The organism is Shewanella sp. Isolate7 (assembly GCF_022398425.1).
Taxonomy (GTDB): domain Bacteria; phylum Pseudomonadota; class Gammaproteobacteria; order Enterobacterales; family Shewanellaceae; genus Shewanella.
The window spans coordinates 1-50,665 of record NZ_JAKEVJ010000018.1 but is presented as its reverse complement, the minus strand read 5'-3'; the positions used below and the strand labels follow the sequence as shown (position 1 = coordinate 50,665).

Genomic DNA, 50,665 nt, shown 5'->3' with positions numbered 1-50,665 from the left:
CTATATTAGTGATTACAAGGCAAAATAGAAGTTTTACTTGTTAACACAAAACGCCAACAATCCACCAACAAGCATGACGAGAACACCAGTGAAACACACCAATATGCACACCCAAACCAAAACAAAACTTCAAACAAACACTACATTTCAGTGATATTCAATGCGCTCAGGCAGAGGCTAGTGAAATCCTCTAGCCACAGGCGAAAAGATAGTAGATAGGCTAAAAGAAAAATTTAATCAAACTCGTAAACTTAAGAAAGGTGCTTCCACCAGCTAAACTATTGGCTATTTATGTCTCAACAGGCCCGTTAGCATCAAATTTCTGGTTAGCATATGCTGCTGCTTAATACTCACCTTGGATAAACGCATCCAACTAAACAAAGTCTGCCAATTACCCAGAGCTATTGCTTCAAGATAAGACACCTGCCGACTCTGTTTATAATAATCATCGGGATCATTGATTTGAGGAATATTGAGTAAATCATCGGGCTGGCTAACGGCTAAATCAGGTAAAATAAGCTGCTGACAACCATCCAATAAGCAGGCAATCTGTAATCCTGCGGGATCCAGATCGACAAAGGCACTTATGGTAATTTTCGTGGCTAGAGCCGTATCGTTTTGAATCTCTCTAAGCAAGGATTTTCGCCCCGCCGCCGAATGGGTGCCACCTCCGCGATAGATAAACATCGCATTACCCAATCGCCGACCCAATTCGGCACTAAACTCTCCTTGTTGTACCGCATCAAAGATATCCAAATTTTCAACGATGATAAGATCTGAAATAGGTTTATTGCGACAAACCTCAATAACACGATCTATGTGGAGTCTAAATGCCGTCTGCTCGTCAAACAGACCAAACTTATCGAAGCACGGCTCACCAGCAAACATAAACGGAGCCTTAACCAATACATAGTTTGCTTCAGGACGAATATTGGCATATTTCTCTTTCGAAGTAATGTTAGATATAGCTATCCGGTCAACATTAAAATCGAGATTGAGTACATCGACACCAGCATCAATATTGACCATCTCCCTGAGCAAGTCGAAGTCTGCCAATGAAAAATGAAGGTATTTACCTGCTCCATCGGGCTGGCCGATTTCCAATTGCCGATAAATCTTTTTCCAAGTGGCATTAAAAGGCACTCGAGGCAATCGCTTGATCACAGCATTAGCGATTGCATTCAATTGCATCTTGCTGAAAGTAGCCATGACTCTCCTTTGACGCCAGATCTATGCATATGGATGCATTGGCAAGGTTCTCTCCCTATGCCAAGCCCAATTCGACATCGCGAATGATGAAGTTACCACTATACACAGGATGACGCTCACCTATGGGTTCCAGCTCGAAATAACGTCTATGCTCTTCAGGCAAGCCTTCATAGCCGCAAATCACCTGATATAACCAGCTTTCTGGATCCCAATCCATCTGCTTTTGCCTCAGATAGTCCAAAGCCGATTGATTTACGCCCGAATCTATGACGGCACAAAAATACTCATCCACCGCCAACTTGAGCGGATTGTCGGGAATATCGAACTCTTCCGCCTCCACCAGGGCAAAGGGCACATCATGATCGCGCATCACAAGATCGCGACCAACGCGGCTGATGCTCTTGATCTGCGACACCATGGCCAGCAGTTCAACCTCCTGAGCCGTATTGGTCACGTCCACCGCCGCTGGTGCCAGAATCGCCTCAGCACGGTTAAACAGGGTCGGCAGCTGCTTATGGCTCACATGATCTGCCACCTCATAATCCGGATGCATATCCGTGTAGAGCAGCCAGCCCTTAAGCAGACGGGTTCGCCCCTGGATCTGACGGAAACGTCCTAGCAGCTCCAGCAGTCGCCCCTGCACTACACTAAGCTCCTGGGTACAGTCGCTCAGGGTCTCTTGTAAACGGGTAACCAGCAGCTTACGCAGCTCGCGAATATCGCCGGCGATCTCACCCAACTCGCTAAACTGGAACATCTCCAGCCCGTTGAGCAGCTCGGTCACTTGGCTCTGAGCCAGCTCGTTTTCACGTATCTTGGCGTTGATGGTGCCCACATAACCAAACTCGTTATTGATCCGGCTCCAAAGCACGCGAATCGAATATTTCAGCCCCTCAGTGAAGCTGTAAACCTGCTCGCTAAGATCCGCAAGATAAGCCTCGCTAGCACTATAGTCGGCGCTATGACGCGCCTCCTTGTAGTGATCAGCCAAGGTCTTGATAGTGGCGAGGGAGGACCCGACGTTGGCATCGATCTGTCGATTACGCTCGTCACTCAATGCTTCTTCCAGTAGGGCACGCACCGAGCGCTTCAGTCGCAATTCCTGTCCAGGTTCTGGTCGCCAAAGGATATCCGCCTTACGCAGCTTGTCGATGGCACCATCATTTTCACCATCTTCGGCTATCGACCCCGACAGGTAGACATCCATGATGAGATCCGCATGGCGTCCCAGCTGCTTAAGCAGTTTCACGCCAGCCTGATGTAGGTTACTGCTCATATCAGATCAAGTCCCTCTGGATTGCGGTTTCCGCCTGAGCCTCCAGACTGAGCCCTTCGGTCTCATCGATAAAGCGGATCACCTCGTAGAGGTAATCCAGCTTACCAGTGGCAATATAGATCTGCTTCTCCTGATTGGGACGCAGCAAATACCCCAGTTCTACCAGGCGCTTAAACACTAACTTAATCTGCGCGTCCACCTGGGTAGAGCTGGAACCAAACAGGCGATAATGGCTGATCTTGGCCAACTGCTCACGAAACGCCGGAGTATCTTCGATACGGGTCTGCAACTCGTTGAGCCGCACCGCCGCTCCCTCAGACAGAGGCGCATCCTGACCGCTAGCCTCTTGTACCAACACTAACCACTCCACCAAAGGGATCAGCGCATGACAGATATCGCGAAACTGACTGGAGATCACTTTACGCTCATCATCACCCAGTTGTAGGTAACCGCAAAAGAACACCTCGCCCTCCCCTGCCGATGCCAAGGTGCGATTAATCTGATTCAGGTACTGCTCGATACTGTCACGCGTGGTCTGGGATTTGAGCGCGCGCCAAGCGTCTTCGTTACTGGTTCGGCAGATAAACTCGCCACGCAGCAAGGCTTCGATAAGGGCGCCCTGGCCCACGAGTACGGTTTGTGTGCTACTACTCATTTACACAGCCTCCTTGGCAAAACGCTGGCTCAGCTTGTCGGCAATGGGGTTAACTTGTGGCTTAACAACCTGTAATTTCTTGGTTTGCTTGTTGATGATGTAACGATTAGCAAACAGGTTAAGCACCTCAGATTCAGGATTCGGGAACGCCCCCAATACCGAGATATTATTGTTCTCACAGGCATCGAAGATCTTCTTCACGTTGCCATGGTGCAGGGTACCCAGCTCGTCGATCGGCCAGTGAATGGTGACATCGGCGCGGCCACGCAGCAGACGGGTGAAGGCCAGCAGGAACTTACACAAGATCAGATAGGCCATACCATGGCTTGACGACTCGTTAAGCTGACGGTCGGTGCGGATCACCAGATCGCTATTGCCCTCCTTCAGGCGCAGCTCAATCTCCAGCAGCTTGGCGATACCGCCGGTGAGGGCGGCGCGGCCGATAATATCCAGTGCGCGGCGCATGCTGCTGGTGTAGTGCTCGTCCGGTAAGTCGGCAAAGCCTTCAGCCTTCCACTGTTTGAACGCCTTAACGAACTCCTCCAGCTCGGGCCAGAACTCCAGCTCGCTGATACGCGAGCGGATACGCACCGCCGACTCGCTGACGCCGTCGAGGAACAGCTCTTCGCCCACCTCACGGGTGATGCGGGCGCTCTGGGAGGCGATGCGGCGGTCGATATCCGCCAGTACGTCGTAAAACGCCGTCAGATCGATACCAAAGTTACGCCCCTGCTCTCTCAGCCCCATGATCGCCTGTGGCACCATGACGTTGAGCAACTGCTCAAGCTGCGGCACCAGCTTGCGATAATCCAGCAGGCGAATGCCCTTGTCGTTGACGAAGCTCGACTCCTCGCGGGCGCGCTCCCAGGTTTCAGACAGGCTGGAGCCCGACTTGCTGGCGATCACCGAGTCGAAATGCTCGATATACTGCTTCACCGATCCCATCAGCTGATCCCGGCGCAGCAATAACTCTTCGCCCTGACGCAGACGCTCTGTGAGTCCACCCTGCATCTCATCCTGGCTCGATGGCAGTTTCAGCTCGGCCAGCTTGCGCATCACGGCGCGCAGCTTGGTCAGGTTCTCCGAGGCCTCCACCTGAATGGCATCAGACTGTTTACGCTCGCTATCGTATTGCTGGCGCTGATGTTTAATCTCGTTGGCCTTAGTGGTGAGCTGTTGCGTCAGCTCGGTCACCGCCATCTTGACCTGACTCAGCTCTGTCTGCAGCTTAGGCTTACGGGCCAGCCAGGTGTGTTGATACCAGTCGTCGAAGCGCAGTACCTCGCTGCGGCGCTGCTCCGCCTTGCTGATGTTGCTCTCCAGCTCGCGGATCTCCTGCTTAAGCTTAAGGATCTTGTCTTCATCTACGCCGCGGGACTTCAGCTCATCCTTGTACCACTGCTCGCAGGCCTTCTGCTCCGCCTTGGCCGCCTGACGGCGATCGTTAATATTTTGCTTCACCTGGGAGAGCTGGGCATCCAGCGCGCCGACCACTTCCTGCCAGTAGGCCTTCTTCTCCATGCGCGCCTCGAGCGCCTGCTCGTTTTGTTCCTCAAGCCACTCCTGATGCTGGGCCTTAAGCTGTTTCATCTCGCTGTCGAGACGGGCGAGACGCTTCTGTGACTCGGCCTTACGGGCAGAGAGTGCCTGATTGATCTTCTCCTGCTCGGCGCGTTTCTCGTCGAACAGACGGCGCAAGTCGTCACGGCTGTTCTTGTAGGCCGTCTTGGCAAAGGTCAGCTCGCGGTTAAGCTTATCCAGCTCGGCATTGATGGCCACCAGGGCCTCCTCCGCCTCGGCCTGCAGCTGCTTGGCGCTGGCCAGCGCCTCCTCGGCCTCGCTGTAGCGGCCCCTGAGCTCCTGCTCCGAGGCGGCATATTCGGGGGTGGCCAATGCCTTGAGATCCAGATCGACGCCGCAGAAGCTGTCGCCACCGGCGGATTTGGCCGGGTGCAGATCGCTGCGATGTAACAGCTCCGGGTTAATCAGCTTGCCTATGCTCTCCTCCCAGCCATCGACCTCCTTGCGCAGATATTCGAGCAAGGTATGAGACTGAGGAAAGAGCACCTGATGCAGCTCATCCAGCGCGCCCTGGCGCTCGATAACCCTGACCCCCGCCTGCCTCAGCCCCTCGTTGGCCTGGTCTCGCTTGGCCCTGAGCTTGCGCTCCTCTCCGGCGAGGCGATCCACCATGGCGTTGCAGGCCTCCTGCTCCTCGTCGGCGCGGGAGATACGCTCATCAAACACCGCCAGATTCAGTTTTTCTTCTTCGCTGTAGGTGACGTTGTTGATCTGCATCTGCAGTTCGGCCGCGGTTAACTTGAGCTGATATTCCTGCTCGTTGTGCTTGGCACGACCCGCCTCCACCTGCTCACGCCAGCTCACATCGAGGGCGGCCAACTCTTCACGGCCCGCCTCCTGCTGCTTGTCTCTGGCTTCACGATGCTTATCCTGCTCCTTGTCGAGCTGTTCCAGTTCGCGGTTGAGGTTTTCGCCAATCTTGCTGCGACGGGCGTTGTAGGCCGCCTCGATATCCTGGTGCTTCTCGGTCTGCAGCTTATGACGTTCGGTCAGGTTCTCTAGGCTCGCGCGCCAGCTAGGCAGCTGCTCAAGGTCCAGCTTGGCCTGTTCTATGTCGGCATCGAGAAAACCTGCGTGCTGATCTTCGATGATATCCAGCTCGTGCTCTATCTTGGCGACATCGCCCTTGGCGGCGGAGAGATCCAGGTTGAGTTCGTCGCGCAGCTCCTTCCACTCGTCGTCGAGCTGACGCAGCTTGTTACCAAGATCTTTCGAGCGCTGCTGATTTAGCTCCTGACGCTCTATCTCCTGGGCCTCATCCTTGCCATAGCCGCGCTTTAGACCAGCCAGACGCTGCTCCGCGCTCAGCAACTGGTTAAACTCCTGCTCCAGCTTGTCAAATTCGGGGCGGATCTGCTCGAAGCCCTGGATTAATTGGCTCTCGCGGATCCAGGCCTCTACCCGCTGAGGGTTGAGACGTGAACTCGGCGGGTTAACCCCATCCTCCTCCAAGATGGCGGCGATCATCGACTTGATGGTCTCCATCTTGCCTTCTTTGGAGTGCACCGCCTTGGCCAACTTCTCTATGTGGCGCAGCGTATGTTCATGCTGACACAGGGAGAATTGACGGGCGTAGGCGCGTAATTCGCTGCGGTTGCTGCCGGTGCTGAGCAGGGTACGATCGTTCTGAATGATGGCGCGGTATTCGCGGGTGTTGAGCAGATTGGTCACCGCCACTCCGGCGCGTTTCATCTCGCGGCCAAGCTCGGCCATGTTGTGGCACAGAATCGACTCCCCCTGCTGCGACTTGACGTAGTCTTCCAGCTCGAAGCCCTTGCCGATGAAGCGGTAGTTGACCCCCTTGCCGTCTCCGGCCGACGCCAGTACAGCCTGGGTCAGCAGGCCGTCGTCTCGCCGGTATTCATAGATGATATAGCTGGAATCATGGGGCAGATACCAACGCTCAAAGCTATCACGGGTCGAGGGCACCACGCGGCTGGGGTACTCGCCATAAAACACGGGCACCAGACGCTGTAGTGTGGTCTTGCCCGAGGCATTGGTACCACAAATATTGGTGTGTCCATCGAGGGCGAGTTCCACAACGCCAGGGAGGTGCGTATTGATCAGCACGATTCGATTTAAGCTTGGCATCTCTTTCCTTATCCAAACGGGCTTGTCGGCCGCCCAGCGGGGCGAGCAGCAAAGGGGAATGGCAAAACAATCCCACTAAAGTAAAACAAAGCCACCTGCTTGGCAATCTGGCCCGGGACTTGGGCGGGATAGTCGTTTAAAAAGCGTGCGTAACACCCGATTTCAGGCGAATCTCACGGCAAGAAAGGGGAAATATCTAGGGTAAATAGCGGTGAGCAATAAACAGGGAAGAAAGGCGACGGGGTAAATTTACGAGCGCTATCGGAAAAGAGACAAGATGAGGAGCCGGCCAGCGCCGACCCCAATTCAGCATGCCAGCTGACTAGTCGGCTTGCTGATAGCTGACGCGGCGCGCCTCATAGCGGGCCACCATCTCATCCATACTTACATCTTCCAGTGGACGCAGACCGCTAAGCACCAGGGTCTTCTCGCCCGTGCCCACCAGAGTGTCGCCGCAGTGCAGCTCAAACTTCAGGGTCACGTCACCGCGCTTGCCGTCGATCTCAAGCGTCTGCTCCACCAGGCTAAGGGCGATGCTGTCGAAATCTAAGGTATTGAGATCGAATGACATGCTCTCATAGATCACCAAGGGGCGCGCCGGGTTGATCATCATGCCGTGCTGCTTCATCAAGGGCACTAAGACGTGAGTAAAGTTAAGGCCAGAGAAGGCCACATAGCTGCGCACAAAAGATTCTGTCTGCACCTCACACTGGGTGGTCTCGCCGCTGCGGCTCACACTCAGGTACTGCTTGTCCTTATCATCCAAGATAGCAAAGCTGTCGCCTACCGCATCGGGAAACACCAGATTGACACCGCTGCCGACCATCCCCTCGAAACGAAATGTCATCTTCTGGCTCAGCCCATATTGTCCAAGCACCAAGGCAAACAGGAGATCTCCGGGTACGCAAAACTTCTTGGCATCGACATCGTGGATGGGATTAAAGTCCTGTGCGACCCCTTTGGCAAATTCGCTCGCCTGCTGGGCTGACACAGAGACCAATTGCTGTGCTTTATTAAAATAAGGACTTAGAAACATATCGGCTCGTCAATCAGGTGGTGTAAGAGTTAACTATAACAGTCAGTTAAAAATTTAAGGAGGCACAGTCTATAGCAAAACCCGCCAAACACTTCTCCGATGACTTGATTAGAGGATGAAGAAGCCCTCACCGAGCCCCGCTAAAAGCTGGTTCTCTTGCTCAAGATGCCATATCAAATTGGCGAGCAAGCCAAATCGGCCCGCCTATTCATCTGCCAAAATGGCTACTAAAGCAGCCCATTTACCCCCTAAATCCACTAAAGCTGCAAAAAAGATAAATTTTTTAAAGTTAACATTGTCAGCGAATGTCAAGACGACAAATACGCCAAGAGGAATACAACCAACTGTTATTTAAGGAGTTTTAATCATTTACTATTACAGCATCTCCGCACCATGCAAGTGCAAACTACTTTACCTTGACTTTACATTTGTTGATCTCAAGCAATAAACTTAATGATAATAGTTTGCATTACGATACCTAAATTGATAGAATCGCCAGCAACTTAATAACCCTGATACAACAACTGGGAAGAGAAATGATGAAGAAAACGCTAATTGCCGCAGCACTGGTCAGCGCATTCGCTAGCCAAGCCGCTATCGCCTCAGATGAGACTCAAGAACTACGTAAAGTGATCGAACAGCAACAGAAAGTGCTGAAAGATCTTGAGAAGCGTCTAGAGCAAACCGAGCAGCGTGTAGAGAAAACTGCCGACGCCGTTGAAGAAAGCAGCTCAGCTAAGAGCGCGACGACTATCGGTGCTTATGGTGAGCTTCACTACAACAACATCACTGACAACAAATCAGGTTCAGACAAGAAAGAGTTCGATTTCCACCGTTTCGTACTTTTCTTCGGCCACGAATTCACTTCAAACACACGTTTCTTCTCCGAAGTAGAGCTAGAGCACTCTATCTCTGGTGACGGCCAGAACGGTGAAGTCGAGCTAGAGCAGGCTTACATCGAGCACGATTTCAACGACATGCTGACCGGTAAGGCGGGTCTGTTCATGATGCCAGTAGGTATCATCAACGAAACTCACGAGCCACCAGCATTCTACGGTGTTGAGCGTAACCCAGTTGAGAAAAACATCCTGCCAGCCACTTGGTGGGAAGCAGGTCTAAACCTAAACGTTAAGGCAGCCCCAGGCCTAGCCTTCGATGCAGCGGTCACTTCTGGCCTGAACGTTGGCGAAGACTACAAGATCCGTGGCGGTCGTCAGAAAGTTTCTAAGGCAAAAGCTGAAGATCTGGCTTACACAGCACGCGTTAAATACACTGCCGTTCCAGGTCTAGAGCTGGCTGCTACCGTGCAGTACCAATCTGATCTGACTCAAGGCCGTGGCGATGTCGATACCGCTTCTGCGACCCTATTGACTGCACACGCTATCTACAACATCGAAAACTTCACCGTTAAGGCACTGTATGCTCAGTGGGATATCGATGGTAAAGAAGCTGAAGCACTTGGCCGTGATGAGCAGACAGGTTGGTATATCGAGCCATCTTACCGTTTCAACGAAAGCTTTGGTGTCTTCGCTCGCTACAACGAGTATGACAACAACGCAGGTAACGGCGACGACACTAAGGTCGAGCAAACTAACGTAGGTATCAACTACTGGTTGCACGAAAACGTTGTCTTCAAGGCCGACTACGAAAAAGTTGGTGGCGCTAAGGATGCCGACGGTTTCAACCTAGGCGTTGGCTACCAGTTCTAAGCCATTAGCCCATACCGCAGTGCTCAATGCTCCCATTGAGCACTGCCTATGGCTAAGCCACTTTACGAGGTGTCTTAGTCATAGTTAACAAGCACAATGAAACAACAGCTGAACGGATTCATTACCACAGGCCTCATCCACTCTTACTACCGGGTCATCCAATGAAGTCTCTCTCTATCAAACTTATATTTGCCTCACTCTTCACCGCCTTCTGCGTACAGGCCGCCAGCGTCTACCAAAGCAGCGAAGACTTTATCAGCCAGGCCTTTGCCGGCCCCATGCCCAAGGCCAAGGTCTACTGGTTAGAGGATAGCGACAAGCTGGTGATCGAAGATATCCTGGCACATAAATTCAACAAGATGCGCCTGCGCTACTGGCTGCAACAGGGCGAGACAGTTTGGATCCTCGAAGAGATAGGCAAGGAGTCCCCCATCACGGTCGGCATCCATGTGAAAGATAAGGCGATAGTGCAGACCAAGGTGCTGGTCTACCGAGAGAGCCGCGGCGACGAGGTACGCCACGAGTTTTTCACCGATCAGTTTAAGCAGGCCAGGCTTACCGAGGAACATCAGCTGGATCGCAAGATAGATGGCATCACAGGGGCCACCCTGTCGGTACGCGCCCTGACTAAATTATCACGCATCGCCCTCTATCTGGACGACAAGGTCAACAAGCCTTAAGCCTAGGTTAGCGTTATCCTAAAGGCTGTTATATGATGACCAGCGAGCAGGCTAGCCCTGCTCTTTTCGTATCCAACAGGCTGTCAGCGCCGGGCATCCATGAGTCTGCTTTCGGCCGCGCGCCAGATAATAGTCAGAATAAAGAACGCCATAGATGACAAACAAGCCCCGCCACCCCCATCGTAAACCCCTGTGGCAGAAACTCGCCAAGATCTTCCGCCCCTGGCACAGACGCCTAGGGATCGCCAGCGCCCTGTTAGTGGTCATGGTTGCCGTCACAGGCGTCTTAATCAATCACAGCAACGACTTCGCGCTAGACAGTGCCCATGTACATCAAGGCTGGCTGCTGGATCACTATGGCATCAAGGCGCCTGGCCGGGTCGCCATCTTCGAAACGCAGCCACTGCTCGCCAGCAGCGATAACCTGCTCTGGCTAAAGGGCAAGCCGGTACTAGAAGCCCAAGGGCCGCTGCTTGGTGCCCTCGCCTATGGCGAGCACTATGTGGCCATCGACGCCCAGCACCTCTATCTGCTGAGCCAAGACGGCGCCTTGCTTGAACAGCAGGGCCGGGCAACCGGCCTGCCTCAAAATCTCAGAGCCCTGGGCCTACTGCCCACAGGTGACGGCCAGCAGCTATGGCTCGACACAGATTCCGGCAGTTATCTGAGCGATGCCGATCTCATCGAGTGGCAGGCGGCACAGCCTCTGGTGGCCCTCGACTGGCAAGCGCCACTGGCCGATGACAAGAGTCACGCGCTCATCCAGGAGTTATCACTCAGCGCCCGCGCCATGCACCTCACTTGGGAGCGTGTACTGCTGGACCTGCACAGTGGCCGCATCGTCGGGCTAGCCGGCTCGCTGATGATGGATCTGGTCGCCCTCTGCCTCATCTTCATGGCGATATCCGGCCTCTATCTATGGCAACAGGCCAAGCCTAAAAAACGCCGTAAGTAACCAGGCCCTAGGGCCTGTTTATCTTTCGCGTTCATTTGTGCAGCATTCTGTATCGCTTTTATACAAGGCAGAGCGATTGTAATGTAGTGCACTACATCAATGAGCGATAACGCAGTAGAAAAATGATACAGACACTGCCCGCAGGGTTCGTCTTGAGCACGTTCAACTCTTTGTTGCTCGGCTTTTATATAGAATAACTATACTACAAGCCTCATGCCGCGATTTGAAGTGCTTGCTCTGCGTGTGCTTAAAGTGGATAGATGCTAGGCACAGTTTGCAGCGAATGGCCCTAGTCCTTCGCAAGAACTGTAACGCAGCAAATACCGCTGTAAGCCTCGCCCTGCGGGGCTTTGATAGCAACACCATTTCGGCGTTATTCAACTTCAGCAGGCCTCGGCATGCCCTCAGTTGAATGCCTTGAACTGTCGCTGCTATCAAAGCCAGAGCTGTGCGACGACTTGTTCGCACCTTCCTTAGAACAAAATTTGTTCTCAAAAGGTCAACAGGCCCTAGCTCTGCCACCAAGACAGAGGGCGCCATATAGCGCGGTTCAATCCAGCGATACAATAAAAAAGCTCACCTTAGGTGAGCTTTTTTATTGACCATTTATTAACTATGGAAAGCCTGAGCGAGCCTAGCCGCCCATCAGCTTCTGCCACCAGGACAGCGGATCGCCACAGTTCTTAGCCGGATGATAACTCTCACTCAAGGCCGGCAGCGCCACCACATTGTTGCAGCCCTTCTCCTTGGCGACCCCCGTCTTGGCATCGAAATACCCTGGCACCACACCACTTACCGGCGTGCGTCTCAGGCCGATGGGGGCACGCTGCTTGAGGAAGGCCTGGTACACGGCCATGGCGCCGCTACTGCCATAGAGGCTAGTCTTGCCGTTATCATCCAGCCCCACCCAGACGGCCGCCACGTTACGCTCATCGAATCCGGCAAACCAGGAGTCACGCGAATCGTTACTGGTCCCCGTCTTACCCGCCAGGGTCACGCCCGGGAAGGCCTGGCCCAGCTTGGCGGCAGTGCCCGATTGCACCACCTGGGTCATGGCATGTTGCACCAGGAAGTCGCTGGCCACGGGGATCGCCTGATCCGTCGCGCGCTGACTGGCCGACAGAGGTTGATTATCGGCATCCAGCACATGGGTCACCGCACTCAGCTGACGGTAGCGGCCGTTATCGGCCAGAGTCTGATACACCTGGGCCACCATCAAAGGCGAACCGTTGACCGCCCCCAGCAGCATGGAAGGATATTCGGGGATCGCCTCGTTCCAGCCAGACTTGGCCAGGGTGGTTGCCACCGCATCTGTGCCAATCGCCATCCCCAGGTTGACCGTCGGCACGTTCATCGACTTCTTGAAGGCAGTCATCAGCGGCACCTCGCCGGAGAACTGCTTGTTGACGTTTTGCGGCGACCAGGTCTTGCCATGGGAGTTGGTCAGAGTGATGGGCTCATCCTTTAGCGGCGTCGCCAGGGTGTACTTGTCTCCGTGGGTCAGCGCCGTGGCATAGACGAACGGTTTGATCAGCGAGCCTATGGGGCGGCGGATCTCCACCGCGCGGTTAAAGCCCTGATAACTTGGCACCTTGTCGCCCACCATGGCGGCGATACCGGCAGAGTATTTGTCGGTGACCACCATGCCCACCTGCAGCGCCTTGTCGCGCTGCTCCAGGTTTTTCATGGTCGAGCGCACCGCCTGCTCCGCCGCCTCCTGGGCCAAGGGATCCAGGGTGGTGTAAACCTTGATGCCCGACTGCTGCAACAGGCTGTCGCCGAATCGGCGCGACAACTCGCCGCGCACCACGGCGAAGAAGGCCGGCAACTTCTGATGCACAGGCTTGCTCGCCTTACGCACACCGAGGGGAGATTCCACCGCTACCTTGTACTGGGCCACCGACAGCTGTCCCGACTCCATCAACAGGCGCAGTACCAGATCCCGTCGCTCCTGAGCCCGCTCAGGATAACGCCAAGGATTGTAGTAGGAAGGCCCCTTGATTGCTGCCACCAGGAAGGCCTGCTGCGGCAGGGTCAACTCGGCGATCGGCCGACCGAAATAGAACTGGGAGGCCAGGCCCATGCCGTGAACGGCGCGAGACTTATCCTGGCCCATATAGACCTCGTTGAGGTAGGCCTCAAGGATCTCATCCTTGTCGTAGCGAAAATCGATAATGATCGCCATCAAGGCCTCTCTGAGCTTACGTATGATGGAGCGCTCACTGGAGAGGAAGAAGTTTTTCGCCAGCTGCTGGGTCAGAGTCGAACCACCTTGCACTGTGCGCCCGGCGCTGATGTTGACCATGGCGGCACGTAGGATGGCGAAGGGGTTAACCCCGTGATGCTCGTAGAAGCTCCTGTCTTCCACCAGGATCAGCGCATCGACGATCGCCTGGGGGATCTTATCCGTGGCCACAAACAACCTGTCTTCACCATCACCGGTGATAATGCGATCCAACAACACAGGCTCAAGGTGGAACACCGCCAGCTCGCGGTGATCGCTACTTCGCGCCACCGAGGCGACCCCCTGACTGTCGAAGGTGATCATCACCCGCTGCGCCTCTTGCGATCCTTGGGGATGCAGGAAGGGACGACGCCAGAGATCCACCTTGGTCATGGAGGCAGAAAACTCCCCCACCTGGCGGGGATTGGCCACCTTACGGTAGCCCAGTAGCTTGAGCTCGGCGATCAGCTGAGCATGACTCACAGCGGCGCCAGGATAGAGGGCCATGGAGCGGCTGAATACCTGCGCCGGCAGGTGCCACTTCTGCCCCTCAAACTTGCGGGCGATGATCTGATCCAGATAGATACTGTAGATGGTCATGGCGGCAATCAGGATCAGGCCAAGCTTCCAGCTTAACGACCAGATCCTGCGTCCCCAACCCGGTCTCGCCGCAGCGGCACGCTTGCTCTTGGCCGACTGGCTCTTGCCCGACTTGCCAGTAGAAGGCTTTCGAGTAGAAGACTGGCGGGGTCTGCGTGGTTTTGGTGTCTCTTTATTCGTCATCGTATTTCCAGTCAAACAGCAAAGGGGCTAGAGCCCCTTTGCTGACATCTTTTTCTTGGTCAATTTAGTCGGCAAGGTGTTGGCAGGATCGTCCGGCCACAGATGCTTAGGATAACGCCCCTTCATCTCTTTCTTCACCTCGACATAGGGGCCCGCCCAGAAGTTAGCCAGATCCGCAGTCAGCGCCAGTGGCCGCATGGCCGGAGACAGGAGTTCCATGGTCACTGTCAACTTGCCCTGAGCCAGCCTGGGACTCTCGGCCATGCCTAGCGCCTCCTGCAGGCGCACACTCAGTAGGGCTCGCCCCGAATTTTCATATCGTATCGCCGCCTGAGTGCCCGTCTTCATCGGCCAATGGCTCGGCAGCGCCTCGTTTAACACTTGTTGTTGCCCCCACTCCATCCGATTCACGAGCAAGGTATAGAAATCTAGTCCCTTGAGCTGGGTCAGACGGCGCACGCCGTTGAGGTAGGGGCCGAGCCACTCGGGTAGCGTCATGAGCAGGGCCTGCTCACTCAGATCCGGCCAATCGCCTGCTAGGCCGAGCTGGCTTGCCAAGGCGACGCGCAGGCGAAGCTGCTCCACCTTATCATCAAGGCCCAGTAAGGAGAGACCCTTAGTACGGATCAGCTGATAGATAGCCTGCCTGATTGTCTCTTCATCCAGGGAAGCCAAAGGGCGCTCGCGCAATATGATAGCGCCGATACGCGCTTGAGTTAACCCGTAGAAGCGCGCCTTCTCCTCATCCCAGCCGGTTTCCACCTTCGACTCCACCAGGCTCGTCAACGCCCCGTCAAACAGCGTCGCGTCCAGCTTGGCCGCCAGCAGCACCCGGCCGCTGCTCTGGCCTTCACTCTCCTGAAACTGCGCCACCACCAGCCAGGGTTCACCCTGCAATGCATCGTCATCACTGAGGGCGACGCCTGCGCCGCAGGCCAGCTGATAGCCCTTGGCACCGCGTGCCTTGGCGATGCGATCGGGAAAGGCCAGCGCCAGCAGGGTGGCGATATCCTGGTCGCGACTCCCGCTAATGGCTTTCGCTATCTCCTTGCCTCGGCCGGCATCCATCCTAGTCAGATATTGCTGCGCTAACTTGGCCGTTTCACCGCCCCTGGCATCGTTGAGATAACGGCTGATATCGGCGCCGCGTCTCGCCAGGGCGCGAGATTCCAGCAGCGCCGCCAGCACCGCCGCGAGCGGCAGGTAATAGGGCTCGTCCATGCCGTCCATCTCCTTGGCGGCCAGCAGCATATGCGCCAGGCGCGGATGACAGCCGAGGCGATAGGCGGCGCGGCCATGGGCAGTAATACGCCTGTCGCCATCCACCAGCGCCAGGGCTTGCAACAGGTTCCAGGCCACCGTCTCATTGGCCTCGGCGGGAGGCGATATCAGCGGCAGCTCCCCCAAGGCGCTAACCCCCCAGTAGGCGGCATCCAAGGCCGCATTGGTCAGATCCCCGTGGAGGATCTCGGGCTCATCGGCCTTGAGCAGACGCTCATGCTCCTGCTGCGGCCAGAGGCGAATGCAGTGGCCTTCACTCAGACGCCCGGCGCGGCCGCTACGCTGCGCCGCCGACGACTGGCTGATCCGTTTGAGTGACAGGCGGCTCACCGCCGTCTTGGGATTGAAACTTGCCTGACGCTTAAAGCCCGCGTCCACCACCAGGCGGATATCTTGAATGGTCAGACTCGACTCGGCCACGTTGGTGGCGAGCACCAGCTTACGCATCCCCGGCGGTGGCGGCGCGATGGCGCTGTCTTGCTGAGCCGGCGGCAGGGCGCCATAAAGCGGCGTAATTAAAAATTGCTTAGCATCGAGCCGTTCCGATAACAGGGTCTGTAGCCGCGCTATCTCTCGCTGGCCGGGCAGAAAGGCCAGCAAGGAGCCCTCTTGATGTTCGCCTACCGCCTCGACGATCACCTTGGCCATGTGCAGCAGCCAGTCCTGATGGGCCGAAGCAGGGCGGTAACTCAGACTCACCGGGAAGCTGCGCCCCTCGCTCACCAGGCTCGCCGCCTCGGGCATCAGCGCTTTTAACGGCAAACCGTCCAGGGTGGCCGACATCGCCAGGATCTTAAGATCTTCGCGAAACGAGGCCTGCACCTCCAGCGCCAGTGCCAGGCCTAGATCTGTGGTGAGATGACGCTCATGGATCTCATCGAAGATGACAAGCCCATAACCGCTAAGCTCAGGGTCTTTCTGGATCATCCGCGTCAATACCCCTTCGGTCACCACCTCGAGGCGCGTCTTGGCGCTAACGCTCGACTCGCCACGTACCCGAAAACCCACAGACTGACCCACGGCCTCCCCCCGCTTGGCGGCAATAAAATGCGCCACGCTACGGGCCGCGATACGCCTTGGCTCGAGCATGAGGATCTTGCTCTCAATCTCAGGCCAATCTAGCATGGCCAGGGGCAGCGCGGTCGACTTACCGGCGCCGGTAGGCGCCTGCAGGATCAGCTGGGCGTTATCTGCCAGCGCCTGCTTTATCTCGCCAAGGAGTGACTGGATAGGGACAGCATTGGGTACAGGTTGGGCTACTTGATTCAAGGGCGGTGTTCAATCGGCAAAAACTGGCGACAGTTTACTAAAGATGAGGCCAAAGCTAAACAGAGGAGTCCTCGCTTAGGCCTTGCCTTAGGTTAACATCTCTTAACCTTCCAGCTCGCGATACCAGTGCAGTCCCTCACCCGAGGTCAGGGTCGCCAGCGGCGCGGGACACGCTATGCCATAGCCCTGGCCAAACTCGACGCCCAGTTTTAGCAGGTGTTTGGCGATTTCGAGCGACTCGACAAACTCGGCCACTATCTCAAACTCCATGTCACGGCCGAGCTGACAGATGGCGGAGACGATGGCCTGGTCGGCGCGATCCTCACACAGGTGCTGAATGAACTGGCCGTCAATCTTCACATAATCGACATTGAGCAACTTAAGATAGGCAAAGCTGGAGAACCCTGAACCAAAGTCATCCAGCGCCAGCTTACAGCCAAGTGGCTTCACCGTATTGATTAGCCCGGTGGCATGATCCAGCTGGCTCACCGCCGCCGTCTCGGTGATCTCGAAACAGAGCTTACTCACCAGCTCGGGTTCGCCCAGCAGGCGCATCTCCAGCCAGTTGATAAATTCGCTGTCGCTGATGGAGAGCGCCGACAGGTTCACCGACACCATGGAGAGCGATTGCCACAGCGCCAGGTGTTCGCTGCCCCAACGCAGCAGATTATCGATAACCCAGCGATCCAGCTTGGACACCAGGTTAAAACGCTCGGCGGCGGGCAGGAAGATCCCCGGCGGGATCAGCTCCCCCTTGGGTGATCGCATGCGCAGCAAGATCTCAAAGTGCAACCCGTCGTCGTTGACATTGAGGGGCTCTATGGGTTGATAGAAGAGTTCAAACCTGTCATTCGCCAGGGCACCGACGATATCCACCGAGGCGTTCATCTCGGTATTGAGTTTCTCGACCACAGGGTCCTGGGCACTGTAGAAGTACCAGGCGTTACCGCCCTTCTCCTTGACCAGGCGACAGGCGGCACCGGCACAGCGCAGCAGATCCGAGACAGAGTCGACCTCGCTCTCGCAGCGGGCCATCCCCATGCTGACGCTCACGCTATGGCGGCGACCCTCCCAGCAAAACTCATGGTTAGCCATCGCATGACAGATACGCTCGGCGACCTGCTCGGCGCTCTGCGCATCGATATTGGGCATCAAGATGCCAAATTCATCGCCGCTGAGACGGGCGATCACATCTTCCTTGCGCACCAGCTGGCTCAGGCGGGCGGCCAGCTGGCACAAGAGCTGATCGCCGGCCCTGTGACCACTGACATTATTGACCACCTGAAACCTGTCCAGGTTGATGAAGCCGACGAAGGTAGAGCGCTCGCACTGACAGGGATTGGCCAGATCATACAGGGCCTCGAAGTAGGCGCGATTGGGCAGCCCGGTCAGCGAGTCGAAATTAAGCGAAACGCTGCGCTCTTCGCTCTCCATTGCTGGCTCGCCCACGGGCTCCACCAGCATGAGAATGGGGCCATCTTCACCAGATAGGCAGAGAAAGGTCACCTTGGACAAGTCATCGTCCAGGGCATATTTCAGCGGTACCTCGCAGCTGGATTGCTCCAGCAGCTGATCTCTCACCAGGGCCATGGTCTCGAGCAGACGCTTCTGCTCCCGCTTGGGCACTAGGCTCTCCACCTTCTGCAGCGTCTCCACACGCAGTATCTCGGCCGCACTCTGATTGTAACGAATCACCCTGTCATCCACGCCGATATGCACGCAGGGAATAGGCAGGCGATAGAGATGCTCGATACAGACCAGCTCGTTGCTCTTGGCATTTAACCGCTGACGTCCCGCCTCCTGTGCCAGCCCCAGCATACTGCCGGCCAGCAGCAGATTATGGCGAATAGCCTCGGGCCATTTACCGTCACAGTCATAACGATAGGCGCCGAAGATATAGTGTCTCTCACCGCCTACCGGCAAGAGTAACACGCTGCGGATCTTGGCCTGGTTGAGGCGCAGACGGCTGTCCTCATCATCGATGATAGCGGCCACATCTTCGACTATGGCGGGTTCGCGCAGCGAGGTGTAGGAGTGCAGGTGACGGTTATTGGCGACCCGACTGAGCAACATCTCGGCGTCGCGCTTACTGAAAATAGAGGCGTCGGACTGGTACATGGCTTCGATCTGCACGGGCAGACGTCCCTTGCCGATACGTAACAAAAACAAGCCATCACACTGATTGCTGGCGGCAAGTTGCTGCAGGATAAGCTGCAGCTCCTCTTCCAGATCGTGTTCGCATAAGTAAGCAAGCGTCTGCTGTAGCGATAGGGGGTCCTGTTGCGTATCGGATGACATATACTATCTAGTCCTTAGATTGGCTAACCTGATACAAACACTGATTATAGTCAGAAATCATAGGATTACCTTATGATTAAAGTTGTAGCCGCTAGCTGTGAGTGACTATAGGTTATATTTCACTTTTACAGCGACACCAGCAAAATAAGTCGCTTAAAAATCAAGCCAGTAGAAAGCTCGACTCGTAGCATTTTTGTAACACACTTTAACCTTTATCGGCAACCAGGGGACCCCCAATGAAACGACTCTTTCTCGCCATCGCACCCAATGCAGCACAACTGGCGCAGCTGACCCGGCTACAGGCCAGCTTAGACAAGCAGGGACGCCTAGTCCCTAGAGACAATCTGCATATGACCCTGGCCTTTCTCGGCCAGTGCAGCGATGACCAGCAAGAGGCCCTATGCGACACCCTAGACAGGCTCGCCCATCAACGCCGTCTGCCGGCATTCGAGGTGACCCTCAACACCCTGGAGCATTGGCTTAAGCCTAAGATTATCTGTCTCAAGGGGGTGGCGCGGGATCCTCGGCTCATCAGCCTGTTCGATCTATGCCAAGGGCTGGCCCAGCAGCTGGGGCTGCACACCAGCGAGCACAGCTTTACGCCCCATATCACCCTCATGCGCAAGGCCAAAGCGCTACCCGAGCTCAAGGCGCCCTCCCTCACCATGAGCGGCAACGCCCTCCATCTCTATCACTCCCAAAGCAGCGATCAGGGGGTGCAATATAAGGTATTGGCCTCCTGGCCGCTCACTGCCCCTAAAGCATAAAAAAAACGCGCCAAGTGGCGCGTTTTTCTCATTCACTACGGTTTAGTCTTGCAACAACTCGGCGATGGTCAGCACGCCGTGAGCGGTTGCCCCGGCAGCCCACAGGCCATTAGCGGTATCGGCGAAGGCCGAGGCCAGATCCATGTGCAGCCACTGAGTGTCATCGGACACGAAACGCCATAGGAAACCGGCGGCATTAGAGGCGCCACCCGCTCCGCCACCTTTCACTGGGCGGCTGTTAGCGGTATCGGCATAGGCAGATGGACACATCTCTTTATGCCAAGGCTCCAGTGGCAGCGGCCATACCTGCTCGGCCACGGCCGACGCCTTCTCTTGGGTGCGGCTGATCAGCTCACGGCTAGGAGAGAAGATGGCGTTGTATGACGTGCCCACCGCCATCACGGCGGCGCCGGTCAGGGTCGCGGCATCGATCACTAGAGGCGCACCGGTTTCACAGGCGGCCTGCAGACCATCGGCCAGCACCAGACGCCCCTCGGCATCCGTGTTTACCACCTCGACCGAGACACCATTCTTATAGGTGAGGATATCCCCCAGCTTATAGGCACGACCGCTGATCAGGTTCTCGGCGCAGCAGAGGAACAGCTTGATACGTTTGTTCAGGCCAGACTTGATAGCCAGTCCCAGGGCCGCGGTCACGGTCGCCGCGCCGCCCATGTCACACTTCATGCCCAGCATGCCTTCCGAGGCCTTGATGCTGTAACCGCCAGAGTCGAAGGTGATCCCCTTACCGACCAGCGCCGCAGACACGGGCACGTCTTCACCCAGCGGGTTATAGTCCAGCTCGAGCAGCGCGGGTGGACGCTCGCTGCCACGACCGACTGAGTGAATACCGATCCACTTTTCTTCCAGCAGGGCTTCTCCTTCAATGATGCGGTAGCTCACCTTGTCGCCGCCCACTTTAGTCAGCCACTGGGCCGCCTGATTGGCCAGGGTCACCGGAGCCAGGTTTTCTGGGGTCTCGTTGATCAGCTGTCGGGCGAAGGCCGCGCTATCGCGTCTGTCATCCAACACCTTCTTGATGGCGTCATCGCCGGTCCAGGCAATCTTGCCGATCTGCTTGGCGGTAGCAAAGCCTTGGGCGAAGGCCCACTGAGTGTGAAGATCCCACAGCTCGCCCTCGAGCGCCACCTCGTTGATCCCCTGACCGCGCAGCTTACGTGCCGCCTGCTGCACTTGGCGCAGCTGATCCCCCGCCTGCAGATGGATATTGGCTTGGCCCGCCGTAAAGGTCACATCTGCGCTGCCCCAATGGGCCGCTGGGGCGTCCTCGGTCAGATAAATCTTCATCACGTCGCTCATAATTGTTCCTTGTCAGTACAGAGAGTGGCTAGGCATTAGGGCCTGTTAATCTTTCAAGTTTAATTTTTGTTCAATCTAAACGCGTTTTGCACGAGGCGAGAGCCATGAAGCATAGTTACTCTATGTGAATGGCGAACAACAAAGTGCAGCGCGCGTTTAGATGAACCCGTTGGGCAGCGTTTGTAGGCCATTTCTACGGTGTTATCGCCAGTTTGTGTAGGATACTACACGACACAGGCTCTGCCTTGTATAAATCACCTTCAAACAGCTGCAAAAACAAACGGAAAAGATCAACAGGCCCTAGTGGGCCTGCCTAATAATGCAGCCAAGTATAACGCCAATCGCCCTGCTTTATCTAACCTACTCACACTTAACCCTAAAAGGGCGCCGCGACAGCACGCCGCCTAATAAGGTAGAATCCGTGCGCTAAGTATCGGCATCTCAACGGGCTGTCTCAGACACTAGGGCCTGTTGACCTTTTGAGAACAAATTTTGTTCTAATTGAGCACGTTCAAATCGCGGCAGGAGGCTTGGAGTATAGTTATTCTATATAAAAGCCGAGTAACAAAGAGTTGAACGTGCTCAAGACGAACCCTGTGGGCAGCGTCTGTATCATTTTTCTACTGCGTTATCGCTCATTGATGTAGCACACTACATTACAATCGCTCTGCCTTGTATAAAAGCGATACAGAATGCTGCAAAAATGAACGCGAAAGATAAACAGGCCCTAGAGCCCCAAACCGGCCCAAGACAGGCCCAAGCTCAGCCAAGACGTAGCCAAAGACATATAAGCAGAACAACAAGGTCAAAAAGATGATTTTTACCCCCGCATTTGAACAGGGAAAGTTACTCAGACGCTATAAGCGCTTCCTCGCCGACGTGCAGCTCAGCGACGGCTCGGAGATCACCATCCACTGCCCCAACACGGGCTCGATGCGCAACTGCCTATTTCCCGGCGAGCCCGTCTGGTTCTCGACCTCAGATAATCCCAAGCGTAAGTATGCCCACACCTGGGAGCAGGCGGCCTCCGATGAGGGCCACATCATAGGGATCAACACGGGAAGGGCTAACGCCCTGGCGGCCGAGGCAATTGAGGCAGAGGTGATCAGCGAGCTGACCGGCTATAACAGCCTGCGCCGTGAGGTCAAATATGGCAGCGAGAACAGCCGTATCGATCTGCTGCTGGAGAGCGAGGACAAACCCGCCTGCTATATAGAAGTCAAAAGTTGTACCTTATTAGAGCAGGGTCAGGGCTATTTTCCGGACGCGGTGACCACACGTGGTCAGAAACACCTGCGCGAGCTGATGGAGATGGTCAAGCTTGGCCACAGGGCGGTGCTGCTATTTGTGGTGCAACACACGGGCATTACCTCGGTGGCCGCCGCCCGTCACATCGATCCGGACTACGCCGACCTGCTCGCTCAGGCGCACCTGGCGGGGGTAGAAATTCTCGCCTACCGCTGCGAACTATCGCCCAACGCCGCCAGGCTGATTAAATCCTGCCCTGTCAAGTTGTAAATAGACGGTAAAAGTTGAATTAATACGTAATAGAGGACATAGTCTAAAGATAAACTCATGGCAGCTTAAAAAATTTGCGTGGTATATCAGATTCTGATATAGATATCGGCCTTTAATAAAAGACGCCCTACAACGCAAATGATTAACAGGAGATGCGTTATGCCTGAAGGCACTAAAAAACTTGGCGTGCTCGCTATCGCAGGTGTAGATCCTTACCAGGAAAAACCGGGTGAGGAATATATGAATACCGCTCAACTGGGTCACTTCAAAAAGATTCTCGATGCTTGGCGTAGTCAGCTCCGTGAAGAAGTGGATCGCACCCTGAATCATATGCAAGATGAAGCGGCTAACTTCCCAGACCCTGTCGACCGTGCGGCTCAGGAAGAGGAGTTCAGTCTTGAACTACGCGCCCGTGACAGAGAGCGTAAGCTTATCAAGAAGATTGAAAAGACATTGCAGAAGATCGAAGACGACGATTTCGGTTTCTGTGATTCATGCGGTATCGAAATCGGTATCCGCCGTCTCGAAGCCCGTCCGACGGCCGACCTTTGTATCGACTGTAAGACGCTCGCCGAGATCAAAGAGAAACAGATGGCCGGTTAATCTGGCGAGAAGCGGGGCTTAGCCCCGCTTTTTTGTATCCAGTCGCCCCAATCAGCGCTATAGATAGTGTTAACAAAGGTTTTGCCGTGAGCCCCCAAGCAGACCCAACCCTCTCCCCCAATCACCCTAAGCTAGACGACAAGGCCTATATCGGCCGCTTCGCCCCCTCGCCCTCCGGGCCGCTGCACTTTGGTTCCCTTATCGCCGCACTTGGCAGCTATTTGCGTGCCCGCGCCGAGCAGGGTCGGTGGCTGGTGCGTATCGAAGATATCGACCCGCCCAGAGAGGTAGCCGGCGCCAGCGACCTCATCCTCAAGACCCTAGAGGCCTATGGCCTGCATTGGGATGGCGCCGTGCTCTATCAGAGTGATCGCCTAGAGGCCTATCAGGCGCGCCTCGATAGCCTGCTGACACAGGACAAGGCCTACTACTGCCATTGCACTCGCAAACAGATCCAGGCGATGGGCGGCACCTATGATGGCCGCTGCGCGAAGCGCACACCAAAACACGACTCGGGGGCCATACGTATTCGCAATACCCTGGCCATCGCCCACTTTAACGATGAGCTACTGGGTGCAATAGAGGTAGAGCCGGCGTTTGCCGCAGAGGACTTCATCATCAAGCGCCGCGATGGTCTCTACGCCTACCAGCTGGCCGTGGTGATGGACGATGCCTTTCAGGGCATTACCGAGGTGGTGCGCGGCGCCGACCTGCTCACCTCCAGCGCCCGCCAGGCGACCCTGTTTAGCCTCTTTGGCGAACACACGCCTAAGTGGCTGCACCTGCCGCTGGCCTGCGCCCAGCCCGGGATGAAACTCTCGAAGCAGAATCACGCCCCGGCCATCGACCTTAAGGCGCCACAGGCCAGCATCAATGCGGCGCTCGCCTTCCTCGGGCAGCCCCCCTGCGACCCCGACAGGGTCGAGGTCATGCTGACCCAGGCCGTCAGCCAGTTTGACCTGAGCCAAATCCCGCGCCAGCAGGAGATCATACTTCCGCCAAGCGCTTAAGTTCGCTAAGGCCATAAACCTAACCGCCGTCACGAAACCCGATTTGACAGGCTAAGTCCGGGTATACTCTTTAACCCATAATTGAGTTATGATAGCGGCCTAATTTTAACCCTGACTCAAGATCCAAGTTCGAGGTGTCCTATTTTTCGCCGTATTAGTCAATTCTGTAAGCAGCTTTTTGAAGACAATCAAAACACCACAGAAACCACACCAGAGGGACTAAGCCTGGAGATAGTTGCACGTAAACATCATGCAATCTCTCGCAAGCACATTAGCGAAAACGCTATTAAGGTACTCTATCGTCTACACAAATCTGGCTTTAAGGCCTATTTAGTGGGCGGCGGCGTGCGCGACATCCTCCTCGGTCTAGAGCCCAAGGATTTCGACGTGGTCACCAACGCCACGCCGGAAGAGATTAAGAAGCTATTTCGTAACTGCCGCCTGGTGGGACGCAGATTCCGTCTGGCCCATATCGTCTTCGGCCGCGACGTCATCGAGGTCGCGACCCTGAGAGGCCATCACGTGGACAGCGGCGAGAAGATCTCTAAGATCAACGCCGAGGGTCGCCTGCTGCGCGACAACGTCTACGGCACCATAGATGAAGACGCCGAGCGCCGCGACTTCACGGTCAACGCCCTCTATTACGATATCAGCGACTTCTCCATCCACAGCTATGGCGGAGGCCTGCAAGATCTCGAGTCTCGCACCCTGCGTCTCATCGGTGACCCACAGAAACGCTACCGTGAAGATCCCGTGCGTATGCTGCGCGCCGTACGTTTCGCCACTAAGCTGGGGATGAACATAGACAAGGCCGCGGCCGAGCCGATCCCCGAGCTGGCACCGCTGCTGAAAGATATTCCCGCCGCCCGCATGTATGAAGAGGTACTCAAACTCTTCTTCGCCGGTCAGGCACAAAATAACTTCGCCATGATGCGCGACTTTGGCCTGTTTGCCCCCCTCTTTCCCCTGGTGGATAACCTGCTGGAAGAAGATCCCAAGGGGCCGAGCCACAAGATGATCAAGGCGATCATGCGCAACACAGACGAGCGGGTACAGCAAGATAAGTCGGTCACACCGGCCTTCTTCTACGCCGCCATGCTCTGGTATCCCCTCAGCCAACGGGCCGACGATATCGCCCTGGAGAGTGGCCTGAGCCAATACGACGCCTTCTACGCCGCCATGGGCGATGTGATGGAGCAGCAGTGCCGCACCATCAGCATTCCCCGTCGCTTCAGTACCCCGGCCAAGGATATCTGGCAGCTGCAACTGAGGTTCGAGCGAAACCAGGGCACACGTGCCTTCAAGTTTATCGAGCATCCTAAGTTCCGCGCCGCCTATGATCTGCTATTGCTGAGGGCGGAAGCCGAAGGTGGTAACCTAGCCAAGACGGCCGCCTGGTGGAAGAGCTTCGTCGAAGGCAGCGAAGAACAGCGCAGCGTCATCGCCCGCAGCACCAACAAGGGTAGCCGCAACCGCAATAACCGCCGTCGTCGCAGCCCAAAGAAGACACCGAAAGCCGAATAATGCTAACCGTCTATGTCGCACTGGGGGCCAATCTCGCGTCCCCTAAAGCCCAACTGGATCAGGCCTGCCAGGCACTGAAGGCCCTGGCAAGCGACGGACAGGTGAGCGTCTCCCCCTATTACCAGAGCGCCCCCATGGGCGATGTGCCCCAGCCCGACTACCTCAACGCCGTGGCCTGCTTTACCACCACGCTCGCGCCGCTGGCGCTACTCGATGCGCTACAGGCGATCGAAAATGAGCAGGGCCGGGTACGCCAGGTACGCTGGGGGGCCAGAACCTTAGATCTCGACCTGCTCCTCTATGGCGACTGGCAGCTGGATATCCCCCGCCTCAAGGTGCCTCACTACGGCATGAAGAGCCGTAGCTTCGTATTAATTCCCCTGTCAGATCTGGCGCCAACGCTCATTCTCCCCTGCGGAACCCAACTCAGCTCACTGATCACCGAGGAACTTAAGAGGCAAGTTCAACAACTCGGCCCGGATCATTGAACTTAGGCCCCAGTTAGCTTATAAAGCACACTACTGCCTAGGCAGAACCCTTTTTTAAATCAAAGTTAAGACCAGCATTATGTCTAAGATAACCAGCTCTACCCTGCTGAAATTCAAGCAGGAAGGTAAGAAGTTCACTGCACTCACCGCCTATGATGCCAGCTTTGCGGGCGCCTTCGACAGCGAAGGGATCGACGTCCTACTGGTGGGCGACTCGTTAGGCATGGTATTGCAGGGACACGACGACACCCTGCCGGTCACAGTCGAAGATATCGCCTACCACACCCGTTGTGTGCGTCGTGGCATCAAGCGTTCACTGCTGATCGCCGACATGCCCTTCATGAGCTACGCCACCCCAGAGCAGGCGATGACCAATGCCACCGCGCTGATGCAGGCTGGCGCCAACATGGTGAAACTCGAAGGCGGTCACTGGCTGCTGGAAACCGTCACTAAGCTGACCGAGCGCGGCATTCCCGTGTGTGCCCACCTGGGACTCACCCCGCAATCTGTGCATGTCTTCGGCGGCTTCAAGGTACAGGGCCGTGACGCCGACAACGCCCAGCGCATCATAGATGAAGCTAAGGCGATCGAGGCGGCCGGTGCCCAGCTATTGGTAGTCGAGTGTATCCCGGCCGCGCTGGCAAAGAGCATCACAGAGGCCCTCACCATTCCAGTTATCGGCATTGGCGCAGGCGCCGACACCGACGGTCAGATCCTGGTGATGCACGACGTGCTGGGGATCTCCAGCGGCTACATTCCACGCTTCTCGAAGAACTATCTGGCCCAGACCGGCGAGATCCGCAGCGCCATTCGCGCCTATATCGAAGAGGTCGACACTGGCGTCTTCCCCGCCGCCGAGCATACATTTAGCTAAGAAAGGTTGCTGTAACATGTACACCACCCAAGATATCGCCGCGATCCGCACCCAGGTGCGTCAGTGGAAACAAGCCGGCGAGACAGTGGCATTCGTGCCCACCATGGGCAATCTGCATCAGGGGCATATCACCCTGGTCACCGAGGCGCTTAAACGCGCCGATCACGTGGTGGTCTCCATCTTCGTTAACCCTATGCAGTTTGGACAGAACGAAGATCTGGATGCCTATCCACGCACCCTGGCCGCCGATCAGGCCGCCCTCGAGGCCGCCGGTGCCGAGCTGTTGTTTACCCCGACACCGGCCATCATCTATCCCAAGGGGATGGATAAGCAGACCTTTGTCGAGGTGCCAGGCCTGTCAGAAGAGCTGTGCGGCGCCAGTCGCCCTGGGCACTTTCGCGGCGTCGCCACCATAGTCTGCAAGCTGTTCAACATAGTGCAGCCAGACGTGGCCCTGTTCGGCAAGAAGGACTTCCAGCAGCTGATGGTGATCAAGGCCATGGTGGAAGATCTGTCTCTGCCTATCGAGATCGTCGGTGTCGATACCATTCGTGAGCGCTCTGGCCTAGCCATGAGTTCACGCAATGGCTACCTCAGCGAGTCTCAGAAGCAGCAGGCGGCTCAGCTTAAGCGCACCCTGGATGAGATGGCCGAGGCGATCGCCCAGGGTCAAGCCATCCCTAATGTAGTGCGCCAGGCTCAGGAGCAGTTGCACCAGGCTGGGTTTAAGCCTGATTACCTGTCGGTGCGCAACGCCGCCGATCTGCGCGAAGCCAGCGACGACGACAAGCAGCTGGTGATCCTGGCCGCCGCCTTTATGGGCAGCACTCGCCTTATTGATAACTTAACCTTCGAGCGTCCCTAAACTTAGGGACGTTAGCGCCTAAAAATCGCTTCTCCGACTCAGCAACGGGGAAGCGATATTTCATATTTAGCGCTTTTTTCACCCTGAGATTTGCCCCAAAACACCGCAATTTGCTCTAAACCTTGCCAGCTAAATCCCTGGTAATGCACCAAAGTCGATCGGCCAGTCGGCCGAAAATGCCATGATTTTCAGAAATAAAATTACTTATTTGAGCGAAAGCCAATAAAGTGACCTGGATCCAGATCCCCTGCAATTCATTTACATGCATTTCAAGCGAATCGGCATTCATTCTGGCTAACCTACTGAAATTAACTGGTAATACCTATTTACCAAAAATAACAGGCTCCAACAGAGGTTTCACAAGGTGATCTGGATCACTAAAGCCAAATTTCCACCACTAACTGATTAGATTCTAAACTGAAATTATCCGATCAGATATTTCCACTTTTGAGACCAAATTAGAGTAATAACTCTTAGTAAAATCCCATTTTCAGCTAAAAAACGTCATGTAACTTTCAAAAGGTTATAAAGGCCCGCTCCGACCAGTGATATCGCTCACACTTTCAGTTTAAGTGGTCAGACAAAGTTCACACCCATCTAACCCCATCTCACATAATCGGCACATAATGATCTAGATCATATTTGCATTTGGTGAATTAGCGTTTATTACGCATCAAGGATGAAAGGATTCCATTTGGGAATAGCTTCCGACAACACAAGATGCTGCAACGGACGAGTCAGCATCAACAACAACTAAAATAACCAAGTAAAGACAGTAAGAGGCAATCATGACCCTACTTCAACTACTCGCCAGTTTGACGCCTGTAATCAGCGTTATGCTATTTTTGGTACTACTCAAGATGCCAGCATCTCGCGCCATGCCCATCTCCATGGTAATGACAGGCCTTGCCGCCGTCTTTATCTGGCAGATGGATACCACCATCTTAGGTGCCTCAGTGGTAGAAGGCCTACTCTCGGCCCTGACCCCACTCAGCATCATCTTCGGTGCCGTGTTCCTGTTGAACACCCTGAAATACTCGGGTGCCATGGACACCATCCGCGCCGGCTTTACCAACATCAGTGGTGATGCCCGCGTGCAGGTGATCATCATCTGTTGGTTATTTGGTTCGTTTATCGAAGGCTCTGCCGGTTTCGGTACTCCGGCCGCCATCGGCGCGCCGCTGCTGGTACTGCTAGGCGTGCCGCCAGTGGCCGCCGCCGTGGTAGCCCTTATCGCCGACTCCACCAGCGTCTCCTTCGGCGCCATCGGTCTGCCGGTGCTCTTCGGTATGGAACAGGGTCTGATGCAGGGTGGTGTCAGCATGGCTGCCGACCAGATTGCCCAGCACGGCACCAGCTTCGCCGACTATGCCCAGTTTATCGCCCTGCATATGATCACTATCGATCTGCTGACGGGTACCCTGATCCCACTGGTACTGGTTTCTGTTCTCACCGGCTTCTTCGGCCGTAACAAGTCCTTCAAAGAGGGTCTGGCAATTTGGAAGTTTGCTCTGTTTGCCGGTCTCGCCTTTACCGTACCCGCTTGGCTTATCAACTACTTCGCCGGTCCTGAGTTCCCATCGGTTATCGGTGCGCTAGTCGGTATGGCCCTGGTGATCCCAGTGGCGCGCAAGGGTCTGTTGCTACCTAAGACTCCTTGGAACGATTTCGCCGAAAACGACAACCAGACTCAGGCTAAGATTGAAACCAAGGCACAGTTCTCTCAGGTTGCCGCCTGGACGCCTTACATCATCATGGCCGGCCTACTGGTACTGTCTCGCACCGTTGCGCCGCTCAAGTCCTGGCTCACCAGCTTTAACATCAGCTGGACTAACCTGCTGGGTACCGAGCTAAAAGCCGGTTTCGCGACCCTGTATGCCCCTGGCGCCTTCTTCGTGCTGGTGTGTATCCTGGGCTTCGTGCTCTTCAAGATGAAGTCGCCAGCCATCAAGGAGTCGATCACCGTCTCTTGCAAGTCTATGCTGCCGACCATCATCTCCCTGGGTGCCTCTGTGCCTATGGTGAAGATCTTCCTGAACTCTGGCACCAACGAGGCGGGCCTACAGTCTATGCCTGTTGCCCTGGCCGACATGCTGGCCGGTTCTATGGGCGCCATCTGGGCCTGGATGTCACCCATAGTGGGTATCTTCGGTGCCTTCCTGTCAGGCTCGGCCACCTTCTCTAACATGATGTTCTCCGGCCTACAGTACAGCGTGGCCGACAACATCGGCATGAACCACGCGTTAGTCCTGGCCCTACAAGGCATAGGTGCCAACGCAGGTAACATGATGTGTGTCATGAACGTGGTCGCCGCCGCTACCGTGGTGGGTATGGCAGGCCGCGAATCAGAAATTATCCGTAAAACCATGCCCGTTGCGCTCGGTTATGCCTTGATTGCAGGCACTATCGCTACCCTGTGGGGCGGTCTATAACAGATAACTCGAGAAAGGCGGACGTGATGAACCCGCCTTTTTGTGGGTCAAATAAAAGAGTAATGTTATGTCGATTAATTATTCAGCAGTAGTCGCAGATTTACGTGCAAAACTTGGTGTAGAAGCGGTATCGGACGATGCCGTACGTCGTTTCGCCTGGTCCACCGACGCCAGCTACTTCCGTATCGTGCCAGAGGTAGTGGTCCACGCCGAAACCCTCGAAGATGCCCGCGACACCCTAGAGGTCGCCCGCGCCCATAACGCCCCGGTCACTTTCCGCGCCGCAGGCACCAGCCTGTCAGGCCAGGCCATCGGCGAAGGCATCTTGTTGATCCTCGGCCACGACGGTTTTAGAAAGATCGCGGTCAGCGAAGATCACAACCAAATTTCGTTAGGCGCAGCCGTCATCGGCAGCGATGCCAACATGGCGCTCAAGCCGTTCAACAAGAAGATAGGGCCGGATCCGGCTACCCTAGCCTCGGCCATGGTGGGTGGCATCGTCTCTAACAACGCCTCGGGCATGTGCTGTGGTACGGCTCAAAACAGCTACCAGACCATCGCCTCGGCCAAGTTACTGTTTGCCGACGGTACCCGTCTGGACACAGGCTGTGAGCGCTCAAAAGAAGCGTTTCGCGAGTCACACAAGCAACTGCTGCAGGAGCTCACCGAACTGGCGCAGCTCACCAGCAGCAACCCGGTACTGGCCGACCGTATTCGCAAGAAATACTCCATCAAGAACACCACGGGCTACAGCATTAACGCCCTGGTAGACTTTGAGGATCCTTTCGAGCTGATCAACCACCTGATCGTCGGCGCCGAGGGCACCCTGGCCTTCGTCGAAGAGGTCACCTACAACACGGTCGATGAGGCCAAGTTCAAGGCCTCGGCCATGGCGGTATTCTTCAACATGGAAGATGCGGCCCGCGCCATTCCACCGATCAAATGCGACAGCGTAGCGGCCGCCGAGCTGCTGGACTGGGCATCTATCAAGGCGGTGACCGGCAAGAAAGGGATGCCAGACTGGTTGAGCGAGCTGCCGGAAGGCGCCGCCATCTTGCTGATCGAATCACGCGCCAACGACGAAACGACCCTGGATGCCTACACCCAGGACGTGATCGCCAAGCTGGCCCATATCGAAACCGAGCGCCCTATCAGCTTCAGCCGTGACCCAGAGGTCTACAGCAAGTACTGGGCGATGCGCTCTGGCCTCTTCCCCATCATCGGCGGCGAGCGTCCAAAGGGCACCTCGGTGATCATCGAAGACGTGGCCTTCGAGCTGGAACATCTGGCCAATGCGGCGACCGATCTGACCGCCCTGTTCCACAAGCATGGCTACCCTGAAGGGGTGATCTACGGCCACGCGCTGGCGGGTAACTTCCACTTCATCATCACACCGACCTTCGCCTCACAGGCAGATATCGAGCGCTTCCACGGCTTCATGCAAGACGTGGCCGAGATGGTGATCGACAAGTACGACGGCTCCATGAAGGCGGAGCACGGCACAGGCCGCGCGGTAGCACCTTTCGTCGAGATGGAATGGGGCGCCGATGCCTACACCCTGATGAAGCGCATCAAGCAGATCTTCGATCCCCAGGGCCTGCTTAACCCAGGCGTGATCCTCAACGACGATGCCAACGTGCACGTGAAGAACATCAAGCCTTGCCCTGTGGTCGATGACTATGTGGACAGATGTATCGAGTGTGGCTTCTGTGAGAAGACCTGCCCGACCTCGGCGCTTAACTTTACTCCGCGTCAGCGTATCGCCACCCTGCGCGAAATCGCGCGCCTGGAGGCCGCTGGCGACAAGCAGGCCGCCGAAGAGATGCGCGCCGCCGCCAAGTATGACGTGGTCGACACCTGCGCCGCCTGTCAGCTCTGTACCATCGCCTGTCCGGTGGACAACAGCATGGGCCAGCTGGTACGTAAGCTGAGAACCCCATACATCACCACGACCGAGCAGAAGGTACTGGACTTCCAGGCCAAACACTTCGGCGCCGTCAACCAGGTGATCAGCACAGGCTTCGACGTGCTCAACATCATCCACAAGGTCACAGGTGACAGCGTCACCAACGGCCTGATGAAGGTGGGCCGCATGGTGTCTAAAGAGGTGCCTTACTGGAACCCAGACTTCGCCAAGGGCGGCAAGCTGCCTAAGCCTAGCCCAGCCTCGCCAGACAAGGAGACGATAGTCTACTTCCCGGCCTGTGGCGGTCGCACCTTCGGCCCGACGCCGAAAGATCCCGACAACCGCACCCTGCCTGAGGTCGTGGTCACCCTGCTGGAGCGCGCCGGTTACAACGTAGTGACTCCTGATAACACCCGTCACCTGTGCTGCGGCCAGATGTGGGAATCTAAGGGTGACTTCAAGAACGCCGATGCCAAGCGTGATGAGCTGATCGACGCCCTCAGCGCACTGAGCGACAACGGTAAGGTGCCGGTGGTGGTAGATGCCCTCTCTTGTACCTACCGTACCCTGACGGGTAACCCTAAGGTGGAGATCACCGATCTGGTCGAGTTTATGCACGACAAGATCTTGCCTAAGCTCACCTTCACCAAGAAGGTTAATGTGGCGCTCCACCTAGGCTGTAGCGCCCGCAAGATGAAGCTCGAGCCTAAGATGCAGGCCCTGGCCGATGCGTGTAGTAACGGCGTTAAGCTGCCGGAAGGAATTGAATGTTGTGGTTACGCCGGCGAGAAGGGCTTATACAAGCCTGAGATCAACGCCAGCGCCCTGCGCAACATCAAGAAGCTGATCCCTGTGGACATCAAGGAGGGCTACTACGCCAACCGTATGTGCGAAGTGGGTCTGACCCAGCACAGCGGCATCTCCTATCGCCACCTGGCCTACCTGCTCGAAGAGTGTAGCCGCTAGGAGCAGCAACCGATTTAAGGTTTAGATAACCCCACCCAAGCAAACTCCGCGGTGTGACATTCGCTCACATCGCGGTTTTTTATCTCTACGCCTCTGAAAAACCCGTGAAAACCACCTAAGTCATGCAAAATACTGGTGTTATTCCAGGAGTTGCGCCATAGTAATAGCTGTCCATGCCAGTGGCACACAGGCTGAAGATATGAGCCATAGCCTGTATTCGCCAGAGCCTATAAAAGCCAGGACCTATAAAAGCCAGGGCTTGCCGACATGAACAAGGAACCAGGGAAATCACTCGTCGCGGCGACGCTCACCCAATTGATGCCGCCACCCCAAGACTCGACGCAGATAGAGGAATTATCGCTCCATGGGAAAACTGCTCTTAGCCATCGCACTCCTGCTGCTTCCCGGCCTGAGTCACGCCAGCAGCATCTATAAGTGTATCAAGGGCGATAAGGTGGTCTTCAGCCAGACCTCCTGTCCGAAAGAGTTTAAGCAACACCATATTCAGTACCAACTCGGCATCACGACTGAGATCGACAGCGATAAGCCTAAGGAGAAGCTCGACCCCCTGCAGGCGCTACTCAACAAGCGCACCCTGTCCCAGGAAAAGCTGTTACAGCTGATCGATGCGGAAGTCTACCGCCTCAAGCAGGAAAACAGCTATTATGAGATCTTAAGGGCCAGCGAGAAACAGAAGCTAGATCGCAAGCGCTACTGGCAAAAGCAGGCCAAGGACGACCCCGAGTTTCTCGCCAAAGTCGACGAGATGAACAGCTACTTCGACGGCCTGATAAAGCTCAACAAGGACGCCATGTTCATGCTAAAACAACATAAGCGGCGCATCACGGCGCCGGAGCAGGAAGAGCAGAGGGAGCAGGCCGACAGGGGCGTGCCCCAGGTAGTGCAACACTAACATGAGCCGTAAAGCTTTGATGAAAGCCTTGCCGCATTGACCTCAGTCATGCAGCACTAACTTAAGTCGCGAGGCCACCATGAACAAGACCCAGTTGAGCCTGCTCATCATCGGCCTGCTTCTGCTGGGATTCTATCTGCGCCAAACCTTCTTCACGCCTGCCGATGACCCCAGAGAGATCAACGTCGACAGCTTCATCGACCATGCCCAATACCTGACGACTCAAAGCGAGGTGATAGCGCCTCTGGTATGTGCCAAGCTCGCCATCGACATGGGCTTTACCATAGACCAAAACCAGGTTAACCAAGTGCTACGGCAGACGCTTAAAGCCTATGACGACGATAAAGACGCCGCCCTGTATCTGTTTATCTATGTCAAAGGCTACGCCTTCGGACTGGCCCACGGCATAGAGGACAAACCCGGCGCCTACTTCCACCTGGGCTGCGACCAGAACCATCCCGAGGTCGAGATGCCACCAGAGCAGACTCAAATATGACTATCCACTGGCCCTTACTGCTCAAGCTCACCAACGACAAGCAGTTGATGCTGTTAGATAGCGAGCAAGCCTGGCTCGATGAGCGCGACCATCTGCTTGGCCAATCCCTGCTGCTTATCGACAGCCAGGGCGTGAGTTATCACTGCCAAGATGGCGTTCTACTCCCCTCGGACGAGCAGATAGCCCTTTCACGAATAGTCCAATGGGTCAGCGACTATGCCTGCCAAAATGGTCATTTCTGCAGTGCCAAGATAGGCGCAGACAGCCTGGCGCAGCTGTTTGATATGGTGCGCTATTTGGAAGATAGCTAGTCGATGCACGCCATGCATTAAAGAATACAGCCATAAAAAAGCCCCACCAATGTGGGGCTTTTTAGTTGGATTTGTCTGTCATGAACCAACTAGGTTCTCAAGCCTATGCCGCGGCTGATCAGGTAGTAGGCCAGCAACCAGAGGCCGGCGCAGAAGCCCACCATGACGGCAATCGACAGGCCAATGCCTATGTCGGCATACCCCAGGAAGCCATAGCGGAACACGTTAATCATATAGACCACAGGGTTAAGCTGTGACACCCCCTGCCAGAAGCTGGGTAGCAGGGTCAGCGAATAGAAGACCCCGCCTAAGTAGGTCAGCGGCGTCAGCACGAAGGTGGGGACTATGCTGATGTCGTCATAGCTCTTGGCAAAGACCGCATTGATGAGGCCACCAAGGGCGAACAGGATAGAGGTCAGCAGCACGGTCAGGGCCACCAGCCCGGCGTGATGCAGACTGATATCCACGAAGAACATGGCCACCAGGGTCACTATGGTACCCACACACAGGCCGCGAGCCACACCGCCGCCCACGTAACCGGCAATCATCACATAGTGAGGCACGGGCGCGACGATCAGCTCCTCCAGGTTGCGCTGAAACTTGGCACTGAAGAAGGATGACGCCACGTTGGAGTAGGAGGCGGTGATCACCGACATCATGATGAGGCCGGGGGCGATAAACTCCATGTAGCTGACGCCGCCCATCTCACCGATGCGCTTACCCACCAGATTACCGAAGATCAGGAAATACAGAGTCATAGAGATCGCCGGCGGCACCAGGGTCTGCACCCAGATACGGGTGAAACGGGTCACCTCCTTGATCAATATGCTCTTAAAGGCGGTAAAATAGACCTGCTTCATGTTCATGCTAGTGCTCATGCCTTAGCACCTCCCTTACCTTGTTCCACCAGCTCCACAAACAGCTCCTCCAATCGGTTAGCCTTGTTACGCATAGACAACACCTCTATCCCCTGCTCGGTAAGCTGGGCGAACACGCTGTTGATGCTATGGGCCTTCTCCACATCCACCTCTAATGTGTGTGGGTCGGTCAGGCGACAACTAATTCCGTCGAGGGTCGGCGCCTCGTTGATATCGGCCTTGAGGTCGAACACGAAGGTCTCCATGTTGAGGCGGCTGAGCAAGGATTTCATGCTGGTGCACTCCACCAGCTCGCCCTTGTCTATGATGCCTATGTTACGGCACAGCATCTCGGCCTCTTCCAGGTAGTGGGTGGTCAGTATGATGGTCACCCCCTGGCGGTTAAGATCCGTCAGGAAGGTCCACATTGAACGTCTGAGCTCGATATCCACCCCGGCGGTAGGCTCATCCAGTATCAGCAGCTTAGGTTCGTGCATCAGGGCGCGGGCAATCATCAGACGGCGCTTCATGCCGCCCGAGAGGGCGCGAGACGGGCTGTTGCGCTTGTCCCACAGGTCGAGCTGGCTCAGGTACTTCTTGGCGCGCTCGAAGGCCACCTCACGGGAGACACCGAAATAGCCGGCCTGGTTGACCACTATCTGCTGCACCGTCTCAAACTGATTGAAGTTGAACTCCTGGGGCACCAGGCCGATGGACATCTTGGCCAGCTCCAGCTGGGTGTCGATATCGTGTTCGAACACCTTCACCTTGCCGGAACTCTTCTGCACCAGGGAGCAGATCACCCCGATCGTGGTGGACTTGCCGGCGCCGTTGGGGCCCAGCAGGGCAAAGAAATCCCCCGCCTCGACCTTAAGGCTGATCCCTTTTACCGCTTCGACGCCGCCCTTGTAGGTTTTTCTGAGCGAGTCGATAACTAAAGCATATGGCTCTTTGGTCATTAGTGACTTCCGTTATCCTGATCTTGAAATTGGTATTGCTATTGATATGAAAAAACAAAAACTCCCGCACAAAGCAGGAGTTTAAGATCTTAACTAAGGCGCGATTAATCTAAGGGTACGACTTTCGCTATGTAAGGCAGGTTACGATACTGCTCGGCATAGTCGATACCATAGCCGACGATAAACTCATCGGGGATGGTGAAACCGATAAAGTCTACCGGTACATCCACCTCGCGGCGCTCTGGCTTGTCCAGCAAGGTGCAGAGGGCCAGGCTCTTAGGTTCGCGCAGCAGTAGCATCTCGCGCACCTTGTTCAGGGTATTACCCGAATCGATCAGGTCTTCGACGATCAACACGTCACGGCCTTCGATATCCGACTGCACATCCTTTAGGATCTTCACGTCGCGCGAACTGGTCATGGCGTTGCCGTAGCTGGATACCGACATGAAATCGATCTCAACGTGGCCCTTGATGCGGCGGCAGAGGTCGGCCATAAAGACCACTGACCCCTTCAGCAGGCCAACCATTAGCAGGCGTTCGCTATTGGCGTAATGGGCATTGATCTGCGCTGCCAGGATATCCAGTTGTTGTTCAATCTCATCTGCCGAGATCATCACTTCGGTAGTGTGTTTCATACTCTTCTCAAATTTGTGTTAATTGTCGCGGTTGTCGGCACTGTGCTTATCATAGCCCCAACGCTTGGTTAACCCGTGGTCGACACCCAGATGGTCTAAAATCCGAGCGACCATGAAGTCTACCAGATCTTCAATCGATTTGGGATCATGATAAAAGCCCGGCGCCGCCGGCATTATGGTGGCTCCCAGGCGCGAAAGTGACAGCATATGCTCTAAGTGTATGCTGCTAAAGGGGGTTTCTCTGGGTACTAAGATCAGCTGGCCACGCTCCTTGAGCACCACATCGGCGGCGCGCTCTAGCAGGCTATTGCTCATGCCGGTGGCCACCGCCGCCAGGGTGCCCGTGCTACAGGGGCAGATCACCATCTGTTTGGGCGCCGCCGAGCCAGAGGCTGGTGGCGAGAACCACTCCTCCTTGCCCAGCACATGCAATTCACCTGTTGGCTTTAGCCCCTGCTCGGCAAACAGCGCCAGCAGTTGCTCCTTAGCCTTGTCGCCGTTAGCACTGAGCTGCAAGCCGTGTTCGGTAGCCAGCACCACACGCGCCGCGCTGGAGATCATCAGAAACACCTGATAATCCGCCATCAGCAGACACTGCAATAACTTAAGTCCATATGGCGCCCCGCTGGCGCCGGTCCAGGCCAGGCTGATCGCCTTGGCCCGCTTGGGATAATTCATATCTCTCTCTTCGTTGAAGACCCGAGTCTAAGCCCGACTGGCTAGACTCATGCCTTGTTCTGTTCCAGCTTGTGCAGCAACTTGCCGTGTAGGCCACCGAAGCCGCCGTTGCTCATCACGATTATGGTGTCGCCGGGCCTCGCCGCCGCGGCCACGGTCTCGACCAGCTCATCTATCTGGTATAGCACAGTCACAGGCAACTCGGCCTTGGCCATCGCCGCTTCCACGTCCCAGTCGATGTTGTCCGCCTGATACAGGTAGGCTGCATCGGCCAGCGCCATGGACCCCGCCAGGGTATCCTTGTGCACGCCGCGTTTCATGGTGTTAGAGCGAGGCTCCAGCACAACTATGATGCGACCTTCACCCACCTTGGCGCGGCAGCCCTGTAGCGTGGTGGCAATCGCCGTCGGGTGGTGAGCAAAGTCGTCATACACGGCGATATCACTGACAGTGCCGATAAGCTCCATGCGCCGCTTTGGCGGCGCGAAACGACTCAGCGCCTCGATAGCCGCCGCAGGCTTGACGCCCACATGACGCGCCGCGGCGATCGCCATAGTGGCGTTTTCCACGTTGTGCTGACCGATGAGTGACCAGTCGAGCACGCCCTGGGACTCACCATCGAAGAAGAGCTCGAAGCTGTGGCCATCCTCGCTCAGCAGCTCGCTATACCAGCCTGGGCTGCCCGCCATCAGGTTATAGGTCTCCTGCTCGCTCCAGCAGCCCATATCGATCACCTCACGCACCGCGTCGCTGGCGGATGGCCAGATCACCTTGCCCTGACCCGGTACCGTACGTATTACGTGATTAAACTGACGCTGGATCGCTTTTAAATCATCGAAGATATCGGCGTGGTCGAACTCTAGGTTGTTAATCACCAGAGTACGCGGCTGATAGTGAACAAACTTGGAGCGCTTATCGAAGAAGGCGCTGTCATACTCGTCCGCCTCCACCACGAAGAAGGGGGAATCCCCCAACCGCGCTGACACACCGAAATTTTGCGGCACGCCGCCGATCAAGAAGCCTGGCGCATAGCCGCAATCTTCTAAGATCCACGCCAGCATGCTAGAGGTCGATGTCTTGCCATGGGTGCCCGACACCGCCAGCACCCAGCGATTGGTCAAAATATGCTCGGCCAGAAACTGTGGCCCGGAGGTGTATCTCAGGCCACGGTTGAGCACAGCCTCGACACAGGGATTGCCGCGACTCATGGCATTACCTATCACCACCAGATCCGGCGCATCGTCCTCGTTTTGCCCCAGCTGGCTAGGGTCGAAACCCTGAATCAGTTCTATCCCCTGCTCTTCGAGCTGAGTGCTCATGGGTGGATAGACGTTGGCATCGCTGCCCGTGACCTTGTGACCGTTAGCGCGAGCAAGGAGTGCGAGACCACCCATAAAGGTGCCGCAGATCCCTAAGATATGTACATGCATGGGGTTGGCTCTGGATAGGAATAATCTGGGGGTTATTCTAACGATTCATGTCACCATTGTCAGTTAACAATGGTTTAAATAACGTTTTGATGACTAACGTCATGTTGACGGTTTATCCAAACTTCGTTTGGGATGGCAGGCGTCAAGAGTGCGGCCTTACGGCCGAATACTGATTTTCCAAACTCCGTTTGGAGGTGAAAGTCGTGGGATTCCATCCCACACCCGGGCAAGGAGGACTGCTCGTCCTCGCCCTCCTTGCATCCACCCTGACGCCCCGGCGAAGTTGTACTCCTTCGTGTCTTTTTGAAAATCCCTATCGCCTCATATTCGCCATCCATGGCTCACCTGAGGCTATCTCGGCATCCATGCCTCAATCACGTGATTTTCTGCAACCCACTCCGGCAACTTCGATGGGGACTAGTTGTAACTTCTACCAGCAACCTCACTAACTAGAACAAACTTAACTCTGACCCGACTTTTCCACTAAGTCACCTTCTTTACCAAGTTTTCCATACATGCCATAAACTGATTCGTCCCAATACAATTCATTGAGCAAATAATCCGCAGTGACTTCCTGAACTAACATTTCTTCTGTCATGCCCATGAAAAAAACCTTCTATTTGTTGTTCTCGATTTTGTAACGTACAGGGTGATTCAGTTTTTTCACAGCTCCTTCATCTTCAGCTCGCTTCAACCAATCTGTAAGTTGTGACTTGTGAAGCTTGGTTTGCTCTATCAAATCTTCTAGCTTTATTGGTTCTTGAGCCAACCTATTAAGCTCTTCAATGAATAATTGATAAAAACCAATAGGACCAGCTTTGGACTCTGAACTATCAGAAATCGTTACATTTGAAGAATTGCCTTGCTCTTCTGCTTCGAGCACTTTTTCTTCTGAAGTATGCTCAGCTTCAAGTTGAACTTGCTCTATTGGAGCCTTGATTTCTGGCTCATCAAGCAAGCCAGGTTGCTCTGGCATAGAAAAGAGATCCGCCTGTTCTAAAGAAGCTTGCTCTACATGCCTACTTGCAATATTAAATAAATCTGCGACGGCAAAGTTACTACCATATTCTTCTAACCAATGGCCACCTTTACCAACCAAATCAGCATTTGCAGCATCTTTGTCGTCAGTTTGTTTTACCCAAAGTGGCACCCATGCTTTTTTTAAATTTTCTTCAGCTCCATTTAGTGTGCCGCCTTTTTTGCCTGAGTGTATAACCAAGGAGCTATCAGCCAAGCAATAGATATATTTGTTTCTTGCCATGGCATTGCCAGCACTAAACCCTGCTTCTGGGTAAAAAGGCGATACCAACACAGTGTGACCGTCCATTAAACCTTTTCGCCATTTACTGCTTGTAGCTGCTTTTAGAAGACTATCCGCCATAACGCCTATAACAGCGCCGCCACTTCGAATGGCGCCCAACATAGCGGTTTCATCAACACCACGAGCCCCACCTGATACAATAGCAATATTCTCAAAGGCTGCTTTTGCACCAACTTCATCGGTGAATGCTAAGTCACTATTACTCGCATTGCGCGAACCGATAACTGCCAAGCCACCCGCATTTAATAAATCTTTATTACCGCCACCAAATAGGACAGGTGGAGAATCAGTCTTCAGACGTTGTTTAAGTCTTCTCGGGTATTCAGGATCAGAACGGGTAACGACCCATAAACCTGCACGCTGCCATTTTTCCATTGCAAGAGCCAAGCTGTGGCCTCGATTTAACAGCTCAATTATGCGCTCTGCACTAATTCGAGAGTCAAACCAACCTTGTAGTAATGGCGCAGGATCTTGCACCAACAGATCAGCCGGAGTAATGGACTTTTCTTTAAGCCATAAAGCAAATCGACCCCATTCAGCATTGGTAAGGGGTTTAGCATTTTCGTTACTCGCTTTAGAAAAATAACAAGTAAGTAGTAATGTTGCTTGAGCCGTTGGCGATAAATTCATGAGTCTTTCACCGAAGAGGAAGCAAGTGCCACGGGATACACTACGCCGCTACCTGCTTGTTGTAATAATGCTGATATAACGGTCAGCGTCCACCCAGAATCTACTATGTCATCAACAAGTAACACTGGAGTAGTTGGGATATCTTGATTGACAGCAAATGCCCCATCCAAATTACGACATTGATGGAAGCTATTTTGCTGGCTCTTCTGCTGTTGATTATTTTGCACCTTACTGACAGCATCAACAAAAGGTAGGCCTAAACGAACCGCTAGCCTACGAGCAAAATCTGGTACAAGTTCTGGGTGGTTGCGCGAAGGCACACAGCAGACCCACTCAGGCGGAGGATTGGACTGCCAGCGTTCTAGAATCATTTCAGCCATGGCACCAACAAGTTCGTCTGAAAATTTACCGTTGTGTTTATTATCTGCAACCGTGCGTCCCCAGCCTGCATCACCCCATCTCGAAAGTACTCGCCCAGGCTGTGACGCCAATGCACCGAGTAAACGTGGAAATTGGTAAGTGGGGAAAGCACGAATGGTCTCTGCATTAGAAGGTGCGATTTGCTTTCTAGGATGAATAACCATTTCTGCGTGCCTAAGGAAGGTTCCTGCACTATGCGCCAAAGTTGGATCAATATTCTGGTGAATTACCGGGGTTCCTATACAAGTTGCGCACTTACCACAGGGCGTTGGATCAAGATCGTCCAGCGCTCGGCGAAGGAAGGTCATCTTACAATCAGTATCTGCGAGGTATGCCTTAACCTCTTGCCATTCCTGAACACGCTGACCAGTTAAATGGGCAATCCGAGCGTGATCCATCTGGTAGCGTACGGGTGTTCTGACCCAGCGGCTGCCGTCTTTGATGACAGGAGCCGGGTTTTCCACGCTCAGCAGTTTCAGTACTTTTTCAATCTGACCATGACGCAAATTAGTTTGCTCTTCAATACTGCGAATCGATAAACCATCGCTGTTTTCCAGCACCTGCAAAATCTCATTCACTTGCGCCTCTGAAGGAAAAGCGGATTCTCGGAAAAACTCATGAATATCTTGATCTTCCACTCCCGACATTAGCACGCCTATCGCGTGATCTATACCACGACCTGCACGCCCAACTTGTTGATAATAAGCAACAATAGAGCCAGGTGCTTGATAATGAATAACAAAGCTTAGATCTGGCTTATCATAACCCATACCCAAAGCAGTCGTTGCAACAAGCACTTTCAAATCATTATGTAAGAGTAACTCCTCAAGATGTTGCCGATACAAGTTACTATTTTCAAACCCTTCCGCTTCCACACTGCCATGGTAGGCTTTTGCATCTATACCATTCTCACATAGCCAATTAGCAACTTGCTCTGCGTCTCGCACCGTTAGGGTATAAACAATACCAGTGCCAGGTAAGGTTGGAATCACTTGTGCAAGCCATGCTAAACGAGATGCTTGATCAGGGAGTGTCATTGCTTGCAATGCTAAACTTTCTCGTATTAACGGCCCCCGGTGAATTTGAATATCACCAAGCTGCGTTTGTATATCTTCAACGACTCTATCATTTGCTGTAGCTGTAGTACCTAAAACAGGGGTGTTGGCCGGTAGCTGGCGTAAAATATTAACAATGCGCCTATAATCTGGGCGGAAATCGTGACCCCAATCCGATATACAGTGGGCTTCGTCAATCACCATCAAGGCGATACGATCAGCAATCGGTTGCAACACCGTTTCAATAAAGTTGTCGTTCGCTAATCGCTCTGGTGATATTAATAAACAATCAATCTGATTATTAAGAATACGTTGAGTCACCCCCTGCCAGTCGTTTTGATTGGTGGAGTTCATGGTTTCAGCGATAATACCCAAACGCTGCGCAGACTCTTTCTGGTTGCGCATTAAAGCCAGTAAGGGCGAAACAATGATAGTTGGCCCCATACCGCGATCACGAAATATTTTAGTGCTGATAAAGTAAACCGAGCTTTTACCCCAACCAGTTCGCTGGACTACCAAGAGCTTCTGACGATGGTTAACGAGTGCATCAATGGCTTCCCATTGTCCATCACGAAATTCAGCCGTTGGATTTGCTAAAGCTGTTTGTAGTAATTGTTGTGCTTGTACTCTGTTCATCATCATTCCTTGATTTAAATAGTTAATTCGCAGCTCATTAATTTAGGCAGCAGTAGGTCTCGTGCTTAAGCGAGCTTATCGTTGTAGTCCTGTAATTGTAAGTGTTCACCAAGCCCTATTGACAGAAAAAAATGTGACCTTGCGCACTTGATCCCATTTTAGATATTGATCGCTCAATCTGGTGCTTCATCATCGTGGCATGAGCACAAATGGTCCGGTCAGAGTAAACTTTTACTTATTTGCTGCAAATGCCGGTTGTGGCAACGATAAATCCCCATCAAAGTTGCCGAAATGCGCAGATGAAAATGCCGTATAGCCATCATGGACGATGGCTAAGGCTCGGAGGGACAGGAGTCCCATCCGAGTCGTTAGGCGATTTTCATTGAAGCATGAGGATCAACAACTTCGTCGGGGGCGTCAGGGTGGATGCAAGGAGGGCGAGGACGAGCAGTCCTCCTTGCCCGGGTGTGGGATGGAATCCCACGACTTTTTTCGGCCAGAAGGCCGTATTCGTCTCAACGAGGGAAGCCCCCACGACGCTAATCCAAACAGAGTTTGGAAAACAAGTGAACGTCCGCATTCACACAAATATCAACCACTTCCCTAAGTGCCTAAACTACAAGTACAATGATAAGTCTTAGGATAAGTTGGCAAGACCAAAGGAAAGGCGATGACACTGAAGGAAGATGTCAGCAAGCTCACTCGGGCCCTGGAGACGATGCAATCACAACAGGCATCGGATCAGGCGGCGCTCACCCGTCAGCTGACGCAATTTGGCCAACAGCTGGCCGAACTGAACGCGCGGGTCAATGCCCTGGAGGGCTACGACCAGCCCGAGGCTTCTGATCAGACGCATTCAACATCTGCGCACTCAACTTCAGCGCATTCAACATCGGCGCCAAGCCACTCAAGCCAACACCTGTCACGGCAAACTCATGCTGAACAAGCCTTGCATGAACAAACTCAGCCTGAACAAACCCTGCCTGGGCAAACTCACTTAGCATCAGCGCAATTCCAGCCAGAGCCTTCGCAAGCAGCGCAGGCGCAATCAGAGCCGTTACCGTCAGAGCAGCTAGAGTTAGAGCAGCTAGAGTTAGAGCAGATAGCGTCATCCCAGCAAGGCGAACTCAGTCCGCAGGCCGATACCAGCTATCGCCACGACGCCTGGCTGCATCAGGCTCCTCAGGCACAGGAACAAGTTAAGGCTCAAGCTCCAATTCGCTCAAACAGAACCACAAAACAGAAGGCCGCCGTTCCCGGTATAAGCCAGCAGCTCGCCAACTCGGCGGCTCAGCTGCAGGGCTCATTGGGACAGCTGGTTAATTTGCTACTCGGCCCCTTCGGCGGCCTCGGCGAGCAGGCCAAGGCCTTCTATCAACACTATCAAGCCAAAGGACAAGGCGCGGTGTTTCTGATGACACTGGCGGGCATCATCACCCTGACCCTGGGCTTTGGCTACCTGCTGCAATACTCCATCAACCACTGGTTCTCCGAGCTGGGTAAGGCACTGCTCGGCCTGGTAACGGCCAATACCGTCATTGCTGGCGGCCTCTTTATCCGGCGGGCCAAGCCCGGTATGGAGGACTATGCCTCGGGCATAGTGGGCCTTGGCGTCATATTGAATTATCTCTGTATCTATTTCCTCGGCCCCTATTTTGAGCTGATCCCGGAGAGCGCGGCCTTCTCGCTGATGCTGATTAATACCCTGCTGGGTTACGGCCTGGCGATGAAGTTGGAGACCAAGGTGGTGGCCATCATCGCCCTGTGTGGTGGCTCGCTGGCGCCGCTTATGCTGCTCGATGCCAGCCAGGCTCCGCTGCTCTATCTGCCTTACCTGCTCATCATAGGTGCCTGCTCCCTGGTGCAGAGCCATAAGCTGAATTGGCCGATGCTTATCGAGATCACGGCATTGCTGCATATCGCCTGCGTCCAGCTGCTCAGCTTCTTCCTGTTTCTGCCCCTAGCCCCCATCGGCCCCATGGAGATGCTGGCACTGGCGGGCATCAACGCCCTCTTCTATCTCTATGGCCTGGGTAGCCTCTGGTTGCAGGCCAAGCGGGAGCCCAGTGCGCGCCTGCTCATGGTGCCCGTGGCCATGCTCTGTTTTACCCTCTATACCCTGGGGGAGTTTACCTCTTACGCCGGCGAGCTGTTCGCGATCAACGGCGTTATCTGCGCCCTGCTCTATTGGAAGATACGGCGCGATAACCTTGTAGCCCCGCTGATGCTGGCCGCGGCCGGGGTGTTTTCCGGGGTGGCGGCGCTCTACCTCATCAGCGCCGATCTGCTGGGTCTGGTGCTGTTGATCGAAGCCCTACTGCTGCTCTGGCTAGGCGCTAAACATGACTTTATCGCGATTCGCACCGAGGCCTATATCCTGTTGGCGATGGGCCTTGGCAGCAACCTGCTGACCCTGTTCGACAGCTTGGCAGTGAGTCACCGCGAGCTGGGTGGCGCCGCGGGAATGAGCGATAACCTCATCCTCATTCTCACCCTTACACTAAGCTGCGCCGCCTGTTATCAGGCGATACGCCTGATTGATACCCTAGGGGATAGGCTTGCCGGGACGGAGCGACTCCTGCGCCGCGCCCTGCAGGGCGTTTTTGGTCAGCTGCTGGCGATCACCGCGCTGTTTATCGGCTACTGCTTGAGCCCAGACTTCTATCTCAATGGGCTGCCACTGATCGCCCTGATGCTGCTCTATCTTGGTAAGCGAAACGAGCTGCGCTTTACCGAGATCATGGCCTGGTTCTGGCTACTGCCGCTAGGCGGCCTCATCATGCTCGGCATGCTAGAGGCGGGCAGCGTCAACTTTGCCCAGCAGCCCCTCAACGCCAAGCTGGCGCGTATCGAACTGTTCAGCAGCCTGCTGCTGGCCTACTACTGGTATAAGCGATACACACCTCAGTCGCCTCTGGTGCGCCTGGCCTACTATCTGCAGCTCATCTGTTACCTGGCCGTGCCACTCATCCTGCTGCCCAAGGTGCTGCGCAGCTATCTGGCGCTGCTGCCCATCTACCTCTGGTTGGCCAGCGCCATGGCCCTCGGCCTCGCGAGGTTCGTGCGCCATAGGAGTCTGGTGATTGAGACGCAAGTGCTGTGTGCAACGGCCATGCTGTTCACCGCCGTGAGCTGCCTAGACAACCAATGGCAGGGGCTTGTCGCCCTCGTCCTGGGCGCTCTGGCGATGGGAACTGTGCTTATCCGTTATCAAAGACTCAACCGCCGCTGGCGTCTGTTGCTACGCTTCCCATGGCAGTTGAGCCCCTTCTATTTTGCCTTGGTAGTCGCCGTCGCCGTACAGACCCTGTCCGGGCTCATCGCCCCGGGATGGACGCTGGTGTTCCTCGGGTTAACGACCTACTTTGCCTTGCTGCTTGAGCGAGACAATGCCCTGGGCAGACGTTTCGCCGAGGCGCTAAGACCCGGCTATGGCCTGGCCTACGCCTCGCTCATCTCGCTGCCGCTGGCGCCCATCATATTGCATGGCGATCGCCCCCTGGGGCTGGATATCAGCAGCCTACTGTTTAGCCTCAGCGAGCTTGGCATATTGGTGGTGCTCGCCTGGTATCTCAGGGGCAAGCGACTGGGGGTTCAGGCACACAGGAAATTGCTGCCAAAACCCGCCCTGTTATGGGGCTGGCACAGCCTGCTGGCGGTGAGCTATTTCCTCTGGAGCTATCAGCTGGGGGATCAGATAGCCGCGCCTGTCAGCAGTATCTTGCTGGTGAGCCATGGCAGCGCGCTCATGTTCCTCAGCCTGCGACCTCGACAGGCCAGCCTGGTACGACTGGCCGGCATCTTGTTTGGTCTCGCCTGTCTCAAGGTGCTGTTTATCGACATGGCCTCCTTCGTGCTGGTGCAGAAGGTGGTCGCCTTCATCATCATAGGCATCATTTTGTTGACGGTGGCCTACTTCTACCAGAAGCAGAAGAACCGCCTGCCGACGCCTCAATAGTCACTCTTCCCCCCATGTGGCAGTTAAGGCTGCCACATGGGGAACTTTGGCTTACTCCCCCTAAAGCTCGGTATCGGCAGACTTTGATGAAGCTCTACAGCAAGGCTTACCGCCGGCTAACTGTGATGTCACCCGCAGAATTTTTAACCAATCCGTGCTAAAAGAAACCTTCATCAACTGGTTAATTTTTAGGCATAAGATCTATGATTTTTGCCTGTTAACGCCATCGAAACCTGCCGATAGAGGGATATGTCATGCTAAAGAAAGTGAGCCGACTCGATTACTATACCCTGCAGGTATTTATCGGACTGGTTGAGCTGAAGAGCGGCAGTGCGGTGGCCGAGCGATTACGTACCACTCAGTCTAAGGTAAGCCGCAGCCTTACCTGCCTGCGGGAGGTGCTGGAAGACGAGCTCTTTATCCGCCAGCAATATGGCTTCGAACCCAATCAGATCGCCCTGACCATCTATCCCATGGTCAAGACAATAGTAGAGCAATACGACAAGATAGTGGCCGCCACCATAGACAAGGGCGCCGAACCTTATCAGCTCAGCGTCGCCACCTATGAGCAGTGGTCACTGATGGCGATGAACTGTGTACACAACACCTGCAGCTGCATCGAGGGTGGGGTCAATATCAATATTCAACCCTGGACAGATAAGGTCAATCAACGCCTGTGTCAGGGCAAGGTCGACTGCAGCATCTCCACCGAGCCGATCAACCACCCCATGGTGAACAACTTTAAGCTGGGGGATATCACCCACTTCTTCATCGTCGCCCGACAGGATCATCCCATTCTTCACAGCGAGGATCCGCTGCGGCAGATGTTTGATTACCCTATTGCCCTGGTCAACACCCACCTGCAGGAGCAGGAACCTCATCCTATAGAGGTGTATGCAAGAGCCAGACAGATAGAGATCCGTGTGGCCCTCAAGAGCCCGAGCCTGAGGATGTTGGTGGATCATGTCAGTCACAGCGAGGATATCGCCCTGCTCTCCTCGGCCATGTCTATGAGCTATTTCGAGAATCGCAACGACGTGGACTACCTGGATATCTCTAAGATCTGGTTAGAAACCACAGACCTTGAGACGCAGAGCTACTATCTGCACTGCCATAAGGGGATCAAGCCTGAGCTGGTGAACTGCCTGCGCAGGATTTTAACGGAGAAATTACTCGAGATGCAGGCCCACTGTGCTCGAGTGACCCCGAAGCGCGCCCCCCTTGCACGGGCCTTGGACCAAGCCTAGACAAGCACAGAGATAAGTTTAACCGCCAAGAGCACCTAGCCGCTACAGGCCGCGCCGAATGCGCTGGCTAGTGCACGTTCTGCTTGATCAGCTGAGTTATCTCCCGCTTTAGCCAGTCGAGATGGGCAGCGCCGCAACCGCCGCGGCTCAACATATAGAGCCTGGGATAGGGTTGCTCTTGATACAGACGCTTGGTATCCATGCTCGACAAGCAACATACATGCAGGCCGGGTAGCAGCTCGCTATGTTCATACACCCTACTGTAAGGCAACAGGCTCACCGTCTTATCGTCCGACAGATACCGATAAAGCTGATTAAAGGCCAGCCCCTCTCTTCCTATCTCGGTAGGCGCAGGATGGCAGCTGAGTCTGTGTTGGGCGCAGTAACGCTGGAAGGGATCCGGCGCCAGCTTATCAAACTGGCCGAATGCGCTTAGGTAGGGATAGTTGGCGATATTGGCCAGACTGATCTCCTGCTGCAGCAGGGGATGCTTGAGGGAGCAGAGTAGATACAGATGGGTTAACTGTTTGAGTGGTTCGACACTGAGCCTATCATCTTGCAATGCCTTATCCGAAGACTCGCTGACAATTGCCAGATCGATAAGCCCCTGGGCCAGATCTTCTACCAGATCCACACTGCCGCTACGCAGCTCATAGCTAATAGGCAGCTGTGCCTCGCTGATGGCGCCACTCAGGCGTTGGGGCAGTTCGGCAATCAAGAGATCGCTGACATAGAGCACCATGATCTGGCTCGCGGCCTGATCGTGACAGATCTCCAACTGATGCAGCTGCTCGCCACATTGCACCAGCGCCTTCACCAGAGGGTAGAGTTGACGGGTAAAATCGTTGGGTTCCAGGCCATGCTTCTTACGAATAAACAAGGGATCGTTAAAGATCATTCGGGCATGCTGCAGACAGCGGCTTACCTTGGGGGCGGGTATATTCATCTCCATCGCCACCGAAGAAGCGGAATGCTTTTCATACAAATTAACTAATATATTGGCGCTCAGCACTGAGGAATCCCCTGATAACTTTGAGATAAATCATGAAATTAGAGTGAACTTACACCTTGGAATGTGATCTGATTAAGCGCAAACAAAAAACAATCACGGACTTCCAAGGTGCAAGCATTAACTATCTTACATCAATCCCTCTATCAACATTGCCCAGAAATTCACCAAAAGCGTCTAAATACCCTCATGGTTGCCTGCCGGGCTCTCATTGATTCAGACCGTCTTACATTGACCGCTTTAGGTNCGATTAAGCGTATCGACAGGTTGCTCGGCAACCATCATCTTCATCACGAGAGACTAGCGGTCTACCAATGGCATGCTAAGTGGTTACTGACACAGCACACCATGCCCATTGTTTTGGTGGATTGGTCTGATATGCGTGAAGGGCGCGAACTCATTGCCCTGAGGGCCTCTATCGCCATTAAGGGGCGTTCAATCACCCTTTATGAGCGAACATTTCCCTTAGCGCTGCAAGGAACGCAAACTGCTCATAATCAGTTTCTCAATGAGCTTCATAGGGTGTTACCTGCAAACGTCACCCCGCTGATAGTTACCGATGCAGGGTTTCGTAATCCCTGGTTTAGAAAGGTGGAGCAACTTGGTTGGTACTGGCTCGGTCGGGCTAGAGGATTGAGTGTTTATCGCCTTCATCCCTTTGGCCGTCAATGTTCACTTAAAGCGCTCTATGCCAGAGCAAGTAGCCGCGCCAAGTATGTTGGTCGGGTAGCCTTATCGGTCAAGAAGCCTTTGCTCTGTGAGATGGTATTGTTTAAGGCACGAGGTAAAG

Annotated in this window: 38 protein-coding genes; 19 read left to right on the top strand and 19 right to left on the bottom strand. The window is 54.8% G+C overall.

Going from position 1 to position 50,665, the window contains the following annotated elements; translation table 11 throughout:
- Positions 1 to 285: 285 nt before the first annotated feature.
- The 5 genes from L1D47_RS06535 to L1D47_RS06515 form a co-directional block, all read right to left on the bottom strand.
- The gene (locus L1D47_RS06535) at positions 286 to 1,209 is read right to left on the bottom strand and encodes a hypothetical protein (protein WP_239883259.1); all 924 of its coding nucleotides are present in this window, start codon (positions 1,207 to 1,209) and stop codon (positions 286 to 288) included.
- 55 nt (positions 1,210 to 1,264) lie between these two features.
- Positions 1,265 to 2,485 carry a phosphoenolpyruvate carboxylase gene (locus L1D47_RS06530; RefSeq protein ID WP_239883258.1) on the bottom strand — a complete coding sequence of 407 codons (1,221 nt, stop codon included), beginning with the start codon at positions 2,483 to 2,485 and terminating at the stop codon, positions 1,265 to 1,267.
- A gap of 1 nt (position 2,486) precedes the next feature.
- Entirely contained in the window at positions 2,487 to 3,140 is a 654-nt protein-coding gene (locus L1D47_RS06525; protein ID WP_239883256.1) for a hypothetical protein, read from the bottom strand.
- Complete coding sequence (locus L1D47_RS06520) at positions 3,141 to 6,812, bottom strand: ATP-binding protein (protein WP_239883255.1); 3,672 nt, start codon at positions 6,810 to 6,812, stop codon at positions 3,141 to 3,143.
- A 322-nt stretch (positions 6,813 to 7,134) separates the two neighbouring features.
- Entirely contained in the window at positions 7,135 to 7,848 is a 714-nt protein-coding gene (locus L1D47_RS06515; protein ID WP_239883254.1) for a DUF3581 domain-containing protein, read from the bottom strand.
- 539 nt (positions 7,849 to 8,387) lie between these two features.
- Between L1D47_RS06515 and L1D47_RS06510 the strand changes: the two genes are divergently transcribed.
- The 3 genes from L1D47_RS06510 (at position 8,388) to L1D47_RS06500 (ending at position 11,192) form a co-directional block, all read left to right on the top strand.
- Positions 8,388 to 9,557 (top strand): porin, encoded by a 1,170-nt coding sequence (locus L1D47_RS06510; protein WP_239883260.1) that lies wholly within the window; start codon positions 8,388 to 8,390, stop codon positions 9,555 to 9,557.
- Positions 9,558 to 9,718: 161 nt separating this feature from the next.
- The gene (locus tag L1D47_RS06505; RefSeq protein ID WP_239849640.1) at positions 9,719 to 10,237 is read left to right on the top strand and encodes an FMN-binding protein; all 519 of its coding nucleotides are present in this window, start codon (positions 9,719 to 9,721) and stop codon (positions 10,235 to 10,237) included.
- 154 nt (positions 10,238 to 10,391) lie between these two features.
- Entirely contained in the window at positions 10,392 to 11,192 is an 801-nt protein-coding gene (locus L1D47_RS06500) for a PepSY-associated TM helix domain-containing protein (RefSeq protein WP_239883253.1), read from the top strand.
- 634 nt (positions 11,193 to 11,826) lie between these two features.
- Here the strand turns inward: L1D47_RS06500 and mrcB are convergent.
- The 3 genes from mrcB to L1D47_RS06485 all read right to left on the bottom strand — a co-directional run bounded on the left by mrcB (position 11,827) and on the right by L1D47_RS06485 (position 19,047).
- Complete coding sequence (gene mrcB, locus L1D47_RS06495; protein WP_239883252.1) at positions 11,827 to 14,199, bottom strand: penicillin-binding protein 1B; 2,373 nt, start codon at positions 14,197 to 14,199, stop codon at positions 11,827 to 11,829.
- A 27-nt stretch (positions 14,200 to 14,226) separates the two neighbouring features.
- A complete protein-coding gene (gene hrpB, locus L1D47_RS06490; protein WP_239883251.1) occupies positions 14,227 to 16,749 on the bottom strand; it encodes an ATP-dependent helicase HrpB in 2,523 nt (840 codons plus the stop codon).
- A gap of 102 nt (positions 16,750 to 16,851) precedes the next feature.
- A complete protein-coding gene (locus tag L1D47_RS06485; RefSeq protein ID WP_239883249.1) occupies positions 16,852 to 19,047 on the bottom strand; it encodes an EAL domain-containing protein in 2,196 nt (731 codons plus the stop codon).
- 236 nt (positions 19,048 to 19,283) lie between these two features.
- Here L1D47_RS06485 and thpR point away from each other — a divergent pair, with 236 nt between their 5' ends.
- Complete coding sequence (gene thpR, locus L1D47_RS06480) at positions 19,284 to 19,814, top strand: RNA 2',3'-cyclic phosphodiesterase (RefSeq protein ID WP_239883239.1); 531 nt, start codon at positions 19,284 to 19,286, stop codon at positions 19,812 to 19,814.
- A gap of 42 nt (positions 19,815 to 19,856) precedes the next feature.
- Here thpR and pepB read toward each other — a convergent pair whose 3' ends face one another.
- Positions 19,857 to 21,134: an aminopeptidase PepB gene (gene pepB / locus L1D47_RS06475; RefSeq protein WP_239883231.1), complete on the bottom strand. Its 1,278-nt coding sequence runs from the start codon at positions 21,132 to 21,134 to the stop codon at positions 19,857 to 19,859.
- A gap of 813 nt (positions 21,135 to 21,947) precedes the next feature.
- On the opposite strand from pepB, the gene sfsA reads away from it, so the two are divergent.
- From sfsA to panC, 7 genes are all read left to right on the top strand, one after another.
- A complete protein-coding gene (sfsA, locus tag L1D47_RS06470) occupies positions 21,948 to 22,652 on the top strand; it encodes a DNA/RNA nuclease SfsA (RefSeq protein WP_239883229.1) in 705 nt (234 codons plus the stop codon).
- Between the two features lie 159 nt (positions 22,653 to 22,811).
- Entirely contained in the window at positions 22,812 to 23,255 is a 444-nt protein-coding gene (dksA, locus tag L1D47_RS06465) for an RNA polymerase-binding protein DksA (RefSeq protein ID WP_011866925.1), read from the top strand.
- Positions 23,256 to 23,341: 86 nt separating this feature from the next.
- Positions 23,342 to 24,265 (top strand): tRNA glutamyl-Q(34) synthetase GluQRS, encoded by a 924-nt coding sequence (gene gluQRS, locus L1D47_RS06460; protein WP_239883223.1) that lies wholly within the window; start codon positions 23,342 to 23,344, stop codon positions 24,263 to 24,265.
- A gap of 81 nt (positions 24,266 to 24,346) precedes the next feature.
- Positions 24,347 to 25,789 (top strand): polynucleotide adenylyltransferase PcnB, encoded by a 1,443-nt coding sequence (gene pcnB, locus L1D47_RS06455; RefSeq protein ID WP_052813743.1) that lies wholly within the window; start codon positions 24,347 to 24,349, stop codon positions 25,787 to 25,789.
- The gene (gene folK / locus L1D47_RS06450; protein WP_239883222.1) at positions 25,789 to 26,277 is read left to right on the top strand and encodes a 2-amino-4-hydroxy-6-hydroxymethyldihydropteridine diphosphokinase; all 489 of its coding nucleotides are present in this window, start codon (positions 25,789 to 25,791) and stop codon (positions 26,275 to 26,277) included. The genes pcnB and folK overlap by 1 nt, the downstream gene beginning before the upstream one ends.
- Positions 26,278 to 26,356: 79 nt before the next feature.
- A complete protein-coding gene (gene panB / locus L1D47_RS06445) occupies positions 26,357 to 27,151 on the top strand; it encodes a 3-methyl-2-oxobutanoate hydroxymethyltransferase (protein ID WP_041510094.1) in 795 nt (264 codons plus the stop codon).
- A 16-nt stretch (positions 27,152 to 27,167) separates the two neighbouring features.
- Positions 27,168 to 28,016 (top strand): pantoate--beta-alanine ligase, encoded by an 849-nt coding sequence (gene panC, locus L1D47_RS06440; protein WP_239883220.1) that lies wholly within the window; start codon positions 27,168 to 27,170, stop codon positions 28,014 to 28,016.
- Between the two features lie 115 nt (positions 28,017 to 28,131).
- On the opposite strand, the gene L1D47_RS06435 is transcribed toward panC, so the two are convergent.
- Positions 28,132 to 28,305, bottom strand: a complete 174-nt coding sequence (locus L1D47_RS06435) for a hypothetical protein (RefSeq protein ID WP_239883211.1) — start codon at positions 28,303 to 28,305, stop codon at positions 28,132 to 28,134.
- Positions 28,306 to 28,804: 499 nt separating this feature from the next.
- Between L1D47_RS06435 and L1D47_RS06430 the strand changes: the two genes are divergently transcribed.
- From L1D47_RS06430 to L1D47_RS06410, 5 genes are all read left to right on the top strand, one after another.
- Entirely contained in the window at positions 28,805 to 30,448 is a 1,644-nt protein-coding gene (locus tag L1D47_RS06430; protein ID WP_052813742.1) for an L-lactate permease, read from the top strand.
- A 67-nt stretch (positions 30,449 to 30,515) separates the two neighbouring features.
- Positions 30,516 to 33,320 (top strand): FAD-binding and (Fe-S)-binding domain-containing protein, encoded by a 2,805-nt coding sequence (locus L1D47_RS06425; RefSeq protein WP_239883210.1) that lies wholly within the window; start codon positions 30,516 to 30,518, stop codon positions 33,318 to 33,320.
- A gap of 364 nt (positions 33,321 to 33,684) precedes the next feature.
- A complete protein-coding gene (locus L1D47_RS06420; protein ID WP_239883208.1) occupies positions 33,685 to 34,233 on the top strand; it encodes a DUF4124 domain-containing protein in 549 nt (182 codons plus the stop codon).
- 79 nt (positions 34,234 to 34,312) lie between these two features.
- Positions 34,313 to 34,729 carry a hypothetical protein gene (locus tag L1D47_RS06415; protein WP_239883206.1) on the top strand — a complete coding sequence of 139 codons (417 nt, stop codon included), beginning with the start codon at positions 34,313 to 34,315 and terminating at the stop codon, positions 34,727 to 34,729.
- Positions 34,726 to 35,040 carry a DUF4144 domain-containing protein gene (locus L1D47_RS06410; protein WP_239883204.1) on the top strand — a complete coding sequence of 105 codons (315 nt, stop codon included), beginning with the start codon at positions 34,726 to 34,728 and terminating at the stop codon, positions 35,038 to 35,040. The genes L1D47_RS06415 and L1D47_RS06410 overlap by 4 nt, the downstream gene beginning before the upstream one ends.
- An 89-nt stretch (positions 35,041 to 35,129) precedes the next feature.
- Here the strand turns inward: L1D47_RS06410 and L1D47_RS06405 are convergent, their stop codons facing one another.
- The 8 genes from L1D47_RS06405 to L1D47_RS06370 all read right to left on the bottom strand — a co-directional run bounded on the left by L1D47_RS06405 (position 35,130) and on the right by L1D47_RS06370 (position 43,661).
- Entirely contained in the window at positions 35,130 to 35,900 is a 771-nt protein-coding gene (locus tag L1D47_RS06405; RefSeq protein ID WP_041510088.1) for an ABC transporter permease, read from the bottom strand.
- 14 nt (positions 35,901 to 35,914) lie between these two features.
- Positions 35,915 to 36,856, bottom strand: coding sequence for an ABC transporter ATP-binding protein (locus L1D47_RS06400; protein ID WP_239849623.1), 942 nt, complete (start codon positions 36,854 to 36,856; stop codon positions 35,915 to 35,917).
- A gap of 104 nt (positions 36,857 to 36,960) precedes the next feature.
- Positions 36,961 to 37,491 carry a hypoxanthine phosphoribosyltransferase gene (gene hpt / locus L1D47_RS06395; RefSeq protein ID WP_011866938.1) on the bottom strand — a complete coding sequence of 177 codons (531 nt, stop codon included), beginning with the start codon at positions 37,489 to 37,491 and terminating at the stop codon, positions 36,961 to 36,963.
- An 18-nt stretch (positions 37,492 to 37,509) separates the two neighbouring features.
- Complete coding sequence (locus L1D47_RS06390; RefSeq protein ID WP_041510085.1) at positions 37,510 to 38,169, bottom strand: flavin prenyltransferase UbiX; 660 nt, start codon at positions 38,167 to 38,169, stop codon at positions 37,510 to 37,512.
- A gap of 47 nt (positions 38,170 to 38,216) precedes the next feature.
- Positions 38,217 to 39,599, bottom strand: a complete 1,383-nt coding sequence (gene mpl, locus L1D47_RS06385; protein ID WP_239883201.1) for a UDP-N-acetylmuramate:L-alanyl-gamma-D-glutamyl-meso-diaminopimelate ligase — start codon at positions 39,597 to 39,599, stop codon at positions 38,217 to 38,219.
- 460 nt (positions 39,600 to 40,059) lie between these two features.
- On the bottom strand, positions 40,060 to 40,203 hold the full coding sequence (locus tag L1D47_RS06380) for a hypothetical protein (RefSeq protein WP_239883199.1): 144 nt from the start codon (positions 40,201 to 40,203) through the stop codon (positions 40,060 to 40,062).
- A gap of 12 nt (positions 40,204 to 40,215) precedes the next feature.
- Positions 40,216 to 41,550: a DNA-processing protein DprA gene (locus L1D47_RS06375; protein ID WP_239883197.1), complete on the bottom strand. Its 1,335-nt coding sequence runs from the start codon at positions 41,548 to 41,550 to the stop codon at positions 40,216 to 40,218.
- Entirely contained in the window at positions 41,547 to 43,661 is a 2,115-nt protein-coding gene (locus L1D47_RS06370; RefSeq protein ID WP_239883195.1) for a RecQ family ATP-dependent DNA helicase, read from the bottom strand. The genes L1D47_RS06375 and L1D47_RS06370 overlap by 4 nt, the downstream gene beginning before the upstream one ends.
- Positions 43,662 to 44,331: 670 nt before the next feature.
- Here L1D47_RS06370 and L1D47_RS06365 point away from each other — a divergent pair.
- Both L1D47_RS06365 and L1D47_RS06360 read left to right on the top strand, forming a co-directional pair.
- Complete coding sequence (locus L1D47_RS06365; RefSeq protein ID WP_239883193.1) at positions 44,332 to 47,619, top strand: DUF2339 domain-containing protein; 3,288 nt, start codon at positions 44,332 to 44,334, stop codon at positions 47,617 to 47,619.
- Between the two features lie 254 nt (positions 47,620 to 47,873).
- Positions 47,874 to 48,866, top strand: a complete 993-nt coding sequence (locus tag L1D47_RS06360; protein ID WP_239883191.1) for a LysR family transcriptional regulator — start codon at positions 47,874 to 47,876, stop codon at positions 48,864 to 48,866.
- Between the two features lie 67 nt (positions 48,867 to 48,933).
- Here L1D47_RS06360 and L1D47_RS06355 read toward each other — a convergent pair whose 3' ends face one another.
- The gene (locus L1D47_RS06355; RefSeq protein WP_345778757.1) at positions 48,934 to 49,878 is read right to left on the bottom strand and encodes a LysR family transcriptional regulator; all 945 of its coding nucleotides are present in this window, start codon (positions 49,876 to 49,878) and stop codon (positions 48,934 to 48,936) included.
- A 108-nt stretch (positions 49,879 to 49,986) separates the two neighbouring features.
- Here L1D47_RS06355 and L1D47_RS06350 point away from each other — a divergent pair.
- On the top strand, positions 49,987 to 50,665 hold a 679-nt coding region (locus L1D47_RS06350; protein WP_239883178.1), incomplete at its 3' end, for an IS4 family transposase.

Coding starts and splice junctions, on each gene's coding strand:
- L1D47_RS06535 (WP_239883259.1), bottom strand. CDS start 1,209: ATGGCTACTTTCAGCAAGATGCAATTGAATGCAATCGCTAATGCTGTG.
- L1D47_RS06530 (WP_239883258.1), bottom strand. CDS start 2,485: ATGAGCAGTAACCTACATCAGGCTGGCGTGAAACTGCTTAAGCAGCTG.
- L1D47_RS06525 (WP_239883256.1), bottom strand. CDS start 3,140: ATGAGTAGTAGCACACAAACCGTACTCGTGGGCCAGGGCGCCCTTATC.
- L1D47_RS06520 (WP_239883255.1), bottom strand. CDS start 6,812: ATGCCAAGCTTAAATCGAATCGTGCTGATCAATACGCACCTCCCTGGC.
- L1D47_RS06515 (WP_239883254.1), bottom strand. CDS start 7,848: ATGTTTCTAAGTCCTTATTTTAATAAAGCACAGCAATTGGTCTCTGTG.
- L1D47_RS06510 (WP_239883260.1), top strand. CDS start 8,388: ATGAAGAAAACGCTAATTGCCGCAGCACTGGTCAGCGCATTCGCTAGC.
- L1D47_RS06505 (WP_239849640.1), top strand. CDS start 9,719: ATGAAGTCTCTCTCTATCAAACTTATATTTGCCTCACTCTTCACCGCC.
- L1D47_RS06500 (WP_239883253.1), top strand. CDS start 10,392: ATGACAAACAAGCCCCGCCACCCCCATCGTAAACCCCTGTGGCAGAAA.
- mrcB (WP_239883252.1), bottom strand. CDS start 14,199: ATGACGAATAAAGAGACACCAAAACCACGCAGACCCCGCCAGTCTTCT.
- L1D47_RS06485 (WP_239883249.1), bottom strand. CDS start 19,047: ATGTCATCCGATACGCAACAGGACCCCCTATCGCTACAGCAGACGCTT.
- thpR (WP_239883239.1), top strand. CDS start 19,284: ATGAAACGACTCTTTCTCGCCATCGCACCCAATGCAGCACAACTGGCG.
- pepB (WP_239883231.1), bottom strand. CDS start 21,134: ATGAGCGACGTGATGAAGATTTATCTGACCGAGGACGCCCCAGCGGCC.
- sfsA (WP_239883229.1), top strand. CDS start 21,948: ATGATTTTTACCCCCGCATTTGAACAGGGAAAGTTACTCAGACGCTAT.
- dksA (WP_011866925.1), top strand. CDS start 22,812: ATGCCTGAAGGCACTAAAAAACTTGGCGTGCTCGCTATCGCAGGTGTA.
- folK (WP_239883222.1), top strand. CDS start 25,789: ATGCTAACCGTCTATGTCGCACTGGGGGCCAATCTCGCGTCCCCTAAA.
- panB (WP_041510094.1), top strand. CDS start 26,357: ATGTCTAAGATAACCAGCTCTACCCTGCTGAAATTCAAGCAGGAAGGT.
- panC (WP_239883220.1), top strand. CDS start 27,168: ATGTACACCACCCAAGATATCGCCGCGATCCGCACCCAGGTGCGTCAG.
- L1D47_RS06435 (WP_239883211.1), bottom strand. CDS start 28,305: ATGAATGCCGATTCGCTTGAAATGCATGTAAATGAATTGCAGGGGATC.
- L1D47_RS06430 (WP_052813742.1), top strand. CDS start 28,805: ATGACCCTACTTCAACTACTCGCCAGTTTGACGCCTGTAATCAGCGTT.
- L1D47_RS06425 (WP_239883210.1), top strand. CDS start 30,516: ATGTCGATTAATTATTCAGCAGTAGTCGCAGATTTACGTGCAAAACTT.
- L1D47_RS06420 (WP_239883208.1), top strand. CDS start 33,685: ATGGGAAAACTGCTCTTAGCCATCGCACTCCTGCTGCTTCCCGGCCTG.
- L1D47_RS06415 (WP_239883206.1), top strand. CDS start 34,313: ATGAACAAGACCCAGTTGAGCCTGCTCATCATCGGCCTGCTTCTGCTG.
- L1D47_RS06410 (WP_239883204.1), top strand. CDS start 34,726: ATGACTATCCACTGGCCCTTACTGCTCAAGCTCACCAACGACAAGCAG.
- L1D47_RS06405 (WP_041510088.1), bottom strand. CDS start 35,900: ATGAAGCAGGTCTATTTTACCGCCTTTAAGAGCATATTGATCAAGGAG.
- L1D47_RS06400 (WP_239849623.1), bottom strand. CDS start 36,856: ATGACCAAAGAGCCATATGCTTTAGTTATCGACTCGCTCAGAAAAACC.
- hpt (WP_011866938.1), bottom strand. CDS start 37,491: ATGAAACACACTACCGAAGTGATGATCTCGGCAGATGAGATTGAACAA.
- L1D47_RS06390 (WP_041510085.1), bottom strand. CDS start 38,169: ATGAATTATCCCAAGCGGGCCAAGGCGATCAGCCTGGCCTGGACCGGC.
- mpl (WP_239883201.1), bottom strand. CDS start 39,599: ATGCATGTACATATCTTAGGGATCTGCGGCACCTTTATGGGTGGTCTC.
- L1D47_RS06380 (WP_239883199.1), bottom strand. CDS start 40,203: ATGGGCATGACAGAAGAAATGTTAGTTCAGGAAGTCACTGCGGATTAT.
- L1D47_RS06375 (WP_239883197.1), bottom strand. CDS start 41,550: ATGAATTTATCGCCAACGGCTCAAGCAACATTACTACTTACTTGTTAT.
- L1D47_RS06370 (WP_239883195.1), bottom strand. CDS start 43,661: ATGAACAGAGTACAAGCACAACAATTACTACAAACAGCTTTAGCAAAT.
- L1D47_RS06365 (WP_239883193.1), top strand. CDS start 44,332: ATGACACTGAAGGAAGATGTCAGCAAGCTCACTCGGGCCCTGGAGACG.
- L1D47_RS06360 (WP_239883191.1), top strand. CDS start 47,874: ATGCTAAAGAAAGTGAGCCGACTCGATTACTATACCCTGCAGGTATTT.